Below are 57,671 nucleotides of genomic sequence, written 5' to 3'. Positions count from 1 at the left end.
TTCACGAAATCTTTAAAGGTGTCTTTCATGTTTGCAAAAAACAAAACATCGATTTAGTTGTTATGGGATCGAGTGGTGCCAACGGATTAAAAGAAATATTTATTGGAAGTAATACCGAAAAAGTTGTCCGTACATCAGAAGTACCCGTGTTAGTAATAAAAAACGAACACAACAATTTTGGTGTTGAGAATATGGTATACGCATCAGATTTTGAAACCGACAGCCAAAGCGCCTTTGAGAGCGCAGTAGGTTTTGCTAAACTTTTTAAAAGCAAACTTCATTTGGTAATGGTTAATACACCAAACTTTTTTATAACAACCGACGAGGCCAAAGCCAAAATAGAAAACTTCACCAAAGATTTCAATATTAAAGATTACACAACGGTAATATATAATGATGCCAGTGTAGAAAGCGGCATTTTAAACTATGCCAAGTCTGTTTCTGCCGACTTAGTAAGCATCAGTACACATGGCAGAAAAGGTCTATCTCATTTTTTTAACGGCAGCATTAGTGAAGATTTGGTAAACCATGCCAATCGACCAATTATGACATTTAAAATCAAAGAATAAATTCCTTTTTACATTTATATTTTAAGCAAAAAAAAATCCTAATCTACATAGATTAGGATTTTGCAATTTTGTTGGCCTACTAGGGCTCGAACCTAGACTCTTCTGGACCAAAACCAGACGTGTTGCCAATTACACCATAGGCCAGTACCTGTTTGCGGGTGCAAATTTATAACAAAGTTTGGTTTCCACAAGTTTTTTTCAAAAAAAATTTTATTCCTCACTTAAGGTTTCCTTAAAAAGGTATTCAATACCATATTTATTATTAAATTCGCCTTCGTAAAAATAAAGAAAAATCCATGACCAATTTCAACTTTAAGAAGTGGAATACCATTTTAGGATGGTTTGCTTTTTTAATTGCTCTAATCACATACACCTTAACTACCGAACCTACTGTAAGCTTTTGGGATGCTGGAGAATATATTTTAACCTCTGCAAAATTACAAGTTGGTCACCCACCGGGAGCTCCTTTATTCCAAATGCTAGGTGCTTTCTTCTCAATGTTTGCTTTAGAACCATCGCAAGTTGGTTTTATGATGAATATGATGAGTGCTATCTCCAGTGCTTTCACCATACTGTTTATGTTCTGGACGATTACTCTATTGTTAAAAAAATTAATAGGTCATGACGAAGAATCAAGTGCAAATAAAAGCTTAGCTATTTTAGGAAGTGGCTTAGTGGGTAGTTTAGCATTCACCTTTACCGATTCATTTTGGTTTAACGCTGTAGAAACCGAAGTATATGCTATGGCTACCTTAATTATGTCTGTTTTGTTCTGGTTAGGGTTACGCTGGGAACAGGATATGGACAAACCAAGAGGTAACCGCTGGCTCATTTTAATCTCCTTTATTATTGGTCTTTCTTTTGGAGTACACTTTATGGGATTATTAACCATACCAGCCATTGGTTTAATCTACTACTTTAAAAACTACAAAACGATTACGGTTAAAAACTTCATTATTGCCAATGTCGCTTCCGTAGCAGTTTTATTATTTGTATTTAAATTATTAGCACCTAATATTCTTAAAATATTTAGTGCTTCAGAAATTTTCTTTATCAATACTATTGGTCTTCCGTTTAATTCCGGAACCATTATAGCTGGTATTGTACTAGTCGCTATTATTTTTTATGCTTTAAAATATACCAGAACAAAAGGATATATACATTTAAACACTACTGTACTTTGTTTAACTTTTGTTATTGTAGGGTTCTCCACCTGGTTAATGTTACCTATACGTGCTAACGCTAATACAGTAATTAACGAAAATAACCCATCGAGTGCCCGAGAACTTTTAGCATACTATAACTTAGAACAGTATCCTGAAACCCACTTATTTTATGGCCCACAGTTTACCGATCAATATGCATTTTTAGATGAAAACAATCCGTACATAGACGACAAGCCTAAGTACGAGAAAGCCGAAGAGAAAGGGAAATACGTGGTTGTAAACGATTACAAAAACGCCAAACAAAACTACAACTCAAAACACGCATCTTACCTACCACGTATGTGGAGTCCGGAGCATGCGGAAAACTATATGATGTTTACCGGGTTTTTAAATTTCAAATTGAAACCAGACTACCAAATGGACAACCAGCTGCGCAGCGCAGTTAACCAGTTTAGAAACGATGTAGCCCAGGGTAATGTAGATCGTGAGGGATATAACACCTTCTTAAAACGATTTAAAAGTTATATTGACATTGAAAAACCAAGTTTAGCCGATAACATTAAATACATGTTCCAATACCAATTAGGCTACATGTACTGGCGTTATTTTATGTGGAACTTCTCCGGAAGACAAGATGATATTCAAGGAAGATATGACAATCACGGTAACTGGATTACCGGCATTAAACCTATAGACGAAAAACTACTTGGTTTATCACAAGACAATCTGCCAAGCGATGTTAAGAATAACAAAGCCAGAAACACCTATTACTTATTACCTTTTATTTTAGGTTTAGTTGGCTTCTTCTTCTTATTCAACAAAGACAAAAAAGTATTCTGGACTATGTTGGTTTTCTTCCTGTTTACTGGAGTTGCCATTCAAGTATACACGAATGTTCGTCCGTTTGAACCGAGAGAGCGAGACTATTCCGTTGTAGGATCATTCTACGTGTTTGCCCTTTGGATTGGCTTCGGAGTTTATGCCATTTACGATGCTGTTAAAAAATTAGCACCTTCAAAACTAACAGCACCAGCAATTACTGTTGCTTGTTTAATTTTAGTTCCAGGGATTTTGGCTGCAAATAACTGGGATGATCATGATCGCTCAGGAAAATACACCGCCAACTCTATGGCTAAAATGTATCTGGATTCCTGTGAAGAAAACGGCATTTTATTCACCATTGGTGATAACGACACCTTTGCCCTTTGGTACGCTCAGGAGATTGAAGGCTACAGAACAGATGTTCGCGTAGTAAATACCAGTTTATTCCAAACGGACTGGTACATCGACCAAATGAAACGTAAAGCATATGAGAGTGACCCGATTCCATCTCAGCTAACTCATAATTTATATCAATATGGTACTAATGACTATATTGTTATTGAAGAGGTTATTCCTGACACGTTACAGGTAAAACAATTTTTAGATTTTATTGCTAGCGACAATCCTAAAACCAAATACAAATACGTTTTACAACAAAACAATATCGACCTTTCTCAGGTACGTCGTCAAGATTTAAATTCAAGCTATTTACCTACGCGTCATTTACGCCTTCCGGTAAATAAAGAAAATGCTTTAAAATCGGGTATTGTAAAACCAAAAGATGCGGATAAGATTGCACCTTATATCGACCTGACCATAAGCGGCAACGCACTATACAAAAACCGTTTATTAATGTTAGATGTTATTGCCAACAACGATTGGAAACGCCCTATTTACTTTACTGGCGGAAGTTTTGGTGACGACGACTATATCTGGATGAAGGACTACTTACAGCTAGACGGTTTATGCTATAAGTTAGTTCCTATAAAAACACCTATCGATAAATCTAATCCGTTTGATATGGGCCGCGTTGATAGTGAATTGATGTACGAAAAAGTGAAAAACTGGTATTGGGGTAACAGTGGAAGCCCTGATATTTACCACGACCCTGAAACACGTAAAAACTCTATTACCTACCGAAGTAATTTAGCACGTTTAATTGAACAGTTATTAAACGAAAACAAACTGGATAAAGCTGAAGAAATAGCCGATATTGCTATGACTAATATGCCGGTAGATTATTTTGGCTACTATACGTTATTAGAACCTTATATCAGCGCATATTACGAAGTAGGCAACAAAGAAAAAGCACAAAACTTATTCAAACAAGTAGCTGAAAAATACCAAGAAAATTTATCGTATTACAGCAGTTTATCTGTCGACAGTCAGAACAGAATGTTCGAAGAAATTTATACTGATATTCAGCGTTACAAAGCTTTAGTAGATGTTTTAGTACAATACGACCCTAAGTTCGCTGAAACGGAAGGTGATATTTTCAACAACCACTTAATGCTGTTCAAACACTTCTATGGTGACCAAGCCGATGAAGATTACTATTCACCAGAAGAAGAGGATACGACTTTCAGTCCACAGGATAGCAGTGCAGAGATCTTAGATTAAAAGATGCCAACCTCTTTTGTAAAAATACCAGTAGTTATAAAAAAGATGTTCCCAAACTATGTTTGGGACATCCCAACTACCGACAAAATTATTTACCTCACCTTTGATGACGGTCCGACACAAGACATTACAAACTGGACCTTAGAAACCCTTAAAACCTACAATGCTAAAGCCACATTTTTCTGTATTGGCCATAATGTAGAAAAACATCCGGAAATCCTTCATAATATAATAAAGGAAGGACATGCTATCGGTAACCACACACATAATCACCTTAAAGGCTGGAAAACGGCAACACCGGATTATCTAGAAAATATAAAACAAGCGCAAGCCACAATTGAAAAGCAACAATTTAAAGGCAAGCCTGTAACTACAAATCTGTTTAGACCGCCTTACGGGAAACTAAAGCCCAAGCAAGGCAAGCAACTATTAGACTTAGGATATAAGATTATTATGTGGGATATTATTTCGTTCGACTGGGATAAAAATATGCCTGAAGAGGACTGCTTAGATAATGTTATTTCTAAAACTGAAAACGGAAGTGTGGTTGTGTTTCACGATAGCCTTAAAGCTGCAAAAAACATGCAATATGCTTTACCAAAAGTATTAGAACACTTTACAAAAAAAGGATATCGCTTTGAATCGATTCCCTATTAAATGTACTGCTGAACGATTCCAATAATGGTATTAGCATCCTGTTCTCCACTCTGACGCCATTTCATTTCGCCATTTTTATAAATAATTAATGTTGGTATGGCTTTTACACGTAAGGCTTCAGCAAGTTCTCCGTTTTTCTCAACATCAATCTTAATCACTTTCGCCTTATCGCCTAGTGCCGCCGCAACATCTCTTAAAACAGCGTGCATTGTAGAAGATTGTTCATTCCAGTCGGTAAAAAAGTCTAACAAGACTGGAATTTCTACATCAATAAGTTCCCCAAATTTTGACATACTTTATTGTTTATGAGTCAAATATACGATTACAAACCTACACATTTTTTTCATATTACGAATATTCGTATAGTTTTATAGCACATTTAACAATGCCTTATTATAAAAATACGCAATTTCTTTAGGAAATACAACATTTCCTGAAGAATGGGTTTTCAATACTAATTAGTATTGTTTTCTAGAAAACTTGAGGTTAAGCTGTAGCTGTCCCTTTTTTAAGCTCTATAACCGAAATTTCAGGCCAAATACCTACGCGACCAGGGAATGCCAGATAGCCAAATCCTCGATTCACATTAAGAAACTGCCCCATTTCATTATACATCCCTGCCCAGTATTTATAACGCCATTTCGCCGGACTCCATTTAAACCAACCCGGAATTTCAATTCCAAATTGCATACCATGGGTATGCCCACTTAAGGTTAAATGGTAATGGTAATCATCATCTTTTACTTTCTTTTCCCAGTGTGTCGGGTCATGGCTCATTAAAATTTTAAAGTCATTGGCATGTACATCTTTTGTGGCTTTCTTTAAATCACCGGCTTTTTTAAAGCCTCCTGTCCCCCAATTCTCGACACCAACCAGAGCCAATCGCTGCCCATCACGCTCTATAAATCGGCTTTCATTTAGTAATAAATCGAAACCGATTTCTTTTTGATGTGCTTTTAAATCTTCAAGGTTTTGATGCTTTGCTGCTTCAGAATCCCAGGACACATAATCGCCATAATCATGATTCCCTAACACAGAATACAACCCATCTTTTGCTTCTAACTTTCCGAAGATCCCAAGATAAGGCTTCAACTCTTCAGCTTTATTGTTTACCATATCACCCGTGAACAAAATAACATCACTCTCCTGCTCATTAATCAGGTTAATAGCATAATCCACTTTATTGACGTCATCAAAACTTCCGGAATGAATATCACTTACCTGAGTGACTTTATAACCATCAAAAGCATCGGGTAAATCCTCGAATGTTAAAGTATATTTTAAAACTTTAAAGTTATATTTTCCTTTATAAATACCATAGATGATAGACGCAAACGGAATCGCCGCAACCCCTAAAGCTATCTTACTAATAAAGTCACGGCGTGAAGCAAAATAATTCCCTTCCGCCGAGTTTCCTTCGGTAAAATACCTGTAAATAGCCTGAGGCACTCTAAAAATGTCTTCACCCAACATAGCGATTAACACAATCATTTTGGGTACTAACAAAGCAATGAAGAATCCGAATGCAAAGGCATGCCTGTGACTAAAGCCATCACTTCTATTAAAACCATAGTAATTGTAAACAAAATTACCGATAACTAATAAAGAAATCAGCCAATACAAGCTCAAAACCCAATTGTTTTTTGTAATTGTTCTGAAAGCCTGGAAGGCATATAAATCGGCGATGATATATATTAAAATAAAGATGAGCCAACGCATCATAGTTCTTTTTTTATCAAATATAACTGAATTTCAACAGTAAAATAAACCTTAAAATGGTTTTAACGCCACCTTAAGAATTAACTGTAAGCAAGATAAGACACTAAACATCAGAACTGGTAACCCTCAAAATTTTCTTGATGGTTTTGATATCGGAATATGATTTTATAGTTTCATCAAAAAACTTGGCACTATTCATAGAGACCCTTGGTGTGTCGATAACAGTTTCAATAGTTGACGCCGATACATGAATCTCAGAAAAACCTGCTGCTTTAAACTTAGCTGCATTTTCAGGCTTTATACCTCCCCCAGGAAGAATATTTAGCTCATCTCCCGTTTTCTCTTTTAACACCTGAAGTAGATTCAATCCTTTTTCAGCAGAAGATTCCTGTCCCGAAGTTAGAATTCGATTAACACCTAAAGCTATTAATTGTTCTAATGCCACTTGTGGATCAGGCACCCAATCGAAGGCACGATGAAAAGTAAAAGCCAATGGTTTTGAAAGTTCAATGAGTTCCTTTGTCTTTTCAATATCAATAGAATGATCTTGCTTCAAAACGCCTGAAACAATCCCTGCACATCCTAACTCCTTGCACATATTGATATCCTGTTTCATAATCTCCACCTCCTCATCGCTAAATGTAAAATTGCCACTTCCTGGACGAATTAAAACAAAAACAGGAATCGATAGGGTTTCAACCACTTTTTTAACTAGTCCGAAGGACGGCGTTATACCTCCAACCGCTAACTCAGAACACAACTCAATACGATGCGCTCCGGCCTTTTCAGCATTCAACGCTGATTCAAATGAGTTTGCACAAACTTCTACTACCATAATTTTCAATTATTAAACAAATATAGAGATTCAAAAAGACTAAACCACAGCACCCAAACTCTTCCTTCATTGAAAACTATAATTCACTTAATTCCTCTGAAAAGCCAACTGTCTCAGCACAAAACAACAACGCTTTTGCTATAACAAAAAAGTGGTTTTTAAACCCGCCTCAATCTATTTTGAATCTCGATTATCGCATAAGTTTTTGTAGTTTTGAACTTCTTATCAAAACAAACATTATGTCCGATCAAAAACGTCTATTTTTAGTTGATGCCTACGCTTTAATTTTCCGTGGGTATTACGCATTTATAAAAAACCCCAGAATTAACAGCAAAGGTATCGACACCTCAGCCATTATGGGATTTATGAATTCACTTTTAGATGTTATTAAACGTGAAAGACCAGACCATTTAGCCGTTTGTTTCGATAAAGGCGGAAGTACCGATCGTGTGGAAATGTTCGAGGCTTATAAAGCGAATCGCGATGAAACTCCGGAAGCTATTAAAGTGGCTGTACCCTATATTCAGGAAATTCTTAAAGCCATGCATATTCCTATTATGGTAAAAGAAGGTTATGAAGCTGATGATGTAATAGGAACCCTTTCTAAACAAGCCGAAAAACAAGGCTACCAAACCTTTATGGTAACCCCAGATAAAGACTTTGCTCAGTTGGTTTCTGAAAATATTTTTATGTACCGCCCAAAATCGTTTGGTGGCGGTTATGAAACCTGGGGCATTGAAGAAGTTAAAAAGAAATTTGAAGTGACAGACCCACTACAGGTGATTGACTACTTAGGTATGATGGGAGACGCCAGCGACAACATTCCCGGATTACCGGGCGTAGGCGACAAAACCGCCAAAAAGTTTATCGCAGCTTACGGAAGTATGGAGGGCTTACTGGAAAACACTCACGAACTGAAAGGAAAAATGAAAGAGAAAGTTGAAGCCAATAAAGAACTCGGCTTACTTTCTAAAAAACTAGCCACTATTATGCTGGATGTTCCTGTAGAATTTGATGAGCATGATTTTGAAATGTCTGCACCTGACACAGAAAAAGTAACAGCTATTTTCAACGATTTAGAATTCAGACAGCTTTTAACTAATTTCTTAAAAACCTTTTCGGCAACTACAGAAACCACAACTCCTCAAGCAACTGCTACTACTGAAACCACTACAAAAACAACAGAAACCAAAAAAGAACCGGCATCAGCTGGGGCTGGACAGTTTTCTCTTTTTGGAGGTGGTGATGAAGACACTGAAACAACAATAGAATACACCAGAAAAACAGCTGAAACCACATCGCATTTTTACCAAAGTGTGGCTTCAGGGATGGCGACCAAGCTATTCATTAAAAACTTAATGAATCAAACCTCAGTGTGTTTTGATACTGAAACTACAGACCTAAATCCTTTAGCTGCCGAATTGGTTGGTATTGCATTTTCATGGGAAACCGGCAAAGGGTTTTATCTGCCATTCCCAGAAGACCAAAACGAAGCTCAGGAACTTATTGAAGAATTACGTCCGTTTTTTGAAAGCGAAACCATCGAAAAAATTGGTCAGAATTTAAAATACGATATTAAAGTTTTAGCCAAATACAACATCACGGTTAAAGGGAAATTATTCGACACCATGCTGGCCCATTATCTGATTAATCCGGATATGCGTCATAACATGGATGTTCTGGCTGAAACCTATTTAAACTATACGCCAATTTCCATTGAAACCCTAATTGGTAAGAAAGGAAAAAATCAACTATCAATGCGTCAGGTTGCTTTAGACAAGCAAACCGAATATGCCGTTGAAGACGCTGATATCACCCTTCAGCTTAAAGAACATTTTGAAAAAGAATTAGGTGAAGCCAATACACAAAAACTATTTGATGATATTGAAATTCCATTACTACGTGTTTTGGCAACTATGGAAATTGAAGGTATTAACTTAGATAAAGACTTCTTAAACAGTCTGGCTGAACAGTTAAACAATGATATTAAAACACTGGAAAGTAAAATTTACGAAATTGCCGGTGAAGAATTCAACATCGCTTCACCAAAGCAGCTTGGTGATATTTTATTTGACAAACTAAAACTGGTTGATAAACCGAAAAAGACCAAAACTGGACAATACGCGACATCTGAAGACATCTTAAGCTACCTGGCTAAAGACCACGACATCATTCAATATATTTTAGATTTCAGAGGACTTTCGAAACTAAAAAGTACATACGTTGATGCTTTGCCGCTTCAGGTTGACGCTAACGACCATCGTGTTCACACCGATTACATGCAAACCGTTGCTGCAACCGGACGTTTAAGCAGCAACAACCCGAACTTACAAAACATCCCCATTCGTACAGAGCGCGGACGCCAGGTGCGTAAGGCCTTTGTCCCTCGTAATGAAGATTACACGCTACTCGCTGCCGATTACAGCCAGATTGAACTTCGAATTATTGCCGCTTTAAGTGAAGAAGAAACCATGATTAACGCCTTTAAACATGGTGAAGACATTCACGCCTCGACCGCTTCAAAAGTGTTTAATGTACCGATTGAAGAAGTCACTCGAGAACAGCGTAGTAATGCAAAAACCGTAAACTTCGGAATCATCTACGGGGTTTCTGCTTTCGGATTAAGCAACCAAACCAATTTATCGCGTAGCGAAGCTAAAGAGTTAATCGATACGTATTATGAAACGTATCCGAAGTTAAAAAACTACATCAGTCAGCAAGTCGATTTTGCTCGCGACCATGGTTATGTACAAACCGTCTTAGGACGTCGTCGTTACCTAAAGGATATTAACTCACGTAACGCTGTGGTTCGTGGTGCTGCCGAACGTAATGCCGTAAACGCGCCAATTCAAGGTAGTGCTGCCGATATTATTAAAATTGCTATGATTAATATTCATAAGAAATTAGAAACCGGCGATTTTAAAACTAAAATGCTACTTCAGGTTCATGATGAATTAGTATTCGATGTTTTTAAACCTGAACTAGACACTATTAAAACCCTGGTAAAAACCGAAATGGAAAACGCTTACCAATTAGCCGTGCCGCTAGATGTCGATTTAGGTACTGGTGATAACTGGCTGGAGGCGCATTAAAAGCTTAAAGCGATTCAAATTTTGAATCGCTTTTTTATTTAAATACCCATCCAGAATTTTATTTGAGGCTGATAACTTCGACCACTTTTTAAAACTGTTTTATACTTATCATTCATTGTGATTTTATAACAACTATTAAAATGTGTAAAAACCTCAAAAACCATATTTGTATTAATGATAAGCGAGCGATGAATTCGTAAAAACATATTAGGAAGTTGAGCGTCTAAAGTAACCAAACTTTGGTCTGTAATATGCTCTTCTCCAAGCACTGTAAAAATAGAAACATACTTATCGGTAGATTTAAAATACGCTATTTCTTCAAGTTTTACAAAACTAATTTTCTTCCCGATTTTAACTGTAATTGAAGTAAGCTGTCGTTCTTTAGTTCTAACGCCATTAAAACCTTTTAGTAAATTTAAAATTTGCTCTGTCTGTTCTCCCTGCCTAAAAAAACTAAGTTTATCTATCGTTTGCTGCAAACGCTCCCTTCTAACAGGCTTTAACAAATAATCTAAACTATTCGTTGCAAAAGCCTGCAAGGCATACTCATCGAAGGCGGTACAAAAAACTACTATCGGTATCTCTTGAAGATTTTGAAGCATTTCAAAACCATTCATTTCCGGCATCTGAATATCGAGGAAAATAATATCTGGTTTTAACCTCTGAATTTTTCCAATACCTTCTTCCCCATTACAAGCTTCATCAACAACTTGAAAAGTTTCAGAAAAATCACCAAGTAATTCTTTTAATCGTTGTCTTGCTGGTGGCTCATCATCAATAATAAGGGTTCTATACTGCTTCATTTTCAAATCGTTTCATATTATTAAATCCTTTTTCACTAATGGTTATCCAAATACGTTTAACAGGTTCATTTTCCCAATGCAATTCTCCTTCACCCTCGTAACTCAATTTTAAAATATCGTTTATACTTTGTAATCCGTAACCTGTAATAACACCTTCTGGAAAATTCGGGCCATTATCGGACACACTAATTTCTACAACTTCATCATTTTTTTGGATCTTTACTTTAATAATACCTTCGTGTTTTATTTTCGATACGCCGTGTTTAATAGCATTTTCTACCAAAGGTTGAATAATATTTCTGGGAATTTCAAATTGCTCTATGCTTTCTTCGACTTCAATTGAAAATTTCATACGGTCTCCAAAACGAATTTGCTCTATTTGCAAATAAGCGCGAACCGCTTCTACTTCCTCTTTTACAGTTGAACTCAAGGTATTATTTCGATTAATGTTATAACGAAATAAATCGGACAAAGACAAAGCCATTTGCTCAGTCTTTTCGGGGTTACTTCTTACCAAACCTGCTATTGAATTAAGTGAATTGTATAAAAAATGTGGATTAATTCTAGCGTTTAACGAAGCTACTTCTGCCTGCGCCTTTAAGGCTTTCATCTTGCTCAACTCGATATCTTTTTTTCGTAATTGCATTTCAGTTTGCTCCCTTAAGTATAAAAATGCAGTTCGTATTAAAAAAACACCAACCCCTATACCTGCAAGAATAAAATTAAATTTATTAACACTACTGAAAACAAAAAATAAAATAACAATTGTCATACTCACTAAAAAGGTGAATATAATTTTCATCTTTAATTGCTTAACAATAGTCCATTCTTTATTAATAATGCTATTCTCTAGGACATAAAGTAAACTTAATCCTATTAACCAAATTAGCATATACACTATTAAAGTCACCAACCATGAATACAAATAAACATTTACACCAGCTGAACTTGTTAAATAATCATATAAATGAAATCCAAAATGGGAGGTAAACATCAAAACCAAACCTGGCATTAAATAATTAAAATAAGCAACTTTAAATCGTCTTCGAAATACACTACGATAGGACAAAATAAAAATTAAGAAAGCAATTAGGACTGATGAAATCACACCAAAGAACTTCATTTCAATTTTATAGAAAAAGTTTAAATAAAAGCGATAAGAATACCTTTCTAGAAAATAAGCTTTAGCTTCATCAAATAAATTTGGCGAATATAATGCATATAATAATTCATGATCCATCGGGCCATACCCCGTATCTTCAGGTTCAGGCTTTTGGTTATTAAATATACTATTGCCCAGATAAGTACTAGACATATATGTGCCATAATTATTGGGCTGAAGGACACATAAAGACCGTGCTATGTAAAATTGTAAAATGCTTCTCTTTACTTTTATATCTTTTAACTGATCACTGTTTATTTTGTGATGCCAAAATATAATTCTACTGGGAGTACCTTCTGACCTTGATGAATATCCAGTTCCCTGAGTTGACATCATTTCGATAATAAGGTTCCCTTTTTCTTGCGTTGAAAATGTAATCTTATTAGGAATAACATATTTTAACTTCTTTATAAAATCTGTTATAATAATAGAGTCTACTGGGTTTTGAGAATTAACCAACTGAATATTTATATCTCCCTGATATCTGGGAACATCTTTATTTACACCATTAAAAAGGCGTTCGCTTATCCAATTCCAATTACCTTTAGTATAATATTCTGCATTAGACCAGTAATCTGGTGGAAACATTATAGCTTCAGATTTTTTTAATTCTTCTAAAGCTTTTACATCTTCATTTATTTGAGCAAAGCCGAAAAGAATTTTCAATAAAAAAAGCAGAGTGAGTAATTTCTTCATTAGTGTAAATTTAAAAGGTTAATTAACGTTCACAAATAAATAGTAATCATTTACACCAAAACAGTTAATTCTGACCAACTGCGAAACGGGCTGACGAACACCCCATTGTGTTAAACTTAATTTAACAATTGGCTCAACTTCATCTTATTAACTATTTTTAACAACTAATCATTATAACTTAATATTTAATAGATGAAATTAAGCTTTACCTACCTCCTTATTCTCATATCTTTTACTGCACTTGCACAAAAAAAGGCATTAGAATTCGATAACATTCAACAATGGAACAGCATAAAAAATGAAACCATTGCCCCAAACGGCGATTTTGTGGCTTACGATTTAGAACAAGACCATTCCGACAGCCATCTTTATTTAAACTCCGGTAAAGGAGAAACTTTATTAGAATACTTTCGAGCATCTCAAGGTCAATTTAGTTACGACTCTAAGTTTTTAGCATTCACCATAAAACCTCTAAAAGACAGTGTTGATAACATGCTTCGCCAAAAGGTTAAAAAAGATAAGCTTCCTAAAGATTCCTTAGGTATTTATAACATTGACACTAATGAACTAGATAAAATAGCCAATGTAAAATCCTATCAATTACCCGAAAAATGGTCGGGTTACATTGCTTACGTATTAGAAGATATTAAAGCGCCTAAAAAAGAAAATAAAACAGATAGCACCGAAACAAAAGAAGATAAAAAAGAAGCAAAACCTAAAAAGGTAAGCAAAACAAATGGTTATCATTTAGTGATTAGAAACCTTAACACTAAAGCACAAGACACTTTTAAATATGTTACTCATTATACCTTTGCCAAAACAGGAAAAACTTTAGCATTTTCAACCACTGGTAAAAAAGATAACGAAGGGGAAGGTGTTTATATCTACGATTTCAATACATCGAAATTAACCAATATCTATTCTGGTAAGAAAGCCAAATACAACAAATTAAGTTTTAGTGAAACCGGGACACGTTTTGCTTTCGTAGTGGATGCCGATACTACTAAAGTCCAAATTAGACCAAACGAACTTTGCATCTGGGAATCCGGCGAACCGACGGCAACTAAACTTTACGACAATAACACAACGCCTGAAGGTTATTTGGTATCGAAAGACGGAACAATAAAGTTCTCGAAAGATGAATCAAAATTATATTTCGGCTTAAGGAAACCACCAATTATTAAGGATACAACCTTGTTAAAAGACGAAATTGTAAATGTAGAGGTCTGGACTTACAATGAACCTAGACTTTACACAGTTCAGGAATTACAGGTAAAAAACGACACCATTAAATCCTACGAAACAGTTTATAATTTCAACACTAAAAAAACAGTTCAGATTGAAACGGAAGCGTTCCCTTATTCTACTACTACCGATAAAGGCAACTCTAATATTGCGTTAGCAAACACACCTATGCCTTACGCATTGGAAAGTCAGTGGACAGGAAGACGTCTTAAAGATTACGCCATTATCGACACCAAAACCGGAACACAAAAAGTCATTTTAAAACAAACACCCAACGCTTCTTTAAGTCCGAAAGGCGAATTTGTTTTTGGTTACCATTCTATCAACAGTACTTGGTTTACTTACAATGTAAAGACCGATAAATATCTCGAATTAACTAAAAACAAACCTTTTTACGACGAACTAAACGACTCTCCTGACTTCCCTAGATCATATGGCGCTGCAGGGTGGTTAGAAGATGACAACTTTATATTATTATACGACCGTTACGACATCTGGAAATTTAATCCTAACACAGGAGAAGCAACCAACCTAACAAACGGACGTGAAAGCAAAACAGTATACCGCTACATTAAATTAGATAAGGAAGAAGAATCAATAAGCCCGAAAGACAAATGGCTGCTTTCTACTTTTAATGAAGCAACAAAAGCTGGAGGTTACGCTGAATTTAACCCCAGAAATAATTCTTTAAAGCAACTTGAAGAAGGCGATTTTAATTATAGTAGACCAACAAAAGCAGAGTTAAGTGACAAACTATTATTTACTCGGGAATCGTTTGTTGAATTTCCAAATTTAAGACTCACCGATTTTAGCTTCAAAAAGCAAACAGTTTTAAGTGATGCGAATCCGCAACAAAAAGACTACAACTGGGGAACCATTGAATTGGTAAAATGGACCTCTCTTGATGGTGAAGAAATGGAAGGTTTACTAGCGAAACCTGAAAACTTCAATCCGAACAAAAAATACCCGATGATTGTTAATTTCTATGAGCGCAGTTCTGATGATATCCACAGACACCGACCACCATCGTTTGTGCGTTCAACCATTAGCTATAGCTACTATACAAGTCGTGGTTATGTTATTTTTAATCCGGATGTAAAATACCGTGAAGGCTACCCTGGCGAAAGCGCCTTAAGCTGTGTGGTTTCTGGTACCAATGCCATGATTAAAAAAGGATTTATAGACAAAGACAATATTGGCTTACAAGGCCATAGCTGGGGTGGCTATCAAATCGCCTATCTGGTAACCAAAACCGATATGTTTAAAGCTGCCGAATCTGGCGCTCCTGTTGCTAATATGATTAGTGCTTACGGTGGTATTCGCTGGTGGACCGGTTTAAGCCGACAATTTCAATACGAACACACCCAAAGTCGTATTGGCGGAACCCCCTGGGAATACCCTATGCGTTATATTGAAAATTCACCAATCTTCAACATCGATAAAATCAACACGCCATTATTGATTCTTCATAACGATGCCGACGGACACGTGCCATGGTATCAAGGTATTGAATTTTTCGTGAGCTTACGCCGTTTAGGGAAACCGGCCTGGTTCTTGAACTATAACGACGAACCACACTGGCCATTGAAATACCAAAACAGAAAGGACTTTACCTTGAGAAAATCTCAGTTTTTTGACTATTACTTACAAGATGCACCTAAACCCCTTTGGATGGAACGCGGAGTTCCTGCAGTTGAAAAAGGAATTAATCAGGGGTATGAACTTATAGAAGATTAATTATTATCAATATATATAAAACAAAAAGCCTTGTATTCAATACAAGGCTTTTTGTTTTTACGAATTAACGTTTCTTATTTTTAGATTTGAACTTCGCTTTATTTTTACGCTGATTAAATGGTACAGCGTCATTAAATGTATGCTTTGGCTTTCCTGGTTTGTTTTTTCGCCATGAATCGTTTTCAGGCAATAGGACTTTTAACAAATCCTGACGCCCTAACTTGTTTAATGTATTTCTAATCCAAGCTTTATTTTCATCTTTATACCAAAAGAAGAAACGATGTTGTTCGTCTTTCTCTTTTCTAGTTTTAGGTGTTCTTACTTTCTTTAAGGTATACGGATGATAGCCACTGTAATAGATTACTGTTGCCACCGTCATTGGTGTTGGCGTAAAGCCTTGCACCTGCTCTAACTGGAAGCCCATATCTTTGGTTTCCGCTGCCAGATTTGCCATATCTTCAGCTTCACATGCTGGATGATTGGATATAAAATAAGGAATTAACTGAAGCTTTAATTTGTGCTTCACATTTATCTTATCGAAACGCTCCTTAAACTTATGAAAATAACTAAATGAGGGTTTACGCATCAATTTCAATACCGGATCACTGGTATGCTCTGGTGCCACTTTCAATCGACCAGAAACGTGCTTGGTCATTACCTCTTCCGTATAGTCATCTAATTCCTTAGCATCGGCATTTTTATTAAACTCCGGCACCAACATATCATGACGTATACCACTACCGATAAAAGATTTTTTCACTTTTGGATGACTATCAACCGCCTGATACAATTGGGTTAACGGCTTGTGTGAGGTATCCAGGTTACTACAAATTACAGGTGAAATACATGAAGGCGCCACACACTTATCGCATATCGACTGAACTTTACCCTTCATTTTATACATATTCGCACTTGGCCCGCCAATATCGGATAAATACCCTTTAAAGTCCGGCATATTTGCCACTTTATCAACTTCAGCTAAAATAGACTCCTGACTGCGAGATGCTATAAACTTTCCTTGGTGTGCCGAAATGGTACAGAAACTACAGCCTCCAAAACATCCACGGTGAATATTAATGGAAAACTTAATCATTTCGAACGCTGGAATTGGTCCGCGCTTATTATATTTTGGATGCGGTAAACGTGTATAAGGTAAATCGAAAGAGGCATCGATTTCCTCTTCCGTCATTGTTGGAAATGGCGGATTAATCATTAAGGTTTTATCGCCTACCTTTTGAAAAATTCGTCGCGCCGCTAACTTGTTAGACTCCTGTTCTATCACTTTAAAGTTAGAAGCATAGGCTTTTTTATCCTTTAAGCATGTTTCATGCGATGCGATTTCAACATCTTCCCAATTACTATTTTTTGGTATGCTTTCGTCTTTCTTAACAAGAACTGCAGTTTGATTAATTGTATTTAAACTACTAAATGGCACGCCCTTTTGCAATAAACGCACAATCTCTCGCATGGGCTGCTCCCCCATACCATAAACCAGCATATCGGCTTTAGAAGACTCTAAAATAGAAGGCATTAATTTATCGCTCCAATAATCGTAATGGGTGACACGGCGCAATGAGGCTTCAATACCCCCTATCAATACCGGAACATCAGGCCATTTCTCCTTTAATATATTCGAATATACCGTCGTAGCATAATCGGGACGAAACCCTATATCTCCATTTGGTGTATAAGCATCCTTATCACGACGCTTTTTATTAGCGTTGTAATTACTAATCATAGGATCCATACAGCCACCGGTTACCCCAAAAAATAATCGAGGGCGACCAAGCTTCACGAAATCCTGAAGATTATCGTTCACATTAGGCTGTGGAACAATAGCTACTTTTAACCCATAACTTTCTAAAGTACGGCCAATAACAGCCGGACCAAAGGTTGGATGATCCACATAAGCATCACCGCTGAACAGGATAACATCGAGTTCTTCCCATCCGCGTATCTTAACCTCTTTGTTAGTGGTAGGTAACCAATCTGAAAGTTGTAGTTCTTGCATAACGCTGCAAAAATAGTCAATTTATAAGTCTTGCTGTTTATTTATTAAAGCTTTATGATTTTTTTACCACCCTGAAACCCGAATTTGATGCTTTAACACGTAACTAATAATTTTACCATTTGTTAAAACTTCAGTCCTTGAATTTATTTGTATAAGTACAAACAATTCATTATAATGTCTTTACATAATAATTACCCTATATTTTGCTAATTTAAAAAGCTGTATAAAAATAAGTTAGGAGTCTATTTGGTAATAAAATAATTAATCGTAAATTTGCAAACTCTTTTTGAGAGAGGAATGTTTAATAAAAATTAATTAAAAACGTGGACACATTAAGCTACAAAACAGTATCAGCTAACAAAGCTACTGCAGATAAGCAGTGGGTTTTAGTTGACGCCGAAGGACAATCTTTGGGTCGTTTAGCTTCTAAAGTTGCAAAACTATTAAGAGGTAAACACAAGCCTAGCTTCACACCTCACGTTGATTGTGGTGATAACGTAATTGTTATCAACGCTGAAAAAATCAACTTAACCGGAAACAAATGGAACGATAAAACGTACATCCGTCACACCGGTTACCCAGGTGGTCAAAGAAGTTTAACAGCTACAGAATTGTTTGGAAAAGATCCAGCAAGAATCGTAGAAAAATCAGTAAAAGGAATGTTACCTAAAAACAAATTAGGTGCAGATTTATTCCGTAACTTAACAGTTGTTGTTGGAACAGAGCACGCTCACGCTGCACAAAAGCCAGCTACAATTAACTTAAACGAATTCAATTAATGGAAGTAATTCACAAAATTGGCCGTAGAAAAACGGCTGTTGCTCGTGCGTATGTTGCTGCTGGAAGTGGGAACATCACTATTAACAAAAAAGACTTAGCTAGCTACTTTACTACTGCTACATTACAGTATAAAGTTAAGCAACCATTAGCTTTGACTAACAATGAAAGCAACTTTGATATTACCGTAAATGTATATGGAGGTGGTATTACTGGTCAAGCAGAGGCTATCCGTTTAGCAATCTCTCGTGCTATGTGCGAAGTAGATGCTGAAAACAGATTAACTCTTAAACCAGAAGGTTTATTAACGAGAGACCCAAGAATGGTAGAGCGTAAGAAATTCGGTCAGAAGAAAGCTCGTAAGAAATTCCAGTTCTCTAAACGTTAATATTAAATTAAAAAAATTAATAACAGTTATTGTTGTTATCCTTGTTTACAAAACAGGATTTAGTTTAGCATCTAAATGGTTAAGGCGAATATTCTATGACCACTTAATCATTGCTAATTCAACAGAACGTAAACTATTACAAAAATGGCAGTAGAAGTAAAAGAATTACTTGAAGCAGGTGTACACTTCGGACACCTTACTCGTAAGTGGGACCCAAACATGGCTCCTTACGTATACATGGAGCGTAATGGCATCCATATTATCAACTTATATAAAACTGCAGCTAAAATTGATGAAGCTGGAGCAGCGTTAGCAAAAATCGCAGCTTCTGGTCGTAAAATTTTATTCGTTGCAACTAAAAAGCAAGCAAAAGATATCGTTGCTGAAAAAGCAGGAGCTATCAACATGCCTTACATCACTGAAAGATGGCCAGGTGGTATGTTAACTAACTTCGTTACTATTAGAAAAGCTGTTAAGAAAATGGCTTCTATCGATAGAATGAAGAAAGATGGTACTTTCAACACGTTATCTAAAAAAGAACGTTTACAAGTAGATCGTTTAAGAGCTAAGTTAGAGAAAAACTTAGGTTCTATTAGCGACATGACGCGTTTACCAGGTGCTTTATTTGTAGTTGATATTAAACGTGAACACATCGCGATTAAAGAAGCTCAAAAATTAAACATTCCTATCTTTGCTATGGTAGATACCAACTCTGACCCTCGTCAAGTTGATTATGTTATCCCAGCAAACGACGACGCTTCTAAATCGATCGATAAAATCTTAACTCATGTTACAGCTTCTATCTCTGCAGGTTTAGCAGAAAGAAAAGCTGAGAAAGCAGAAGGAGATGCTCCTAAAGCTAAAAAAGCAGCAGCTAAAACAGTTGCAGCTAATGAGGAAGAATAATTAACAATTACACAATATAACTAAGTCGTTTAATTATTTTCTTTGTTGAAATATGTTAAACGACTTTTTTTAAATTAAAAAATATATGGAATCTACAGTAAAAGTTACAGCAGCAGAGGTTAACAAATTAAGACAAGCTACTGGTGCAGGAATGATGGATTGTAAAAAAGCTTTAGTTGAAGCTGGTGGAGATTTTGATAAGGCAATTGAAGTTTTACGTAAAAAAGGACAAAAAGTAGCAGAAAAAAGAGCTGACAGAGATTCTTCTGAAGGTGCTGCTGTTGCTAAATTAAACGCAGACCAAACTGCTGGTGTTGCTATCGTTTTAGGATGTGAGACTGATTTCGTAGGTAAAAACGAAAACTTCGTAAAATTAGCTAACGATTTAGCTGAGCTTGCTCTAAACTATAACACTAAAGAAGAATTCTTAGCTGCAGACTTTGGAGGTCTTACTGTTGCTGATAAATTAGTTGAGCAAACTGGTGTTATTGGTGAGAAGCTAGACATCACGTCTTTCGAAAAACTAGAAGCTCCTTACGTTGGTGCTTACGTTCACATTAACAAAATCGCTGCTTTAGTTGGTTTATCTGCAAAAGTAGATAACGCTGAAACTTTAGTAAAAGATGTAGCTATGCAAGTAGCTTCTATGGGTGCGACTACTTTATCTTACAAAGATTTCGATCCTGCTTATGTTGCTTCTGAAACTGAAGCTAGAATTGCTGTAATCGAAAAAGATAACGAAGAGTTAGCACGTTTAGGTAAAACACTTAAAAACGTACCTAAATACATCTCTATGTCTCAATTAACTCCTGAGGTATTAGCGCAAGCTGAAGAAGATGCAAAAGCACAATTAGCTGCTGAAGGTAAACCAGAAAAAATCTGGGCTAACATCTTACCAGGTAAAATGGATCGTTTTGTTTCTGATAACACCACTCTTGATAAAGAAAAATGTTTATTAGACCAAAACTTCATTAAAGATGAAAAATCTACTGTTGCTAAATATGTAGCTTCTTACGGTGACGTTGAAATCGTTGATTTCAAAAGAGCTTCTGTAGGTTAATCTATTTAACAACAAAAATATAAAACCATTGTGCTTATAGTACAATGGTTTTTTTATACACAAATCTTAAGTTTTTAAATTGCCTAAAAAATTCACTTTAGCAATTTAAGATATTGATTATATTTGCACAACCTGAGTAAACAAATAAATGAAATACAAAAGAATACTCCTTAAATTATCTGGCGAAGCTTTAATGGGAGATCGCCAATATGGTATAGATCCAGAACGTTTAGCCGAATATGCAAACGACATTAAACAAATTACCGATAAAGGTGTAGAAGTTGCCATTGTTATTGGTGGTGGAAACATTTTTAGAGGTGTTGCCGGAGCAAGTAACGGTATGGATCGTGTACAAGGAGATCACATGGGAATGTTAGCCACAGTAATTAATGGTCTGGCATTACAAAGTGCCCTGGAAGATGCCGACATACCTACAAGATTACAATCCGCTATTAAAATTAACGAAGTAGCCGAACCTTTTATTAGAAGAAGAGCTATACGTCACCTTGAAAAAGGTCGTGTGGTTATTTTTGGTGGAGGTACAGGAAACCCTTATTTTACAACCGATTCTGCAGCCGTTTTACGCGCTATAGAAATTGAAGCCGATGTAATTTTAAAAGGAACTCGTGTTGATGGTATTTACAATGCCGATCCTGAAAAAGACGACAAAGCCACTAAATTTAATTTCATATCTTTCGATGATGTTTTAAGAAAAGGCTTAAAAGTTATGGATACTACGGCTTTCACCTTAAGTCAAGAAAACCAGTTACCAATTATCGTATTCGATATGAATAAAAAAGGAAACCTTTTAAAAGTGGTTTCCGGCGAAAAAGTTGGTACCGAGGTTAACCTATAACATTTGGCGCAATTTTTGAAACATTGATTTTACTTAAAAGCTAAAAACATGAACGAAGACATTCAATTTATACTAGACACTGCAAAAGAGTCCATGACTAATGCTATTAAGCACTTAGAAAAAGCATTTGTAAACATTCGTGCAGGTAAAGCAAGTCCTGCTATGTTAGGAAGTGTTATGGTAGATTACTACGGGGCTCAAACACCATTAAGCCAGGTAGCTAATGTTAGTACTCCTGATGGTAGAACGATTACCGTACAACCATGGGAAAAAAATATGCTTCAAGAAATTGAGCGTGGTATTATGATTGCTAATTTAGGTTTTAACCCAATGAACAATGGTGATACTATTATTATTAATGTACCCCCTTTAACTGAAGAACGCAGACGCGATTTAGCAAAACAAGCTAAAGCTGAAGCTGAAGATGCTAAAATTAGTATTAGATCGGCTAGAAAAGACGCTAATAACGATATTAAAAAGTTAGACGACGTTTCTGACGATGTTAAGAAAAATGCTGAAATCGACGTACAACAAATCACCGATAAGTACGTTAAAAAGATTGATGATATTTTCGATGTGAAAGAAAAGGAAATCATGACTGTATAATATTAAAAAGCGACATCAAGTCGCTTTTTTTATAAACCTGAAGCTTTTTAGCTGCAACTATGTTAAAGCATGTCTTTCTTATTTTTTGTTTTTGTGCTTCCTCCCTGTTGCAGGCACAATCGTTATCTTTAGACACCAACAAAACGGTGAAAGATTCGCTAAAACGTAAAGCTTTTATCGAGCATTTAGGCAATGGCTATTTCCCAACAAAATACTTCAATTTCGATTTACGTTACCTTATCAAATACAATCAATACGAGGCCTTACGAACCGGGCTTGGAGGTATTACTAACGACGCACTATCAGAATCTTTTCGTGTAAACGGTTATCTTGTTTACGGATTCGGGGACGACAAATTTAAATATAGTGTCGGTGGAGCTTATCGTTTAGCCGAAAAAACAAATACCTGGATTAGCGCTTCATATACCGACGATTTACAGGAAACAGGAAGCACCAAATTTTTAACCGATAAACGTTTTTTTCAATTTTTTGAGCCGAGACTTCTTAACATAAGCTTATTTCATGCGCATGTAACAAAATCTATTGGTTTAGAGCATCAAATAACTCCTAAGATTTTATCAGAATCTGTATTCTCTATCAGTCGTATAGACCCAACATATAATTACACATACGTTGTTGGAGACACGTCGTTTAACGAATTCGATATTAGTTCGGCTAAATTCGCATTACAATGGAGCCCGTTTAGCATATATGAAGACTCAAGACAAGGTTTAAAAGAAGTTAAAAAAGGGTTTCCAAAGTTTACCGTTCAATACACCAAAAGTTTTAAGGATGTTTTTAAAAGCGATTTTAATTTTTCAAAATTAGATTTCAGAACCATCTATCAATTTGGCGATGAGAAAGCAAGCTACTCACAAATCGCACTAGTTGCCGGTATTGCTAATGGAGATGTTCCTTTAACCCATTTATACCACGCTTACCCTAACAATATTAACAAGGAAACCATTTTACAACGATTTTCCGTCGCTGGTATTAATAGTTTTGAAACCATGTATTTTAATGAATTCTTTTCAGATAAATTCACAACGGTTCAATTTAAACACTACCTGAAACCTTTTAATATTTCCCCAAAATACAAACCACAAATGGTGCTAATTATGAGATATGCTTTAGGAAATATGGACAACCCCGACCGTCATCAAAATATTAGCTTTAATACTTTAGATAAAGGATATACCGAATCGGGTTTTGAGCTTAATAAATTACTTTTTGGTTTCGGTTTAAGCTTTACTTACAGATATGGTGCATATCACCTTCCGAATATCGCAGATAATATTGCTTTTAAGTTTACATTTAACGTCTCTTTATGAGGTAATACACTTGTTTTTCCTACCTTTGCCCAACTTTTATTTAAGGCATGCTTAAACTTTTTACAAAACACTTTTGGGACGTTGTTGCCCGACTTATTTTACGTAATAAAATAGGGATATTAGTTAGTATTGTTGCTATTACGGTTTTATTTAGCACTCAATGGAAAAACATGCGTTTTTCCAATACTGAGGCTAATTTATTACCAGATGACCACGAGGTTAATGTTAAGTATAACGAGTTTTTAAACATCTTTGGAGAAGAAGGCAACCTAATTATTCTTGGCGTTAAAGATTCTACGCTTTTAACTGTCGGAAAGTTAAACGCATGGAACAATCTGGCTCAAGATTTTAAAAAATACGACGAGGTTGAAACTGTTGTTTCGGTAAAAGACTTACAGAAATTAGTTAAAGACACCACACACGAAAAGTTTACCTTAGAACCGTTTATTAAAGATTCTATTTCATCTAACGAGCAAATTGAATCTCTGGAATACGAGCTGTTTAATAAATATCCGTTTTACGATAATGTGCTATTCAACAAGGAAACTAAAACCATTAGAACAGCCATATACTTAAAAAAAGACATTGTAAACACCTCTATTAGAAAAGACTTTGTTGCCAACACTTTAGAGCCAACGGTAAGAGCATTTTCTGAAGCTAATAATTTAAACGTTCGCATTTCCGGAATGCCTTATATACGAACTTTAAATGCACAAGTTATTGTTAGTGAAATTGGCTGGTTTGTTGGTGCTGCATTATTAGTAACATCGGTGATTTTCTTTTTCTTTTTCCGTTCCTTTAGAGCCACTTTTATTTCACTTATCGTTGTTAGCATCGGTGTGATGTGGACCTTAGGAATCCTCGGAAGCCTTAACTATGAAATTACCGTACTTACAGCTTTAATTCCGCCACTTATTATTGTCATCGGAATTCCAAACTGTATTTTCTTAATTAATAAATACCAAAATGAAGTAAAAAAACACGGTAATAAAGTAAAATCGTTACAACGTGTCATTACCAAAATCGGTAATGCGACTTTAATGACAAATATTACTACGGCTTCTGGTTTTGCAACCTTTATACTTACCGAAAGCACCTTATTAAAAGAATTTGGTATCGTAGCCTCGTTAAGTATTTTGGCCATTTTTGTATTGTGTTTATTAATTATTCCAATTATATACACCTTTTTACCTTTCCCTAAAGATCGCCACTTAGAACACTTAAACAAACGCTGGATTGGTGGTTTTGTAGACTGGATGGAACGTATGGTAAAGCAAGAACGTATTGCCATTTACTGTACAGGTTTAGTATTACTTATTGTGAGTATTATTGGGATTTACCAAATAAAAATTACGGGGAGTTTAATTGAAGACATGCCTCAGGATTCCGATTTCGTTAGTGATATTCGTTTCTTCGAAAAAGAATTTAATGGCATCATGCCTGTTGAAATTATGATAGACACCAAACGTAAAAAAGGAGTTATGAAACTAGCGACTTTAAAACGTATGGATGAATTACAAGAGGTCATCAACGAAATTCCTGAACTATCAAAACCTATTTCTGTAGTAGACCTGGTAAAATATTCTAAACAAGCCTACTATAACGGCAACACGAAATATTACCAGTTACCAACAAGCCAGGAAAACAGTTTTATTCTATCCTACGCTAAAAATTCATCATCGAATGTCGACTTACTTAAAAACTTTGTAGACAGCACAGGGCAATACGCACGTATTACAACGTTTATGAAGGATATTGGTACCGAAAAGATGGAGCGTATTGAGGAAAATCTTCAAACCAAAATAGACAAACTATTCCCGGGAGAACGTTATGCCGTTACCATGACTGGTAAAGCAGTAGTTTTTCAAAAAGGAACAAAATATCTGGTTAAGAATCTGGTAATTTCATTGTCGCTGGCTATTATTTTAATAGCTCTTTTCATGGCCTATATGTTTAGGTCGTTTAGAATGATTATTATTTCATTAATACCAAACTTATTACCACTATTAGTTACGGCTGGTTTAATGGGGTATTTAGGCGTTCCAATAAAGCCATCAACTATTTTGGTATTTAGTATTGCCTTTGGTATTTCGGTAGACGATACGATACATTTCCTGGCAAAATACAGACAAGAGTTACAAGCCAGGCACTGGAAAATAAAACCTTCCGTTTATGGTGCATTGCGTGAAACCGGGGTGAGTATGTTTTATACTTCCATTGTACTGTTCTTTGGATTTTCGGTATTTACCATTTCCAGCTTTGGTGGAACAGTTGCCTTGGGTGCTTTAGTTTCAACTACGCTGTTATTTGCCATGTTATCGAACTTATTACTACTGCCTTCGTTATTATTATCGTTAGAACGCAGTATTGCCAATAAAGAAGTTTTAAAAGAGCCTTCAATAAATATTATTCCGGAAGAAGACGACAACGACGAATAAGCACGCCTCTTGGTTTTAATATAAGCAGGCTAAATTTTATATTTACATTATTAATTTTAATACCTATGAAATCATATACCGTTTCAGAATTATTATCTCAAAATACAACTCCTAATACTGAAGTTGAAATTAAAGGTTGGGTAAGAACCTTTAGAGCGAATCGTTTTATTGCTTTAAACGACGGATCGACTTTAAGTAATATTCAATGTGTAGTTGATTTTGAAAATTTTGATGAAGCCTTATTGAAGCGCATTACCACCGGTGCTGCCGTTCACATAAAAGGAGACTTAGTTGAAAGTCAAGGAAAGGGACAAACTGTTGAAATACAAGCTACATTTGTTGATGTGTTAGGAGATTCAGATCCTGAAACTTACCCTATTCAGCCTAAAAAGCATTCGTTCGAATTTTTAAGAGAAAATGCACACTTACGCACCAGAACAAATACATTCAGTGCGGTGATGCGTCTGCGTTCGGCTTTATCTTTTGCCATTCATAAATACTTTAACGAAAACGGTTTCTATTATATGCACGCACCTATTATTACAGGTAGTGATGCAGAAGGCGCTGGAGAAATGTTTAAAGTAACGAGCTTAGATTCTAAAAACCCACCTTTAAACGACGCTGGTGAGGTCGATTACACTAAGGATTTCTTTGGTAAAGAGACCAACTTAACGGTTTCTGGTCAGTTAGAAGCCGAAACCTATGCGATGTCTTTAGGTAAAGTATATACCTTCGGTCCAACGTTTAGAGCAGAAAACTCGAATACATCTCGTCACTTAGCAGAATTCTGGATGATTGAGCCTGAAGTTGCCTTTATGGATTTACCAGGTAACATGGATTTAGCCGAAGACTTTATGAAATCGGTTATTCAATACGTTTTAGAACATAATAAAGAAGATTTAGAGTTTTTAGATAAGCGTTTACAAGACGAAGACAAGAAAAAACCACAAGCTGAGCGTAGCCCAATGACTTTAATTGAAAAATTAAAGTTCGTTACCGACAATAACTTTAAGCGTGTAAGCTATACCGAAGCAATCGATATTTTACGTAACAGTAAACCAAATAAAAAGAAGAAATTCAAATACATTATCGACGAGTGGGGTGCAGATTTACAAAGTGAGCACGAGCGTTACTTGGTAGAAAAACACTTTAACTGTCCGGTAATTTTATTCGATTATCCTGCCAATATTAAAGCATTCTACATGCGCTTAAATGACGATGGTAAAACCGTTCGTGCTATGGATATTTTATTCCCTGGTATTGGTGAAATCGTTGGTGGCGCTCAACGTGAAGAACGTCTAGATGTGTTAAAACAAAAAATGGCAGCCATTGATATTCCTGAGGAAGATCTTTGGTGGTATTTAGACCTTCGTAAATTTGGAACAGCCGTACACTCTGGATTTGGTTTAGGCTTCGAGCGTTTAGTCATGTTCGCAACAGGTATGACCAATATTAGAGACGTAATTCCGTTCCCTAGAACACCTCAAAACGCCGAATTTTAGAAAACATTAATTTAATGGTTACACATCAGTAAAAGTTTTTTTACTTTTATCTTATACCAAATCACAAGATGCTCAAGCAACATTTACAATTTAAATTATCGCAAAAGCTGTCGCCGCAACAAATTCAATTGATGAAATTGATTCAGTTGCCAACGCAGGCTTTCGAGCAACGTGTAAAACAGGAATTAGAAGAAAATCCTGCTTTAGACAGTGGTAAAGATTCTGGTGACAATGATTTTGAAAATGATTTCGACAACTCTAATGATGAGTATAACGATAATGAAACCATTGGAAATGATGACATTAATGTTGATGAATACCTAAGTGATGATGAAATTCCTGATTATCGCATGCAGGCTAATAATTACAGTAGCGATGATGAAGAAAAAAGCATGCCTTACGCTGCAGGAATGTCATTTACGCAACACTTAATCAATCAACTTAACACCTATAGATTAGACGACGAAGAACGTGACATTGCCGAATTTTTAGTTGGTAGTGTTGACGAAAGCGGATACATTCGTCGTTCTCTTTCGGATATTATGGACGACCTGGCATTTACCCAAAACGTTTATACTAGCGAAGAGAAAATAAACAGCGTATTAAAAATTGTTCACCAGTTAGATCCTGCAGGTGTTGGAGCTAGAAATCTGCAAGAGTGTTTAAGCATACAATTGCATCGCAAAGACAGAACACCTGATACCGAATTGGCTATTGATATTATCGATAATGCTTTCGAACAGTTCACGAAAAAGCATTACAATAAACTATTACAAAAATTTGATGTTACAGAACTGCAACTCAAAGATGCCATTCATGAAATTGAGCACCTTAACCCAAAACCTGGAGGATCTTACGCTGGTAATAACCGTATAGTAGAACATGTGGTTCCCGATTTTGCAATTAGAATTGTTGATGGCGAACTGGAATTGACACTTAACGGCCGAAATGCTCCAGAACTGCATGTATCGAGAGGATACAACGATATGTTAAAGGGCTATAAGGAATCTAAAGAGAAATCGAAATCACAAAAAGATGCGGTCCTTTTTATCAAGCAAAAGTTAGATGCCGCCAAATGGTTTATTGAAGCTATAAAGCAACGTCAGCAGACTTTATTTGTAACCATGAGTGCTATTATGCATTATCAGGAAGAGTATTTCTTAACTGGAGATGAACGTACCTTAAAACCAATGATTCTTAAAGACATTGCAGACGAAATTAACATGGATGTTTCCACGGTTTCAAGGGTTGCAAACAGCAAGTATGTCGACACCCCTTACGGCACCAAGCTGATTAAAGATTTCTTCTCTGAAGCCATGAAAAATGATCAAGGTGAAGATGTTTCAACACGAGAAATCAAAAAAATATTAGAAACTGTCATTGAAGAAGAAAACAAGAAAAAACCCCTAACCGACGAAAACTTAGCCTCCATTTTAAAAGAAAAAGGCTATCCTATTGCTAGGCGTACGGTTGCAAAATACCGAGAGCAACTTGATATTCCCGTTGCCCGCTTACGCAAAAAGATATGATGGATAAGATTTTAAAAAGTATTTCGTTTGTTTTTCATCCGCTAATAATGCCTGTACTGGGTGTTATTTTTTACTTTTCAAAATCACCACGTTTTATTCCACATGAAATTATACAGGCCAAATTAATTTCGCTTTTTATTTTAACCATCATTCTACCTATTCTTCTATATTTTTTACTTAGGACTTTAGGTAAAGTAGAGTCCATTTACATGCCTACGGCCCAAGAACGCATTTTACCATTAGCTTTAAATTGTATTGTTGTTATCGTAATATTACAACGCATTTTAACGCCTAATCAAATTATAGAACTGTACTATTTCTTTTTAGGCATATTAATTTCCTCTATGACCTGTTTAATGTTAGCGGTCTTCAAGTTTAAGGCCAGTATTCACATGATGGGGATTTCAGGTGTTTTTATGTTTTTTATCGCACTAAGTATCCATTTTAGCATTAATATTAATGGTACTCTAGCTTTAATGAGTGTTATTACCGGCGCTATAGCTACCTCTAGATTACATGCAAATGCACATACGTATATGGAGTTAATTTTAGGTCTTTTTGTGGGTGCACTTCCGCAATTGCTATTAGTAAATTATTGGCTATAGAATATAAAACATCAAGCCTATTTTAATGTTATTCATATCAATATTTTGCCCATTAATTTGATTGTCTTTGGCAAAAATAGGAGACAAGGCATAATACAGATAGGCATTCCAGGTATTATATCCAAAACTAAGGGTAAAGCCGTACTGAAACTTTTCGAATCCTTTTACATTTGTGTAGTGAACATCACCTAAATCACCCCTGTACTTCACTCGGTTTCTAAAAATATACCCTAGTTTAAAGCCCGTATAAATTCGCCAGAATTTATATTCCTCAGGTGTTGATGATCGCCATCTAAACTCAATAGGTAATTCAACGAGATGATTACTAAATTTATTTTTGGTGTACGACCCACTTTCTAAGATAATATCATAAGTCATTATCTGATTTTCATCTTGTCTAATATGCAGATTATGATAAAAAGAGTTAGCAGAATAGCCAAGTCCTAATCCCAGCGCTACATTTCTGCGTGGATTTAAGGGCATGTCTTTTATAAAACCCAAATGAATTCCGTTAGAAAACCCATTTTGAGAGAGGTCTATGGGACGATTACCAAAAAGATTATATGTTACGCCAATATAAAACTGATCTTCCTTGTAAAGCGAATCTACAACCTTTTCTAAGGGCTCCTGAGCTAACATTTGCTGATAACCGATAACAAAAAATATAAAAAACAACATACTGCTTCTCATACGACACAATTTAGACCTCAAATTTTATTAGTTATAAATTTATGATAAATCCAATACTCTAAAAAAATAAAAGCGTTTTGATTACTCAAAACGCTTTTAAATATAAAATTAAGAATTAAAATCTATTCACCTACTACGCTACCTTTTTTAGTAGTGTAGTTAATTTTTAGCGCATTTACTTTACGTAATTCTTTCTTAATATCACTTACTAATCCCATGTTAGCATCACTATCTACTTTTAAAGCAGTAGTTAAAAATGGAACTAGTTCTTCTCTTTTTGATGCGCGCTCTGCTGCAATAAAAGCCGCAATTTCGCTAACATCAGCAAATTTATCATTCAGCTGAATTTTAGCCGCTGTACCATATTGTTTAGAATAATTTTCACTTGGTTTACCTGCATAAATATACATTACCAAATCTTTTTTATCTAACTTCTCAACCTGATCAGCAAATGGCAAATTATTTTCAACCATTAATGTATTTTGCCTCATTACGGTTGCCACCATAAAGAAGAATAATAACATAAATACAATATCGGGTAGCGATGCCGTTGATATTGCCGGCATATCGCCGCTTTTTTTCTTATTAAATTTAGCCATAAAATGTTAAATTTTAATTTATTGTACTTCTGAAAGCTTTTGAGGATAATCTAATTTTATCTGCTCAATTTGCTCTTTCAACTTGGTTTTATTTCCTGGCCAATTTACATCGTCATAATTAGCTTGCATTTCTGCGAATGAGATACCGTATTGAGATTTCGCTCTACGATCTCTTAAAACATTGTATGCAGCAACTAATTCGTTTTGTACTGCGATATATGTTTTATACGTGGTTTCACGTTCGTTTTTCAAAGAAATAATAGCTTTATCTGGATTATCAGATGAATCAGAATCCTTTTTACCGTTACAATAACTACAAGAACCGTCGCCACCATTATCTAAGAACTCGATTGCTGCTTGTCTAAGATCTTTAATTTCCATTATTTCATCTTCTACAAGTAACTGATCTTTTCCATTTAATAAAACTTCAAAGATGTTCTTCTTTTTAATTGTTGGCGGCTGAACGTTTTCATCTTCCATAGGTGGTAACTTACGGTTGATTCCTGCATCTGTTTCAATAGTAGTAGTTACTAAGAAAAATATTAACAGTAAAAACGCGATGTCGGCCATGGAGCCTGCATTTACTTCTGGAGCTGCTCTTTTTGCCATATCTTATTTTTTTATTTGTGTAATAATTTTTTAACTGTTGAAAGCAATGTTGCTCCAATAGCAGTAACCGAAAGGATATAAAAAGCAATTAAACCAGCACCTACATTTTTAGAGATCGCTTCGGTTATACCTAATCCTTTTGCGTTAAACTGAGCTAAATCTAAATCTGTTCCAGACGAAATTCCGTAAGAGATTAAGAGTACAGCTACAAATAAACCTACAGTTAATAAGGTCTTTTTAATATTGCCTGCGAACAGACCTTTTACAACGTATATAACGATTAATGCCAATACAATGAAAAGCACAGTATAAGTAACAAAAAGAATGTTATCTATTAGCCCTTCAGAGTCTGAGGTCATAATCATTAGTGCCAGAATAGCACCAGCGATCCCCAGAGCATACGCTATATATTTTAGAATTGTATGTAATTTCATAATTCGAGTTTTGTTTTATTATTACTTTTTGTTTCTGATTAATAGATCCATTAACGTAATAGAAGCGTCTTCCATACTGTTAACGATGCTATCAATCTTAGCAATAATATAGTTGTAGAATACTTGAAGAATCATCGCTACAACAAGACCGAATACTGTTGTTAAAAGTGCTACTTTAATACCACCAGCTACAAGAGATGGTTGCATATCACCAGCTGCCTCAATTTTATCGAATGCCGCAATCATACCGATTACCGTTCCCATGAATCCTAACATAGGTGCTAATGCGATAAATAATGAAATCCAAGACACGTTTTTCTCTAATTGTCCCATTTGAACACCACCGTAAGCTACAACAGCTTTCTCAACCGCGTCTAAACCTTCATCAGTTCTATCTAAACCTTGGTAGTAGATAGAGGCAACAGGCCCTTTAGTATTTCTACAAACTTCTTTAGCAGCTTCTACTCCACCTGAGCTAAGAGCATCTTCTACTTCTTGAGTTAATTTTTTAGTATTTGTTGTTGAAAGATTTAAAAAGATAATTCTCTCGATAGCAATTGCTAAACCTAAGATTAAACATAAAAGTACAATCCCCATAAATCCAGGACCACCCTCAATAAATCTCTTTTTTAATTCTTGATGAAAAGTAAGCTCTTCAGCAGGAGCGTCCTCTTCAGCTTGCGCAGTTGTTACAGTAGTTGTAGTCACTGCAGTTGTGCTTGCATTTGTAGTTGCATTAACAGTTCCAAAAGCCATCATTCCAGTAATGGCAAGGATAGAAAATAATCTTTTCATGTTCTAGATCTTAATTTTATTAGTTAAAGTGTTAAAGATATAAAAAAAATACAATTTAAAAATATATTTCAGCAGAGAGGAAGGGATTCGAACCCTCGATACGCTTTTGGCGTATACACACTTTCCAGGCGTGCGCCTTCGACCACTCGGCCACCTCTCTGTGTTTTTATTAGATGCACTTTTTTTCGGGGGGTCAAATAACAAAAAATTCTTTGAACCTTAAAATTTTAACCGTTAATTTTAAGTCATTTCTCCACTAAAAGTGGTTTCGATCACAGTTTTGAAGATTTTACCTTATTTAACCCAAGTGTTTTATCCCGAATTATGGTCTTAAAAGTGAGAATATAATTAGTTGGCCTTAGTAAAACTGTTCATTAATCGATTTTTCACTTTAACTCATTTCTCCTCTTAAAGGTGTTTCGTAAGCTGTTTTAAAAACGTTACCTGAAACATTTTGCCCCAACATATACATTAACTTACAAAGGGCAGCCTCTGTTGTTAAGTCTTTACCAGAAATAACACCGATATTTTTAAGTTCGTTACTTGTTTCGTAATGTCCCATCATAACACTTCCTCCGGCACATTGTGTTATATTAACAATATGAATACCTTTATTAACAGCATCTTTAATTGCCTGTAAAAACCAAGATTCCGTCGTAGCATTTCCAGCTCCATAGGTTTCAATAATTACAGCTTTTAAATCTTCTGTGTTTAAAATGTTCTGAAAAACTTTAGATGACATTCCGGGAAAGACCTTTATAAGTGCGATATTCGTATCTAACTTTTTATTCACCTGAAACACTTTCTTTAAGTTTGGTTGAAATAAATATTCGTTATTCACTTTCAAATGAACACCCGATTCTGCCAACGCCGGGTAATTAAATGAGGTAAATGCCTGAAAATGTTCTGCATTTATTTTAGTAGTCCGATTAGCTCGATATAGTTTATATTCAAAATACAAACACACCTCTTTAATAGCAGCTTTACCTTTTTCCTGAAGTGAAGCGACCTGAATAGACGTAATTAAATTCTCTTTTGCATCGGTACGCAAATCTCCAATAGGCAATTGCGAGCCCGTAAACACAACCGGTTTTGCTAAATTTTCTAACATAAAACTTAAAGCTGACGCGGTGTAACTCATAGTATCACTTCCATGTAGTACTACAAAACCATCGAACGCTTTATAATGGCTTTCTATAATTTCGGCAATCTCTACCCAATACTTGGGATTCATATTACTGGAATCTATTGGCTCGTCAAACGATACCGTATCGATATTACAATCTAATAATTGCAGTTCAGGAATTTGCTTCAACAGATTTTTAAAATTAAACGCTTTAAGTGTCCCTGTTTTAGCATCTTTAACCATACCAATGGTACCACCAGTATAAATAAGTAATATGTTTGGTTTTGATGTACTCATTATATTGAAGCCTTTAAGTTAAATACCAAATATGTCTTTAGAGTTTTGTGTGGTAATATCTGCAATCTCTTCTTCATTCTTATTATATAAAAGTGAGAGCTTTTCTAAAACCTTAATTATATAAGCACTTTCATTTCGTTTTCCGCGGTATGGTGTTGGAGACAAATAGGGCGCATCGGTTTCTAAAACAATATGCTTTAATTCAATCTCATTTAAAAACTTATCAATTTTACCATTCTTAAAGGTAGCGACCCCACCAATTCCCAATTTCATATTATACGATATCGCCTTTTGCGCTTGCTCTAAAGTTCCTGTGAAACAATGAAAGATTCCGAATAAATCGTCTCCCTTTTCCTCCTCCAAGACCTCAAAAATTTCATCAAAGGCCTCTCGACAATGAATCACTATAGGCAATTTATATTGTTTGGCTAATTGGATCTGATGTTTAAAAGCAATCTTCTGAATTTCTAAAGTACTTTTATCCCAGTACAAATCGATACCTATTTCGCCAACGGCATAAAAATGTCGAGCAGCCAGCATCTCTTCAACATGCTTTAATTCTTCTTCGTAATTCTCCTTAACATGGGTTGGATGCAACCCGGTCATTAAAAACATGTGATTAGGAAAATCCTTTTCTAGTTGTAACATAGACTCGGTGTAGGTCGAATCGATTGCCGGAATAAAAAAACGTGAGACACCTTGATCAATTGCTCGATTTATCATCTCGTGTCTATCATCATCAAAAGCCTCACTATATAAATGTGTATGTGTATCTGTAATAATCATGCGGTAAAAATAAAAAAGTCAATACTTTTAATAGCTGTCTTTTAGTTAATTTTAGGGGATAGAGATTTATCTTACCTTAATTTGTTTTTTAGCTATTTTAACGCTAGTATCCCACTATTTATAGTACTTTTAGGCCATAATAATGGATTATGGAAGGTACATTAGGAGAATTTCTTCTTAATAAGGGATACACCAAAGTAAAATTAAGGTTTACAAAAACCAATCACTTTGAAATTAAAGCAACATTAAACGGCGTAAAAGGACGTTTTATTTTAGACACTGGAGCTTCTAACTCCTGCGTTGGATTTGAAGCCGTAAACACCTTTAACTTAAAGGTAAAAGATTCTGAAATTATGGCTGCCGGTGCAGGCGCTATAAACATGGAAACGAAAATGTCTAAAAAGAATAAACTTAAAATTGGACGATGGAAACAAAACAAGGTTGTTTTGGTACTTTTCAACCTTAGCCATGTCAATACTGCTTTAATTAATCACAACTCAAAACCCGTTGATGGAATTATTGGCGCAGACATTTTAAAAAAATCGAAGGCTATAATAGATTATGAAAAAAAATACATCTATCTGAAACTAGAAAATTAGTATATTTACCTTACCAAACTAATAGCAGAGAATACTCCCTTTTATTAAATGACGCCATCTATAATTATAGCAGATGACCATCCTCTTATGCTTAGAGGTATGTCTGATTTTTTAACATCCAAAGGATTTGACATCGTTGGTAGTGCACAAGATGGTAATGCCGCCTACAATCTTATCGTAAAATTAAAACCCGAGATTGCTATTTTAGACATAAGGATGCCTCATAAAACGGGGTTAGAAATTGCCGAGGCCTGTAAAAAGAATAACCTTCCAACAAAAGTTATCTTAATTACTTTTGACAAAGAAGAAGAACTTTTCGATCAAGCCAAAGCATTCAACGTATATGGCTATATTTTAAAGGAGTTTGCTGTTGAAGAAATTGAAACCTGTATTTCTCATGTTATTAAAGGTGAACCTTATTTTAGTGAAGAAATCGCTTCTTATTTAAACATAAACAATCACAGCCAAAGACCGAAGAATTTAGATTTACTTACCAAATCGGAATTAAAAATCGTGAAATTGGTTGCTGAAAATAAAACCAGCCAAGACATTGCTAACGAACTATCTATATCAATTAGAACAGTAGATAAACACAGGAGTAACGCAATTAATAAACTAGAGTTAGATGATAAACCTACATCTCTTGGCATCTGGGCAAACAATCATAAAACATTCCTATAAAAATAAGTAGAACTGCGTATTTTTTATATGCAAAACACTGTTTATCTTTACAGTGCTATTAATTAATTCTTAGGGAGGATTATACGAGAGGCTCTGGACTTTATTGTTTGGAGCTTCTTTTGTTTTGAACAATCCACTTTCCAACTAAAAAATAAGTAGAACTGCGTATTTTTTATATGCGAAACACTGCTTATCTTTACAATGCTATTAATTAATTCTTAGGGAGGATTATACAGGAGGCTCTGGACTTTATTGTTTAGAGCTTCTTTTGTTTTAAAAAAGCCTCTTTTTAACTCAAAAATAAGTAGAACTGCGTATTTTTTTTCTCACAATTCGTTTTTAATTTTATACCGCTATTAATCAGTGTCTAAAAGGGAATTACATATAAACTCTGTGTCTTAGTATACAGAGTTTTTTAACCAAACACAAAAATCACTAAATACCTCCAAACATGGAAAAGAAAAACGAATACCTCAACAAATACTTCGTCATTGGTCTAGCGACGCTAGTAGTAATCGTGATCGCAATAAACGTTTTAGTTTTATTTTAGTTAGTTTTTTAGTTAAATAAAAAAGTACTAGTGATTCACTAGTACTTTTTTTTATTTTGAAAAAGCAATTAACTTATAATTCTAATGCTTTTTTTATGTCGTTATTCATTAATAACTCTACCGGATTCTCGATAGCCTCTTTAATTGCCACTAAGAACCCTACACTTTCTTTACCATCAATAATTCTGTGATCGTAAGATAATGCTACGTACATCATTGGATGAATTTCAACGTTACCGTTTACAGCGATTGGACGCTCGATAATGTTGTGCATTCCTAAGATACCACTTTGTGGAGGGTTAATAATTGGAGTAGATAACATACTACCGAATACACCACCATTAGTAATAGTAAAGGTACCACCTGTCATTTCATCAACAGTTATTTGACCATCACGAGCACGTAAAGCTAAACGCTTCACTTCAGATTCTACACCTCTAAAGCTTAAGTTTTCAGCGTTACGAATAACAGGTACCATTAATCCTTTTGGTCCTGAAACAGCAATACTAATGTCACAGAAATCGTAAGACACCATTTCTTTTTCATCAATCATTGAGTTTACCGCAGGATACATTTTTAATGCTCTAACCACAGCTAAAGTAAAGAAACTCATAAACCCTAAACCAACACCATGTTTGGTTTTAAAGGCTTCTTTATATTCATTTCTTAATTCGAAAATAGGCGTCATGTTAACTTCGTTAAACGTTGTTAACATAGCGGTTGTGTTTTTAGCTTCCACTAAACGCTCTGCTACTTTACGACGTAACATAGACATTTTAGTTCTTGAAGTACCACGGTTTCCTCCAGAAGGTGTACCCATTGAAGGGACAGCTTTTACTGCATCTTCTTTAGTTACACGTCCGTCTTTACCTGTTCCAGAAATTGAAGCTGCCTCGATACCTTTTTCAGCTAAAATCTTTTTAGCTGCAGGACTCGCTGAACCCGTTGCATAGGTTTTAGTTTCAGCTGCAGCAGGAGCTGGAGTTTCAGCTTTAGGAGCTTCTTCTTTAACTTCAGCTTTTGGCGCATCGCTACCTTCTGGTTTTTCTGCGCTGGTATCGATTAAACATACTACTGCGCCTACGGCAACAGCATCACCTTCTTCAGCTTTTAAGGTAATAGTTCCACTTACTTCAGCAGGCAACTCTAATGTTGCTTTGTCACTATCAACCTCAGCAATAGCCTGGTCTTTTTCTACATAATCACCGTCTTCTACCAGCCATGTTGCTATTTCCACTTCTGTAATGGATTCCCCTGGCGAAGGCACTTTCATTTCTAAAATCATTATCTTATAATTTTAATTGAATTTTTTACTTTATTATATAACTAGTTATTATCGAAAACAGCATTGATAACGCGTCGCTGTCTACTCTTATCACGCGTACTTGATCCTGGTGCAGGCACCGAGTTGTAAGGTCTAGCATAACATGCTAATTTAACCAAATCCATACGTTGCGCCATGTGCATCCAAGCCCCCATATTCTTAGGTTCTTCCTGCGCCCATGCATACTCAGTTACATTTGGATAACGGTTAATAACTTCCTGAATCTTATCTAAATGAAGTGGGAACAACTGCTCTAATCGCACTAATGCCACATCTTCTTTTCCTAACTCCTCACGCTCTGCTAATAAATCGTAGTAGAATTTACCTGTACAGAACACCAGTTTTTTAACATTCTCAGGATTTATTGTATCGTCAATAACTTCCTGGAAAGTTCCTCCAGCCAATTCATTAATACTTGAGATAGCTTTAGGGTGACGTAATAAACTCTTAGGCGTGAAAACGATTAATGGTTTTCTGAAGTTACGTTTCATTTGACGACGTAACAAGTGGAAGAAGTTTGCAGGTGTTGTACAGTCTGCAACAATCATATTGTCCTCTCCACATAACTGTAAATAACGCTCCATTCTCGCCGAAGAGTGCTCAGACCCCTGACCTTCGTATCCGTGAGGTAATAATACCACAATACCATTTTGCGCTTTCCACTTATCTTCTGCAGCCGATAAATACTGGTCGAAAATAATTTGTGCACCATTACTAAAATCACCAAACTGTGCTTCCCAAATGGTTAAGGTATTCGGGTTCGCCATAGCATAACCATAATCGAAACCTAACACCCCGTACTCTGATAAGAAAGAGTTGAAAATAAACATCTCTCCTTTATTCTCTGGATTGGTGTTTAATAGATTGATACGATCTTCTGATATCTCGTCACGTAAAATAGCGTGTCTGTGACTAAACGTTCCACGCTCAACATCCTGACCTGAAATACGCACATTGAAACCTTCTTCAAGCAAACTTCCGTAAGCTAATGTTTCAGCCATACCCCAGTCTAAAGTATCGGTTTCAAAAACCATTTTCGCACGACCTTCTAATATTCTTTCAGCTTTACGCACAAACTTAACACCTTCTGGAACGGTTGAAACCACTTTAGAAATACCTTCTAATTTTTCCTTTGCATAAGTTGTATCAGTTGGTACCAACATACCGTCTAATTCAGAACGCTCAAAACCTTCCCAACGCTCCTGCATAAACTCTCTTACTTTTGAAGACTCAGCTTCTCTTGCTTTAGTGTATTCCGATTCTAACGTTCCTTTAAACTCATCTACAATACCTTTTTTATAAGCCGCATCAATTGTATTTTCATTAATTAGCTTACTTGAATAAATATCAAACGGATTATTATGCTTAGCAATTGCTTTATATAACTTAGGCTGAGTGAAACGTGGTTCATCACCTTCGTTATGACCATATTTTCTATATCCTAATAAATCAATATAAACGTCTTTTTTATAACGCATCCTGTAGTCTAATGCTAACTCTACCGCGTGAACTACCGCTTCGGCATCATCAGCATTTACGTGTAGTACTGGAGATAAAGTCACCTTAGCCACATCGGTACAATAGGTACTAGAACGTGCATCTAAATAATTCGTGGTAAAACCAATCTGGTTATTTACAACAATATGTACGGTTCCTCCTGTTTTGTAACCAGCTAGCTGACTCATTTGTGCAACCTCATAAACAATACCTTGTCCTGCAATAGCCGCATCACCATGAACTACAATCGGGATGATTTTAGAATCGTCACCATCATAATCATTATCAATCTTAGCACGTGTAATCCCTTCGGCAACAGACGCTACTGTTTCTAAATGCGATGGGTTTGGCACTAAGTTCATTTTAATATTCTTACCGTTCTGGTATGTTTTATCTAAAGTTAAACCTAAGTGATACTTAACGTCTCCATCGATATTTTCATCTTCAAAATCTTTACCATCAAATTCACTAAACAATTCATGCAACGGTTTTCTAAAGATATTCACCAATGTACTTAAACGTCCACGGTGTGCCATTCCTAGTACACATTCTTTTACACCATATTTTTCTACAGCATAAAACAACACGTTACTAATAGCTGGAATTAAAGACTCCCCTCCCTCTAGAGAGAAACGCTTTTGTCCAACATATTTAGTTTGTAAGAAGTTTTCGAAAGTTACCGCCTGATTTAATTTTGAAAGAATATACTTTTTCTTTTCTGCATCAAAACTTGGCTGGTTATCATTAGAGTTTAATTTACCTTGCCACCAAGCAATTACTTCTGGGTTACGTAAGTACATGTACTCAACCCCTACCGAGCTACAATAAATTTTATCTAAATGCACCAATATTTCACGTAATGGTTTTGCTCCAATACCTAAAACATCACCTGCATTAAAAACAGTATCTAAATCGTTTTCGCTTAAACCGAAATTCTCTAAAGCTAAAGTTGGCGTGTAAGATCTTCTGTCACGCACTGGGTTTGTTTTGGTAAACAAGTGCCCACGCATTCTATACCCATCAATAAGCTGCAGAACTTGAAATTCTTTTTGAAGATATTCTGGCATTTGTGCCGAAACACCGTCTACAATCTCTCCTTCTAAACCGTAGTTCTCGCTTCCAAAATCGTACCCTTGAAAAAAGGCTCTCCAACTTGGTTCTACGGCATCAGGGTTCTGTAAATATTGATCGTATAATTCAGCAAAGTATGCTGTATGCGCTGCGTTTAAAAAGGAATATTTATCCATTATAATATTTAATTCACTATCAATTAGTCAAATTTACCGGCAAAAATACAACTTTTGCGAATATTAGGTGTTTAATTTGCTATATTTATGATTATCCTAACACCCTAATAATTAAAAATTAAATTTTTACTTTATTTTGTTGATATATTCTAAAGAACTAAGTATGATTACCTTAATAAACAAAAAGTCTCTACCAATTTTATTCGCTATTATCTGGAGTTTTAACACAATAACTGCACAACAATTAGAAAACGATTTCTGGAAACATGTAAGGTTTGGAGGTGGTGTGGGTTTAAGTTTTGGTAATGGCTTTTTTAGCGGAACACTTGCTCCTAGTGCTCTTTATGAATTTAACAACAACTTTGCTCTGGGAGTAGGTTTAAATGTCACCTACAATAGAAGCAAAGACTTCTATAAATCAACCATTTTTGGCGGTAGTTTAATTAGTTTATACAGTCCGATTAACACCATTCAAATGTCTGCTGAATTTGAAGAACTTTATGTAAGCAGAAAATACGACAATCACCTTAACTTTGCAGACGACAGCTATTGGTACCCTGCCCTGTTTTTAGGTGCTGGTTACAGAAATCGCAACGTTACTTTTGGTATTCGCTACGACGTACTTTACGACAGGAACAAAAGTATTTACGCCGACCCATGGGCACCATTTGTAAGAGTGTATTTTTAAAAATCACTTCCAAACCACTGCTTATTCAAATAAATATGTAAAATGTAATTTTTGTCACATTTATATCCTTGATTTATCACTACTTTTGCGGCGTGATTAAAAACTTGGCACAAAAAACAACTGCATTTATACTAATAGTTATTCTATTAGCACACAACATCAATACGTTGATTATTGTAGTTGACTTTATTGCAAATCAGGATTTTATTGCAAAAACGCTTTGTATTCAAAAGGATAATCAGCAAGGGTGTAATGGTAAATGTCATTTACAAAAGCAACTGGCTCAAAACGAGACAAACTCCGATAAAAACACTCCTTTAACCGAAAACAAACGTACGGTATTAGATGCATTTTACATTTCCAACATCAATACCATTACATCTGAAAATACTTTTAACGCAACAGCTCAACAAAAGCTATTGTATAAAACACCTGCTGTTTACGAAAATACACTTTCGGTAGATACACCTCCTCCCAACATTTTGTAATTCATTCAAGAATATTTCGAGTTTCTAATTCTTCATTATATGACGAATTAGACAAACCTCTTATGCAAAAATTAAAATACTATTACCGTATAGCTGTAAAGTTTATACAACATCTTGCTATACACGAAATTGAATTACAAAAATGAAACTTACACATATATACCCCCTTATCCTTATTGCCTTATTTTCTGTTGGTTGCTCTACTGATAACGACGACAATATTATTAATGAATTATATAACCTTATTAAAGTTCAAGACCTATCAAACGACACACATACCATTGAAGTTTACACTAAAACAGGGACATTCCACACCGGTTACAATGCTATTAGTGTTAGAATTTTAGATAACACTACAAATAAGTATCTTGAAAATGCTTCCATTGACTGGGTGCCGGTTATGCAAATGCCAACCATGCAACATTCTTGTCCTAAATCTGATATATCAAAAACCTCTGATAAAGCAACACTTTACGAAGGTTATATCATTTATCAAATGACCAATACCGATGGTTCCGGCTGGTCGTTAACCTTCAATTACACCATTAATGATGTAATGTATACCGTTACCGACACCATTACCGTTTTACAAAGCGAATTACAAAATGTAAGCAGCTTTATGGGCAGTGATGACAAACGCTATGTTATTGCTTTTATTGAACCAACAACCCCTATTATTGGCATTAACGATTTGATTATTGGTGTTTATAATATGGAATCTATGATGTCGTTCCCATCTGTAGAAAATTACACCTTAACCCTTGACCCAAGAATGCCTGGCATGGGTAACCATAGCTCACCAAACAACACCGATTTAACGTATACTAGCAGCGATAGTATGTACCATGCCGATTTATCATTAACTATGACCGGATATTGGGTGCTAAACCTAAAACTGATTAACTCCGAAGACACTGTTTTAAAAGGTGAAACTGTTACCGAAACAAACACACAAAGCAGCTTATATCTCGAATTAGAATTTTAAATACAAATAGCATCGTGTTTCATACAGCACGATGCTATTCTTTAAAAAATTTACAGATGAAAAAGTTCATCATTCTTTTATTGTGCTATATATGCACGTGTCTTATTTATAGCCAAGAAAACAACACGATTATAAAAAAAGACACCACGCAGTTAAATGAAGTTATATTAATAGGCACCAGAAACCTGAGCAATTATCGCCAGGAAAAAACCTTATCGAGCATTGACGATTACTTGGAAAAATCGAATAAGATAACCATGATAAAACGTGGAAACTATGCCTGGGAGCCTACCTTAAATAATATGACAAGCGAACGCCTGAATGTCACCATTGACGGCATGCAAATTTTTGGTGCCTGCACCGATAAAATGGATCCCATAACCTCTTATGTCGATGTTTCAAACCTTAAACTGGTTACTGTAAACTCAGGGCAGGAAGGCACCGAAAACGGACATAATATTGGGGGTGCCATCGATTTGCAATTGCCAGAATCTAAATTTAATAATTCGGGATTAAGATCGAGTGTCGACTTAGGTTACGAAACCAACGGCAACTACAAAACTGCGGGTCTAGAATTTGAATATTCAAATGAAAAATTCTACCTCAACACCGATGGCATTTACCGAAAATCGGATAATTATGATGCAGGAAACAACACCGAAGTTCTCTTTTCACAATTTGAAAAATATAATGTTTCCGCTCAGGGAGGTTACAAATTATCAAACAACACAAGTATTGATGCCAACATTATTTACGATAAAGCTACAGACATTGGTTATCCGGCACTCCCGATGGATGTTTCTTTAGCAGAAGCTTTGATTACATCCCTAACTTATAATTACCAAAGCAACCTAAGTTATATTAAATCTTGGGAAACCAAATTGTATTTTAATACCGTTACGCATATTATGGACGACTCTAAACGCCCCGATGTCCCTATTCGTATGGACATGCCTGGTTGGAGCGACACTTACGGTTTTTACAGTAAATTAAAACTCGTTGAAAACAAACATCAATTGCATTTTAACCTCAACGGATTTTACAATCGCTCCTTAGCTGAAATGACCATGTACCCAAACGACTCTAATCAGCCCAGTATGTTTATGTACACCTGGCCGGATATTAGAACATTATACAGCGGTTTTTATATTAAAGATCATTACACATTAAACGATTCAGAATCGATAAACACTTCAGTTCGATTAGGGTTTCACAATAATACCATTGCCAAAGATGAAGGTGTTGAAAGTCTAAAAATTTTCTACCCGAATACAACCGATTCTAAAAATCGATTCCTAACATCGGTCGCGTCAAATTATCATTTACATAAAAACGATTATCAGTTATCTTTTGGTTTGGGCTATGGCGAACGCGCCCCGTCGGTTAGCGAAGGTTACGGCTTTTTCCTTTATAATAGTTTTGACAATTTCGATTATATCGGAAATCCGAATCTAAAAAATGAAAAGTCGATAGAAGCGAATATAAAAGCCAATTACCAATTTGGTGATTTTACAATAGGTCTGGAGTCATCGTATTTTCATATTAAAGACTATATCATTGGAGAAATTGATCCCAGTTCAACTTCTATGACGATTGGAGCGAATGGTGTAAAGCTTTATACCGCTTTAGATTATGCTTCAATTTTCGATATCTATTTAAATACCGACTTCCAATTTAATAATCAATTTTCTATCAACACATCATTAGGCTATAACCACGGAAAAGGGAGTAACAACGAACATCTACCCCTTATTAAACCTTTATCGTATTTAGCTGAATTAACCTATGCAACAACGCATTTTAATGCTGCTTTACAATTTGAAGGTAATGGCAACCAAAGCAACTACAGTAGTTTTTACGGCGAAACCGAAACCGCGCCTTACGGTGTTTTAAACTTAAATCTCGGAAATATGTATTATTTAAAAAGCAATAAACTGGTTTTAAAATATGGTATTGAAAACATTTTAGACACCTATTTTTCAACTTACGCCGATTGGAATAACATCCCTAGGCAAGGACGAAATTTTTACATTAACACCTCTTTTGTTTTCAATTAAACATAAAAAAGATAAATTGTCATTCTGAATTCATTTCAGAATCCCAAAGCATTCGTTTTCAGACGTAGTTAGAATCTGAAACGAGTTCAGATTGACAATATTTATTAAGAAAATTTACTGATATTTATGTCTAAACCAGACTTTCTGCCATTCCCGTTTTAAAATTAAAAACGTAACCGCTTCAGATAGTTTTAAAACATCACTCCCATCGAGCTCCTTGACTTGTTTTTCTGAAACATCGATGATATAAAGTAGATTTAAATAATCGACAAATTTTTCCTGAATAAGCTTATAAACAGTCTCGTGAAGCATCAACTTTAAACTGGAAGGCAAAATATCTTCATGAAAATCTAAATCTATATTCGCCAGTAAAAAATCTTTATTTAACTGCACCACCAACTTACTATACAAGTCTAACTTGTTAGCTTCGTCAATTAAATCCTCAAATGTGGAAGGCAACTGCATTATACGTTTCTATTCATTAAACTTGAACCAAAAGCCTTTAGTACGACCTTATTATCTTCCGAAATATTAAGTGTTTCTAAAACCCTAAACGCCTTGTTGGTATAATTTTCAATTTCTTGTCTGGTCACTTGGGCTGCACCACTAGATTGGAATATTTTTTTTGCAGTTTCTATCTTATCGGAAGGATCACTCGGACTTAAACTGAATAAATGCTGAAGCTCTAGTTTATTATCTTCAGAAGCAAACTCTACTGCTTTAATGTATAAATAGGTCTTTTTATTCTCAATAATATCACCACCTACCTGTTTACCAAACGTTTTAGGGTCTCCAAACGCATCTAAATAATCATCTTGCAACTGGAATGCAATGCCTAAATTTTTACCAAACTCATAGATTGCTTTTTGATCTTCTTCTGAAGCTTTTGCAACAATAGCCCCCATTTGCATCGCTGCCCCCACGAGAACCGCAGTTTTGTATTCAATCATTTTTAAATACTCCGGAATAGTCACATCGTCACGAGTTTCAAAATCCACATCGTATTGCTGACCTTCACAAACCTCAAGCGCTGTTTTGCTAAATAATTTCGCTAATGCCTGAAACACCATAGGTTCGTAATTTTCGAATAACTGGTAAGCCATAATTAACATGGCGTCTCCCGATAATATCCCGGTATTTACATCCCATTTTTCATGAACGGTCTCCTGACCGCGTCTTAACGGTGCATCGTCCATAATATCGTCATGTACTAACGAGAAATTATGAAACACTTCAATACTCAATGCCGCATCTAAAGCCAATTTATAATCAACATTAAACGCTTCGGCCGTCATTAATGTCAACACCGGACGTAAACGCTTACCTCCTAATTGTAAAATATAATTTATTGGATTATACAGAGAAACAGGTTCGCGATGTTTAGTAAACCCCTCTAAGTGCGACGTTACAGCGTCCTGATAAAATAGTACATTTTGCATTCAGCAAAATAAAGTAATTGCTCTAACTAATGCAACCAATTTAAATTCAATATTAAAAAACTGTTAAAACTTAGGAAACTTTTTTTGTTTTTAAAGTTTCTTAGCTTAGTTTTGCGCTGATTATGAAAGACGATATTCTAAAAACAGCAGCAGATTTATTCTTAAACTACGGGTTTAAGAGTGTGACAATGGACGAGCTTGCCAATGCCCTTGGCATGTCAAAAAAAACGCTTTATCAATATTTCGCAAACAAAAATGATCTAGTTGAAGAGACGACTTTATACATGTATCATACCATTCAAACAGGAATCAATGATATTATCATGCAGGACAGATCGCCTATTGAAGAGCTTTATGAAATTAAGCGATTTGTTATGAAGCATCTTAAAGATGAAAAATCATCTCCTCAATTTCAACTTCAAAAATATTACCCGAAGATCTATGCCGATTTAATGGAAAAACAATCCTGCGTTATGGGCGATTGTGTAATTAGCAACCTAAATCGCGGTATCCAATTAGGATTATACAGAGACAACTTAGACAAAGAGTTTATCTCAAAAATTTATTTCAACTGCATGATATCGTTAAAGGACAAAGAATTATTCCCTTTAAACAACTTCTCCATGCAAACCTTAATGAACAATTATTTAGAATACCATTTACGCGGTATATGCACTCAAAAAGGTCTTGAATACTTAACAGAATACTTAAACAACAATCAATCATAAAATGAAACAACATCTAATACTATTATTTAGTTTATTGCTTTCTATATCCTTGTTTGCCCAGGAACAATCGTATGCTTTTAGTTTAGAAGAAGCCATTAATTTTGCGATTGAAAACAATAGAACAGCCATAAACGCTGCAAAAGATATTGAAGCTGCAGAAAAACAAAAATGGGAAACTACAGCTACCGGATTACCACAATTAAATGCTTCGGTAGACTATCAGAACTTCCTGAAACAGCAGGTTTCTTTAATTCCTGCGGAAGCTTTTGGAGGAAATCCCGGAGAGTTTGAAGAGGTGGTTTTTGGCACGAAACAAAACATGACCGCAACCGCAACCATCACACAAAAAATATTCGATGGTTCGTATATTGTGGGGTTACAATCAGCTAAAGTGTATTTAGATATTTCTAAAAATGCCAAACAAAAAACCGATTTAGAAATCAGAAAAGCAGTTATCAACGCCTACGGCAATGTTCTTCTAGCCGAAGAAAGCTTAACGCTTTTAAATAAAGACCGTAAAATTTTAGAAGACAACGTTAACGATACTTCTAAAATGTTTGAAAATGGTTTAGAGGAAGAAGAAAGCGTTGAGCAATTACAAATTACCCTTTCCGGCTTAATGAGTAATCTAAACAAAACCGAACGTTTAAAAGTGTTAGCTTACCAAATGTTAAACATTACCTTAGGTTTAGATATTAACGCCAACACGACGTTAACCGATAAGTTAGAAATGCTAACCGCTCAAAACATCAGTTTAGAACTGTTAAGCACCGATGAAAATATTGAAAACAACATCGATTATAAAATTGCTGAAAACTCTAAAGTTTCACAAGAATTACTTTTAAAACTTGAGAAAAGTAAAGCCATGCCAACACTTAATGCTTTTTTAAACGGCGGATATTCCGGGTTTTCTAATAGCTTTAATTTTTTAAGTAAAGACCAGGAATGGTTTGGAACTTCGTTGTTTGGAGTAAGTTTAAACATTCCTATTTTTAGTTCTTTAGGAAGAACTGCTGCCACAGCGCGTGTAAAAATCGATCTTGAAAAAGCTGAAAACGATTTAAAGGAAACTGAACAACAATTAAAACTTCAAATCGCCTCTGCCAAAAGTGAATACCAGTTCGCTATAGAAGATTATGAAAACAAAAAACTGAATTTAAATCTTGCCGAACGCATCGAAAGTAAAAACCAAACCAAGTTTTTTGAAGGTATTGGCTCTAGTTTCGATTTGCGTCAGGCACAAACTCAATTATACAACGCTCAACAAGAATTTCTACAAGCCATGCTTGACGTAATAAATACCAAGGCAGAGTTAGAAACCATCTTAAACACCGTTCAAATCAATTAATCAATCAAAAGAAAATTTCAATTTCCAATGAAAAACATATATTCATTATTCATAGTAAGTATTCTGTTGGTCTCTTGTGGAGGCGAGAAGAAAAGAAACTCTGTTGAAAAAGTTTTAGAGAGCAATAATCTAACTACAATTCGTGCAAAACGTGCGGAGTTGGTTAGTGACCAGCAAACTTTAAACTCTAAAATTAAACTTTTAGACGAAGCTATTTCAAAATTAGATACCGTAAAACACGTCCCTTTAATTACAGCTTTTGAAGCTAAAACTGAAGTTTTTAATCATACATTAGAAATTCAAGGTAATGTTACCACTAAAAACTTATTGGTTATCACACCTGAATACAATGGTATTTTAACAAATGTTTACGTTAAAGAAGGACAAAAAGTAAGCAAAGGGCAGTTACTTGCTAAAATTGACGATGGTGGTTTAAGTCAACAATTAGCGCAGCTTAAAATTCAAACCGATTTAGCAAAAACCACGTTCGAACGTCAAAAGCGCTTATGGGAACAGAACATTGGAAGTGAAATACAGTACTTACAAGCAAAATCGAGTTACGAGTCGCAAACCGAAGCGGTAAACCAATTAGAACAACAAGTTGCTAAAACAAAGGTAACCGCTCCATTTTCGGGAACTATTGATGATGTAATTACAGAACAAGGAAGTGTTGTTGCCGCCGGACAATCTCAATTAATGCGTTTGGTAAACCTGGATGACATGTATATTGAAACCGACATTCCAGAACGCTACATTGCCGATGTTACCAAAGGCAAAAACGTGGTTGTAGATTTTCCTATTTTAGGCACAACTGTTGAAACTAAAATACGTCAGGCAGGCGATTATATCAACCCTAATAACCGTACGTTTAAAGTTGAAATTGGTATTCCAAATAAAGACAAATCTATTAAGCCTAACTTAACAGCAAGACTTAAAATTAACGATTATACTAACGAAAACGCCTTATTAATTCCGCAAAGCATCATTTCAGAAAATGCTAACGGCGAACAATATGTTTATGTAATTTCTAACAAAAACGATAAAAATATTGGCGTAGCAAATCGTGTTATTATCACCACTGGTAAAACTCAAGGCGATGTTATTGAAGTTTTAAGCGGTATAGAAAACGGAACTGAAATTGTTCAGGAAGGTGCTCGTAGCGTTAAAGACGGGCAATCGGTTCAAATCATTAACTACTAAACCAAACCTATAATGTCAAAAAACAAAAAAAGCATCTATAAAGAATTTGGTTTCTCTTCTTGGGCGATAAACAATAAGACCACGATGTACGTGCTTATTCTTGTCATTTTCTATTTAGGAGTTGCAGCCTTTTTCGATATGCCTCGAGAAAGTTTCCCTGAGGTTAATGAAACTAAAATATATGTCAGCTCAGTTTTCCCTGGAAACACGGCCGAAGACATCGAAAAATTAATTACCGACCCACTGGAAGACCGTTTAAAAACGGTAAGTAATGTGGTAGAAATTACCTCAACATCTCAGGAAGATTACGGGATGTTAATGGTAGAATTCGATGAGAATATTTCGGTTGAAGCTGCCAAACAAAAGGTAAAAGATGAAATAGATCAGGAAACATCAAGTGAAGACTGGCCAACCTTTAACGGCGCCAAAGTCGAGCCCGATGTTTTTGAGTTGAGCCTTTCAGAAGAAATGCCAATTCTTAACATTAATATTTCGGGAGATTACCCTATTGAAAAATTAAAAGAATACGGCGAATACCTTCAGGATGAAATTGAAGATTTAGCAGAGATTAAAAAAGCTGATATTCGCGGTGCTCAGGAAAAAGAAGTTGAAGTTGCGGTAGACATTTATAAAATGATGGCTGCGAAGGTAACTTTTAGCGACATCATCAATACCATTAATAATGGGAATATGACTATGTCTGCCGGAAACTTAAAAGCCAGCGGACAACGTAGAACCATTCGTATTATTGGTGAAATTGAAAAACCTTCAGAGCTTGAAAACTTTGTGGTAAAATCTGAAAATGGTCATGCCATTTATTTAAAAGATGTAGCCGTTGTAAAGTTTAAAGAAGAAGACAGGACCACCTACGCAAGAGAATTTGGTGCCCCTGTAGTCATGCTGGATGTTAAAAAACGTGCTGGTAAAAACATGGTGGCAGCATCAGAACAAATACAAGTTATTGTAAAAGATGCTATTGAAAATGTATTCCCTGCAGACTTAAACGTTTCTATTACTAACGACCAGTCTGAAAAAACCATTGGTCAGGTAGACGATTTAGTAAACAACATTATTTTCGGAGTCCTTTTAGTAGTTACCGTTTTAATGTTCTTCTTAGGGTTCAAAAATGCCATTTTCGTAGGTTTTGCTATCCCAATGTCGATGTTCATGTCTATCATGATTCTTAACGGACTAGGTTATAGTTTGAACACAATGGTACTGTTCGGGTTAATTATGGGACTTGGAATGCTGGTAGACAACGGTATTGTAGTTGTTGAGAACGTTTACCGCTTAATGGACGAAGAAGGCATGAGCCGCATACGTGCTGCCAAAGAAGGTATTGGAGAGATTGCATTCCCTATTATTATTTCAACTGCTACAACAGTAGGTGCCTTTATTCCGTTGGGATTATGGCCAGGAATTATGGGTGAATTCATGATGATTTTACCTATCACACTTTCAGTGGTTTTAGGATCCTCTTTATTTGTTGCCATCTTCTTCAACTCGGTAATGGTATCAGAATTCATGACCATTGAAGATAAAGACATGCCGTTAAAACGCATTGTAAGAATGTCGGTTATTATGCTGGTGCTTGGTTTTATAGTTGTTTTTACCGGCGGAGCTTATCGCGGTTTAGGAACTTTAATGATTGTAACAGTTGGGTTGCTATGGATTTACCGTTTATTCTTGCGCAAAGCTGCCAATCATTTCCAAAACCACACCCTTGTAAAGTTAGAGCGTTTATATGAAAAGCAATTACGTTGGGCGCTTTCTGGTAAAATGCCATATATTATAAGTTTTGGGACCTTCGGTTTATTAATTCTTTCATTCATGGCGTTTGGATGGTCATTAAAAGAGCAACGTACCAAAGTGGAATTCTTCCCAGACAATAGACCAAATCAAATTATTGTATATATCGAATATCCACAAGGGACTGCTATTGAAAAGACCAATGCGATCACAAAGGAAATTGAACAACGCGTTTATAAGGTTTTAGACGATAGTCAATATAAAGATGGTGATTACAATTTCTTGGTAGAAAGCGCCGTTTCGCAGGTTGGTGAAGGTGCCGGAAACCCTCAAACCGACGGAGGTTCGACAGCCGAAATGCCACATAAAGCTAAAATTACGGCTTCGATGCGTGAATTTAAATACCGCCGGGGTGCCGATAGTGAATTGTTACGACAAAAAGTACAGGAAAGTCTGGTTGGCGTTTATCCGGGAGTCTTAATTTCAGTTGAAAAAGACGCTAAAGGACCACCAGCTGGAGCTCCAATTAACATTGAAATTGAAGGTGACGATTATAACGAGTTAATCGCTACTGCCGAAAGTATGCGTCAGTTTATTAATTCAAAAAATATTCCAGGTATCGATGAACTTAAAATTGATGTGAATAAAGATAAACCATCAATGAAAGTGATTATCGACAGAAAGAAAGCTGGAGAGTTAGGAATAAGCGCTGCACAAATCGGACAGCAGTTACGTAATTCTATTTTCGGGTCTAAAGCCGGAATTTACAAAGAGGATGGCGATGATTACGATATTTATGTACGTTTTAACGAAGCGAACAGATATAACAAAAGTGCCTTATTCAATCAGAATATTACTTTCAGAACGAATACAGGTCAGCTTAAAGAAATCCCGTTATCGGCTGTAGCAAGTCATGAAAACACCTCAGGATTTAGTGCCATTAAACATATCGACACCAAACGTGTAGTTACTGTATATTCGGCATTGTCTCCAGGATATACTGATGCCGGGGCCATTGTAACTCAAATTCAGAATGAAATGAAGAGTTATGAAGGTTTACCTGAAACTATAAAAGTGGATTACACCGGACAAATTGAAGAGCAAAACAAACAGATGAAATTCTTAGTTGGAGCGTTCTTTACCGGTCTTGGATTAATCTTCTTTATTTTAATCTTCCAGTTTAATTCAGTTTCAAAACCTGCCATTATCATGCTGGCTATATTCTTAAGTTTTATTGGAGTATTCGGCGGACTGGTAATTACAGGAAAACCATTCGTTATCATGATGACCATGGTGGGAATCATCTCGCTCGCTGGAATTGTGGTAAATAATGGTGTGGTACTCCTCGATTATGCACAGCTTTTAATTGACCGGAGAAAACACGATTTAGATATCGATGGTAAAGAATATCTGGAAACTGAAGATTTATTTGAAAGTATTGTAAAAGCAGGTAAAGCACGTTTACGTCCGGTATTACTAACCGCTATTACAACAATTTTAGGACTTATCCCGTTAGCTATAGGATTAAACATTAACTTCTTTACATTGTTTAGTGAATTAAATCCGCATATTTATATGGGAGGTGACAACGTAGTTTTCTGGGGGCCATTAGCATGGACGGTAATTTACGGGTTATTTATAGCAACATTCTTAACCCTAATTGTAGTTCCTGTTTTATTCTTCTTAAGCATGAAGCTTAAAATGTGGTTCCGCAAAAAAATGCGTTCAGAAGATATTAACGATCAATTTAATGTGGTGACTAACACTCAAATTGAAGATTAATTAAAGTTTTATTTCTAAGCCTTAATTAATAGCAGAAAAGCCCTGACATTTGTCGGGGCTTTTTTTTTAGACTAATTCAAATATAAAAAATGGACTATTTCCATTCAAAATCGCCTTGTTCTACAGACCAATCATTTCCAAAAAAACCTGCACATTTTACTGCCGATGTTCCATTGATTAGCACTTCATCATCAAACAACAACACATCAGGAAACGTGGTGCCATTTACTAAATAATGATTCATATAAGCAGCCTTCATTCCTTTTTCTCCTGTAGCCGTAACCACACCAACACTTGCCGTATCACTATCTGGTCTAGGCACAATATAATACATACCCCATTGATCTCCCTTTAGTTGTTTTCCATTGAAGTTAACTTCATTGTTCTCTACTTGAATTGATGACTCTTTTAATAATTGATTCCATGCGGCATTATTCGATTTGTTACCATACAAAACGACATTACGGTTTGCATATTTAGACTTCGAAAAGTCAACATCTTTTACTAATTCTACCGAACCATTAGCACGATACCAAATCGTTTCGGCATCAAATCGCGCTCTGTTATAATACCAAATATTCTCCTCCTGACTACCTTTTGTAGCATAAACAAAAACCACATTATTTCTAAACGCATCTTTAAAACCACCATTTCTATGCGGTCCTTTTTCCTTTAAACTTGGTTTACCAGTTGTTTTCCATGTTCCATTTTCCTTCTTTAAAAATAATTTTTTATCACTTACAGGAATAGAAAATCCATCAACCAAAAGCTTGTCTTTAACCTCATCAAACTCACTTAAGTCTATTTCAATAAAAGTTACATTATCCGTTTTTAGAAGGTATTCATCCTCTTCCTTCGAAAAATTAAAGGAACTCACCTTAAAAGGAACTTCCTGCTGATGAATCGTTATAAAATGTGATTTTGAAGATACTCCAGGCGACCCTGTATAAAACTCCAGTTTATTCACATCTTGATTCACCGGAATGGTTCGCTCTTTAAACAAGTTGAAAATCGGAGGCCAATCGACACTATGGTTACCATACCAATGGGTTCCCTCCGGATATTCATAATATGTAAAATCATTATGAAATTCCCCTAATCGTTGTCTCATATCACGCGCAATATAAGTCGGCACCACATTATCTTTTTCTCCGTGTAAAATATAAACCCCATGATGTAAATAATTTCTAATCAACTGTAAAGTTCTACTTGGTGTTCCTGCTCTTTCTATAAGTGTTTCAACAGGATTCAACTGTGGCGCTTCCTGTAAACGACTTAACACTTTAGGGTTGACACCAAATGCCTGTAATTCATCTTCAGACATATTTAAAAGCCTGTTTAAAAATACATCACGATAAATTAATAAATCCGGATAACCGGCGCATGGTGCAATCGCAGCAAACTTGTCGGGATAAGTAGCTCCCAAATACCAGGAACCATGGCCTCCCATCGAGTGACCTGTTAAGTATATTTTTTGCGGATTGGGGTTATAAATATTCTTAGCATCCGCTAAAACCTCTAAGGCATCTAAACGCCCCAAGTCTTCCCAGGCATACCCAAACGGACGACGGTTGGTAGGTGCTATTAAATTACCCCAATCTTTTTGTTTATAAGCATTCGCCTGATTAACTGCTTCAACGGAAGCTCCGTGTACAGACAAAAACAAAGCGCCGTTAGTTAAAGTATCATTACTCGATGGAGCCACACTGTAATACTGCAAACTGCCGTCTATACCACTAATAAAGGTACGTTTGTGATGTGTGTGTTTCGACTTTACTTCCAATGGTATCGTTTTAATGTCATTTGAAACCTTATTTTTACTCATTAAGTTCAATGATAAATCATGAGATCCTAAAGCAGCATCTTCAGAGACATGAGGGATTGAAACTGGTATTTTACGAACACTCATAGGCGGAATATTAGGCAACTCGGTTTTAACAACCTTTCCATTAAAAGTCGCTTCAATGGTGTACTTTTCTAACCATTCCTCTGTTCCGTTTATAACTCTTATTGCCCCCTTAAAATCAATTGACTCCTCAACCAGAATATCGGGCATGGTTAAATCCCGTGTTGTAAACTGAATTTCTGATTTTGGCTGAATTAATCTGGCTCGAATTCTTGGAAAACGCCCTACCTTAAGCACAAATACATTCAATCCCTTTTTCAGTTTTAACGGAATCAGATTATATCCAAAATCGTAATGATCGCCTTCATGCGGCATGCCGTTAATCAATACCAAAGAATGCCCTGAAGCTTCAAACAATACTATCTTTTCAGTATTCGACTTATAGGTTAAACACACATAGCTGGAACGCAATTCTCTATCATTAAACGTGTTTGTTGTATCGACAGCCATGGTTTTCCAAACCATAGGTTCTCCTAAAAAATCGACATCAAAAACATCATCCTTTTTCGGTATGTAATTTTCACTCATTAAAAAGCGACTAAAAACAGGATCTTCGGGAAAAGATGATGAATTAAACTTGTAAGTAGGCACTTTTAATGTAAGTGCTTCTTTAAAAACATGAATCAACTTCCCTTCTTCTATCGTTTCTACTTTTTCCTTACCAAAATATTCTACAATATTCCCTGTTCTTTGCTGAGCCTGAACCTGAATTGAAACAAAAAATAAGACAATTAAACCCAAAGTCTTTCTAAACATAAGCATCTAAATTTTAAACTTTTAACTAAAGCTACCTTTTTATTTATCACATAAAATATCTTTTCGACTAATAACGCACCCACTCACCTAAACAACGCTAAATAAAATTCACTTTTACAGGATTATATTTTCATTGTATTCACTTAAAAAAACACTCTAAAAAATTCATACTCCATTGTATTTATTTAAATTTGCAACTCTAAAATTTCATTATGTACAGAAGTCATAATTGTGGTGAGTTAAACGCATCGCATATTAATAAAGAAGTAACCCTTGCAGGTTGGGTTCAAAAGTCTAGAGATAAAGGATTTATAGTTTGGGTAGATTTAAGAGACCGCTACGGTATTACCCAATTGGTATTTGATGAGGAGCGCACATCTAAAGACATGATGGAGCAGGCACAAAACCTTGGTCGTGAATTTGTTATTCAGGTTAAAGGAACTGTTATAGAACGTGCTTCTAAAAACCCGAATATTCCAACCGGAGATATTGAAATATTAGTTTCAGAATTAAACATTTTAAATGAAGCTAAATTACCACCGTTCACTATTGAAGACAAAACCGATGGTGGTGAAGATTTACGAATGAAATACCGCTATTTAGATATTCGTCGTAATCCGGTAAAAAATAATTTAATTTTCAGACATAAAGTAACACAGGAGGTTCGTAACTATTTATCTCAAGAAGGGTTTATAGAAGTAGAAACCCCTTACTTAATAAAATCAACACCCGAAGGTGCACGTGATTTCGTAGTTCCTTCTCGTATGAACGAAGGTCAGTTTTACGCCCTTCCGCAATCGCCACAAACCTTTAAGCAATTGCTTATGGTAGGCGGTATGGATAAATATTTCCAGATTGTAAAATGTTTTAGAGATGAAGATTTACGTGCCGATAGACAGCCTGAGTTTACACAGATAGACTGTGAAATGGCCTTTATTGAGCAAGAAGATATTTTAAATGCTTTTGAAGGATTAACACGCCACCTGCTTAAAGAAGTAAAAGGTATTGAGATTGATAAATTCCCGAGAATACAATACGACGATGCCATGCGTTTATACGGAAACGATAAACCAGACATTCGTTTTGGTATGGAGTTTGGCGAATTAAACGACCTGGCTCAACATAAAGATTTCGGTGTGTTTAATAGTGCCGAATTAGTTGTAGGTATTGCTGTTCCTG

The 57,671-nt window shown here is 35.6% G+C and carries 45 protein-coding genes and 2 tRNA genes (2 of these 47 only partly in view); 27 read left to right on the top strand and 20 right to left on the bottom strand.

The window, feature by feature from the left end:
* Positions 1-569, top strand: partial view of a universal stress protein gene (locus RBH94_RS07230; RefSeq protein ID WP_307883012.1) — the 3' portion only. 262 nt of this gene lie to the left of the window's left edge; 569 of the gene's 831 nt are visible here — the last part of the coding sequence; its start codon lies beyond the left edge, outside the window; the stop codon is at positions 567-569.
* A gap of 71 nt (positions 570-640) precedes the next feature.
* Here the strand turns inward: RBH94_RS07230 and RBH94_RS07225 are convergent.
* Positions 641-713 (bottom strand) — tRNA-Gln (locus RBH94_RS07225).
* A gap of 152 nt (positions 714-865) precedes the next feature.
* On the opposite strand from RBH94_RS07225, the gene RBH94_RS07220 reads away from it, so the two are divergent.
* Both RBH94_RS07220 and RBH94_RS07215 read left to right on the top strand, forming a co-directional pair.
* A complete protein-coding gene (locus RBH94_RS07220; protein WP_307883011.1) occupies positions 866-4,177 on the top strand; it encodes a DUF2723 domain-containing protein in 3,312 nt (1,103 codons plus the stop codon).
* A 3-nt stretch (positions 4,178-4,180) separates the two neighbouring features.
* Positions 4,181-4,834: a polysaccharide deacetylase family protein gene (locus tag RBH94_RS07215; protein WP_307883010.1), complete on the top strand. Its 654-nt coding sequence runs from the start codon at positions 4,181-4,183 to the stop codon at positions 4,832-4,834.
* On the opposite strand, the gene RBH94_RS07210 is transcribed toward RBH94_RS07215, so the two are convergent.
* The 3 genes from RBH94_RS07210 to RBH94_RS07200 all read right to left on the bottom strand — a co-directional run bounded on the left by RBH94_RS07210 (position 4,831) and on the right by RBH94_RS07200 (position 7,388).
* Positions 4,831-5,127, bottom strand: a complete 297-nt coding sequence (locus tag RBH94_RS07210) for a co-chaperone YbbN (RefSeq protein WP_307883009.1) — start codon at positions 5,125-5,127, stop codon at positions 4,831-4,833. The genes RBH94_RS07215 and RBH94_RS07210 overlap by 4 nt on opposite strands.
* 193 nt (positions 5,128-5,320) lie before the next feature.
* Entirely contained in the window at positions 5,321-6,556 is a 1,236-nt protein-coding gene (locus RBH94_RS07205) for a metallophosphoesterase (RefSeq protein WP_307883008.1), read from the bottom strand.
* Between the two features lie 100 nt (positions 6,557-6,656).
* Positions 6,657-7,388, bottom strand: a complete 732-nt coding sequence (locus tag RBH94_RS07200; RefSeq protein WP_307883007.1) for a copper homeostasis protein CutC — start codon at positions 7,386-7,388, stop codon at positions 6,657-6,659.
* A 239-nt stretch (positions 7,389-7,627) separates the two neighbouring features.
* Here RBH94_RS07200 and polA point away from each other — a divergent pair, with 239 nt between their 5' ends.
* Positions 7,628-10,480 (top strand): DNA polymerase I, encoded by a 2,853-nt coding sequence (polA, locus tag RBH94_RS07195; protein ID WP_307883006.1) that lies wholly within the window; start codon positions 7,628-7,630, stop codon positions 10,478-10,480.
* A gap of 38 nt (positions 10,481-10,518) precedes the next feature.
* Here the strand turns inward: polA and RBH94_RS07190 are convergent, their stop codons facing one another.
* Together RBH94_RS07190 and RBH94_RS07185 are read right to left on the bottom strand one after the other, a co-directional pair.
* A complete protein-coding gene (locus tag RBH94_RS07190) occupies positions 10,519-11,283 on the bottom strand; it encodes a LytTR family DNA-binding domain-containing protein (protein ID WP_307883005.1) in 765 nt (254 codons plus the stop codon).
* Positions 11,270-13,141: a sensor histidine kinase gene (locus RBH94_RS07185; protein WP_307883004.1), complete on the bottom strand. Its 1,872-nt coding sequence runs from the start codon at positions 13,139-13,141 to the stop codon at positions 11,270-11,272. Before RBH94_RS07185 ends, RBH94_RS07190 begins: the two co-directional genes overlap by 14 nt.
* 192 nt (positions 13,142-13,333) lie before the next feature.
* Here RBH94_RS07185 and RBH94_RS07180 point away from each other — a divergent pair, with 192 nt between their 5' ends.
* Positions 13,334-16,123, top strand: a complete 2,790-nt coding sequence (locus tag RBH94_RS07180; RefSeq protein WP_307883003.1) for a S9 family peptidase — start codon at positions 13,334-13,336, stop codon at positions 16,121-16,123.
* Positions 16,124-16,187: 64 nt separating this feature from the next.
* On the opposite strand, the gene RBH94_RS07175 is transcribed toward RBH94_RS07180, so the two are convergent.
* Positions 16,188-18,134, bottom strand: a complete 1,947-nt coding sequence (locus RBH94_RS07175) for a YgiQ family radical SAM protein (RefSeq protein ID WP_307883002.1) — start codon at positions 18,132-18,134, stop codon at positions 16,188-16,190.
* A 323-nt stretch (positions 18,135-18,457) separates the two neighbouring features.
* Here RBH94_RS07175 and rplM point away from each other — a divergent pair, with 323 nt between their 5' ends.
* The 11 genes from rplM to RBH94_RS07120 all read left to right on the top strand — a co-directional run bounded on the left by rplM (position 18,458) and on the right by RBH94_RS07120 (position 30,132).
* Positions 18,458-18,913, top strand: a complete 456-nt coding sequence (rplM, locus tag RBH94_RS07170) for a 50S ribosomal protein L13 (RefSeq protein WP_188217125.1) — start codon at positions 18,458-18,460, stop codon at positions 18,911-18,913.
* Complete coding sequence (rpsI, locus tag RBH94_RS07165; protein ID WP_188224102.1) at positions 18,913-19,299, top strand: 30S ribosomal protein S9; 387 nt, start codon at positions 18,913-18,915, stop codon at positions 19,297-19,299. The genes rplM and rpsI overlap by 1 nt, the downstream gene beginning before the upstream one ends.
* A gap of 144 nt (positions 19,300-19,443) precedes the next feature.
* On the top strand, positions 19,444-20,205 hold the full coding sequence (gene rpsB / locus RBH94_RS07160) for a 30S ribosomal protein S2 (protein WP_188224101.1): 762 nt from the start codon (positions 19,444-19,446) through the stop codon (positions 20,203-20,205).
* An 85-nt stretch (positions 20,206-20,290) separates the two neighbouring features.
* Entirely contained in the window at positions 20,291-21,265 is a 975-nt protein-coding gene (tsf, locus tag RBH94_RS07155) for a translation elongation factor Ts (RefSeq protein ID WP_307883001.1), read from the top strand.
* A gap of 148 nt (positions 21,266-21,413) precedes the next feature.
* Entirely contained in the window at positions 21,414-22,121 is a 708-nt protein-coding gene (pyrH, locus tag RBH94_RS07150; RefSeq protein ID WP_188224099.1) for a UMP kinase, read from the top strand.
* Positions 22,122-22,169: 48 nt separating this feature from the next.
* On the top strand, positions 22,170-22,727 hold the full coding sequence (frr, locus tag RBH94_RS07145) for a ribosome recycling factor (RefSeq protein ID WP_307883000.1): 558 nt from the start codon (positions 22,170-22,172) through the stop codon (positions 22,725-22,727).
* A gap of 59 nt (positions 22,728-22,786) precedes the next feature.
* Positions 22,787-24,058 carry a hypothetical protein gene (locus tag RBH94_RS07140; RefSeq protein WP_307882999.1) on the top strand — a complete coding sequence of 424 codons (1,272 nt, stop codon included), beginning with the start codon at positions 22,787-22,789 and terminating at the stop codon, positions 24,056-24,058.
* Between the two features lie 47 nt (positions 24,059-24,105).
* Positions 24,106-26,496, top strand: coding sequence for an RND family transporter (locus RBH94_RS07135; protein ID WP_307882998.1), 2,391 nt, complete (start codon positions 24,106-24,108; stop codon positions 26,494-26,496).
* 65 nt (positions 26,497-26,561) lie between these two features.
* The gene (asnS, locus tag RBH94_RS07130; protein ID WP_307882997.1) at positions 26,562-27,998 is read left to right on the top strand and encodes an asparagine--tRNA ligase; all 1,437 of its coding nucleotides are present in this window, start codon (positions 26,562-26,564) and stop codon (positions 27,996-27,998) included.
* A 68-nt stretch (positions 27,999-28,066) separates the two neighbouring features.
* Entirely contained in the window at positions 28,067-29,527 is a 1,461-nt protein-coding gene (gene rpoN / locus RBH94_RS07125; RefSeq protein ID WP_307882996.1) for an RNA polymerase factor sigma-54, read from the top strand.
* On the top strand, positions 29,524-30,132 hold the full coding sequence (locus RBH94_RS07120) for a hypothetical protein (RefSeq protein ID WP_307882995.1): 609 nt from the start codon (positions 29,524-29,526) through the stop codon (positions 30,130-30,132). The genes rpoN and RBH94_RS07120 overlap by 4 nt, the downstream gene beginning before the upstream one ends.
* On the opposite strand, the gene RBH94_RS07115 is transcribed toward RBH94_RS07120, so the two are convergent.
* The 8 genes from RBH94_RS07115 to RBH94_RS07080 form a co-directional block, all read right to left on the bottom strand.
* On the bottom strand, positions 30,127-30,822 hold the full coding sequence (locus RBH94_RS07115; RefSeq protein ID WP_307882994.1) for a porin family protein: 696 nt from the start codon (positions 30,820-30,822) through the stop codon (positions 30,127-30,129). The two genes, RBH94_RS07120 and RBH94_RS07115, sit on opposite strands and share 6 nt — an antisense overlap.
* A gap of 122 nt (positions 30,823-30,944) precedes the next feature.
* Positions 30,945-31,421 carry a biopolymer transporter ExbD gene (locus RBH94_RS07110; RefSeq protein ID WP_188224092.1) on the bottom strand — a complete coding sequence of 159 codons (477 nt, stop codon included), beginning with the start codon at positions 31,419-31,421 and terminating at the stop codon, positions 30,945-30,947.
* 18 nt (positions 31,422-31,439) lie between these two features.
* The gene (locus RBH94_RS07105; RefSeq protein ID WP_188224091.1) at positions 31,440-32,030 is read right to left on the bottom strand and encodes a biopolymer transporter ExbD; all 591 of its coding nucleotides are present in this window, start codon (positions 32,028-32,030) and stop codon (positions 31,440-31,442) included.
* An 11-nt stretch (positions 32,031-32,041) separates the two neighbouring features.
* Positions 32,042-32,464 carry a hypothetical protein gene (locus RBH94_RS07100; protein WP_307882993.1) on the bottom strand — a complete coding sequence of 141 codons (423 nt, stop codon included), beginning with the start codon at positions 32,462-32,464 and terminating at the stop codon, positions 32,042-32,044.
* Between the two features lie 21 nt (positions 32,465-32,485).
* Positions 32,486-33,259: a MotA/TolQ/ExbB proton channel family protein gene (locus RBH94_RS07095; protein WP_188224089.1), complete on the bottom strand. Its 774-nt coding sequence runs from the start codon at positions 33,257-33,259 to the stop codon at positions 32,486-32,488.
* 72 nt (positions 33,260-33,331) lie between these two features.
* Positions 33,332-33,419 (bottom strand) — tRNA-Ser (locus tag RBH94_RS07090).
* Positions 33,420-33,650: 231 nt separating this feature from the next.
* On the bottom strand, positions 33,651-34,682 hold the full coding sequence (locus RBH94_RS07085; protein ID WP_307882992.1) for an asparaginase: 1,032 nt from the start codon (positions 34,680-34,682) through the stop codon (positions 33,651-33,653).
* An 18-nt stretch (positions 34,683-34,700) separates the two neighbouring features.
* Positions 34,701-35,468 carry a TatD family hydrolase gene (locus RBH94_RS07080; protein WP_307882991.1) on the bottom strand — a complete coding sequence of 256 codons (768 nt, stop codon included), beginning with the start codon at positions 35,466-35,468 and terminating at the stop codon, positions 34,701-34,703.
* Between the two features lie 149 nt (positions 35,469-35,617).
* On the opposite strand from RBH94_RS07080, the gene RBH94_RS07075 reads away from it, so the two are divergent.
* The gene (locus tag RBH94_RS07075) at positions 35,618-36,067 is read left to right on the top strand and encodes a retropepsin-like aspartic protease (RefSeq protein ID WP_188224086.1); all 450 of its coding nucleotides are present in this window, start codon (positions 35,618-35,620) and stop codon (positions 36,065-36,067) included.
* A 48-nt stretch (positions 36,068-36,115) separates the two neighbouring features.
* Positions 36,116-36,748, top strand: coding sequence for a response regulator transcription factor (locus RBH94_RS07070; protein ID WP_188224085.1), 633 nt, complete (start codon positions 36,116-36,118; stop codon positions 36,746-36,748).
* 623 nt (positions 36,749-37,371) lie between these two features.
* On the opposite strand, the gene odhB is transcribed toward RBH94_RS07070, so the two are convergent.
* Both odhB and RBH94_RS07060 read right to left on the bottom strand, forming a co-directional pair.
* A complete protein-coding gene (gene odhB, locus RBH94_RS07065) occupies positions 37,372-38,583 on the bottom strand; it encodes a 2-oxoglutarate dehydrogenase complex dihydrolipoyllysine-residue succinyltransferase (protein WP_307882990.1) in 1,212 nt (403 codons plus the stop codon).
* A 41-nt stretch (positions 38,584-38,624) separates the two neighbouring features.
* On the bottom strand, positions 38,625-41,366 hold the full coding sequence (locus tag RBH94_RS07060) for a 2-oxoglutarate dehydrogenase E1 component (RefSeq protein ID WP_307882989.1): 2,742 nt from the start codon (positions 41,364-41,366) through the stop codon (positions 38,625-38,627).
* A 163-nt stretch (positions 41,367-41,529) separates the two neighbouring features.
* Here RBH94_RS07060 and RBH94_RS07055 point away from each other — a divergent pair, with 163 nt between their 5' ends.
* From RBH94_RS07055 to RBH94_RS07040, 4 genes are all read left to right on the top strand, one after another.
* On the top strand, positions 41,530-42,054 hold the full coding sequence (locus RBH94_RS07055; RefSeq protein ID WP_307882988.1) for an alpha-ketoglutarate decarboxylase: 525 nt from the start codon (positions 41,530-41,532) through the stop codon (positions 42,052-42,054).
* Between the two features lie 104 nt (positions 42,055-42,158).
* The gene (locus RBH94_RS07050; protein ID WP_307882987.1) at positions 42,159-42,542 is read left to right on the top strand and encodes a hypothetical protein; all 384 of its coding nucleotides are present in this window, start codon (positions 42,159-42,161) and stop codon (positions 42,540-42,542) included.
* A 142-nt stretch (positions 42,543-42,684) separates the two neighbouring features.
* Positions 42,685-43,527 (top strand): hypothetical protein, encoded by an 843-nt coding sequence (locus RBH94_RS07045; protein ID WP_307882986.1) that lies wholly within the window; start codon positions 42,685-42,687, stop codon positions 43,525-43,527.
* Between the two features lie 56 nt (positions 43,528-43,583).
* Positions 43,584-45,584 (top strand): TonB-dependent siderophore receptor, encoded by a 2,001-nt coding sequence (locus RBH94_RS07040; protein WP_307882985.1) that lies wholly within the window; start codon positions 43,584-43,586, stop codon positions 45,582-45,584.
* A gap of 114 nt (positions 45,585-45,698) precedes the next feature.
* On the opposite strand, the gene RBH94_RS07035 is transcribed toward RBH94_RS07040, so the two are convergent.
* On the bottom strand, positions 45,699-46,049 hold the full coding sequence (locus RBH94_RS07035) for a hypothetical protein (RefSeq protein ID WP_307882984.1): 351 nt from the start codon (positions 46,047-46,049) through the stop codon (positions 45,699-45,701).
* Positions 46,049-47,023 (bottom strand): polyprenyl synthetase family protein, encoded by a 975-nt coding sequence (locus RBH94_RS07030; RefSeq protein ID WP_307882983.1) that lies wholly within the window; start codon positions 47,021-47,023, stop codon positions 46,049-46,051. Before RBH94_RS07030 ends, RBH94_RS07035 begins: the two co-directional genes overlap by 1 nt.
* Before the next feature lie 122 nt (positions 47,024-47,145).
* On the opposite strand from RBH94_RS07030, the gene RBH94_RS07025 reads away from it, so the two are divergent.
* From RBH94_RS07025 to RBH94_RS07010, 4 genes are read left to right on the top strand one after another with little or no spacing between them, the layout of a single operon-like run.
* Positions 47,146-47,751 (top strand): TetR/AcrR family transcriptional regulator, encoded by a 606-nt coding sequence (locus tag RBH94_RS07025; RefSeq protein WP_307882982.1) that lies wholly within the window; start codon positions 47,146-47,148, stop codon positions 47,749-47,751.
* Position 47,752: 1 nt separating this feature from the next.
* The gene (locus RBH94_RS07020; protein WP_307882981.1) at positions 47,753-49,099 is read left to right on the top strand and encodes a TolC family protein; all 1,347 of its coding nucleotides are present in this window, start codon (positions 47,753-47,755) and stop codon (positions 49,097-49,099) included.
* A gap of 27 nt (positions 49,100-49,126) precedes the next feature.
* Positions 49,127-50,299 (top strand): efflux RND transporter periplasmic adaptor subunit, encoded by a 1,173-nt coding sequence (locus RBH94_RS07015; RefSeq protein WP_307882980.1) that lies wholly within the window; start codon positions 49,127-49,129, stop codon positions 50,297-50,299.
* Between the two features lie 12 nt (positions 50,300-50,311).
* Positions 50,312-53,830 carry an efflux RND transporter permease subunit gene (locus RBH94_RS07010; RefSeq protein WP_307882979.1) on the top strand — a complete coding sequence of 1,173 codons (3,519 nt, stop codon included), beginning with the start codon at positions 50,312-50,314 and terminating at the stop codon, positions 53,828-53,830.
* A gap of 94 nt (positions 53,831-53,924) precedes the next feature.
* Here the strand turns inward: RBH94_RS07010 and RBH94_RS07005 are convergent, their stop codons facing one another.
* Positions 53,925-56,492 carry an alpha/beta hydrolase-fold protein gene (locus RBH94_RS07005; protein WP_307882978.1) on the bottom strand — a complete coding sequence of 856 codons (2,568 nt, stop codon included), beginning with the start codon at positions 56,490-56,492 and terminating at the stop codon, positions 53,925-53,927.
* Between the two features lie 212 nt (positions 56,493-56,704).
* On the opposite strand from RBH94_RS07005, the gene aspS reads away from it, so the two are divergent.
* Positions 56,705-57,671: the 5' portion of an aspartate--tRNA ligase gene (gene aspS / locus RBH94_RS07000; RefSeq protein WP_307882977.1), read on the top strand. Its footprint extends 788 nt past the window's final position; the window shows 967 of its 1,755 coding nt (coding positions 1-967); its start codon is at positions 56,705-56,707; its stop codon lies off the right edge, out of view.

It is taken from the genome of Aestuariibaculum sp. YM273 (genome assembly GCF_030908365.1).
Classification (GTDB): Bacteria; Bacteroidota; Bacteroidia; order Flavobacteriales; family Flavobacteriaceae; genus Aestuariibaculum; species Aestuariibaculum marinum.
The sequence above is the reverse complement of the archived record's forward strand: the minus strand, read 5'-3'. Positions and strand labels throughout refer to the sequence as shown.

Coding starts and splice junctions, on each gene's coding strand:
- RBH94_RS07070 (WP_188224085.1), top strand. CDS start 36,116: ATGACGCCATCTATAATTATAGCAGATGACCATCCTCTTATGCTTAGA.
- RBH94_RS07190 (WP_307883005.1), bottom strand. CDS start 11,283: ATGAAGCAGTATAGAACCCTTATTATTGATGATGAGCCACCAGCAAGA.
- RBH94_RS07135 (WP_307882998.1), top strand. CDS start 24,106: ATGCTTAAACTTTTTACAAAACACTTTTGGGACGTTGTTGCCCGACTT.
- rpsB (WP_188224101.1), top strand. CDS start 19,444: ATGGCAGTAGAAGTAAAAGAATTACTTGAAGCAGGTGTACACTTCGGA.
- RBH94_RS07110 (WP_188224092.1), bottom strand. CDS start 31,421: ATGGCTAAATTTAATAAGAAAAAAAGCGGCGATATGCCGGCAATATCA.
- RBH94_RS07030 (WP_307882983.1), bottom strand. CDS start 47,023: ATGCAAAATGTACTATTTTATCAGGACGCTGTAACGTCGCACTTAGAG.
- RBH94_RS07115 (WP_307882994.1), bottom strand. CDS start 30,822: ATGAGAAGCAGTATGTTGTTTTTTATATTTTTTGTTATCGGTTATCAG.
- RBH94_RS07075 (WP_188224086.1), top strand. CDS start 35,618: ATGGAAGGTACATTAGGAGAATTTCTTCTTAATAAGGGATACACCAAA.
- RBH94_RS07035 (WP_307882984.1), bottom strand. CDS start 46,049: ATGCAGTTGCCTTCCACATTTGAGGATTTAATTGACGAAGCTAACAAG.
- frr (WP_307883000.1), top strand. CDS start 22,170: ATGAACGAAGACATTCAATTTATACTAGACACTGCAAAAGAGTCCATG.
- RBH94_RS07025 (WP_307882982.1), top strand. CDS start 47,146: ATGAAAGACGATATTCTAAAAACAGCAGCAGATTTATTCTTAAACTAC.
- RBH94_RS07105 (WP_188224091.1), bottom strand. CDS start 32,030: ATGGCAAAAAGAGCAGCTCCAGAAGTAAATGCAGGCTCCATGGCCGAC.
- RBH94_RS07220 (WP_307883011.1), top strand. CDS start 866: ATGACCAATTTCAACTTTAAGAAGTGGAATACCATTTTAGGATGGTTT.
- RBH94_RS07215 (WP_307883010.1), top strand. CDS start 4,181: ATGCCAACCTCTTTTGTAAAAATACCAGTAGTTATAAAAAAGATGTTC.
- RBH94_RS07005 (WP_307882978.1), bottom strand. CDS start 56,492: ATGTTTAGAAAGACTTTGGGTTTAATTGTCTTATTTTTTGTTTCAATT.
- RBH94_RS07140 (WP_307882999.1), top strand. CDS start 22,787: ATGTTAAAGCATGTCTTTCTTATTTTTTGTTTTTGTGCTTCCTCCCTG.
- RBH94_RS07015 (WP_307882980.1), top strand. CDS start 49,127: ATGAAAAACATATATTCATTATTCATAGTAAGTATTCTGTTGGTCTCT.
- asnS (WP_307882997.1), top strand. CDS start 26,562: ATGAAATCATATACCGTTTCAGAATTATTATCTCAAAATACAACTCCT.
- RBH94_RS07210 (WP_307883009.1), bottom strand. CDS start 5,127: ATGTCAAAATTTGGGGAACTTATTGATGTAGAAATTCCAGTCTTGTTA.
- RBH94_RS07045 (WP_307882986.1), top strand. CDS start 42,685: ATGAAACTTACACATATATACCCCCTTATCCTTATTGCCTTATTTTCT.
- pyrH (WP_188224099.1), top strand. CDS start 21,414: ATGAAATACAAAAGAATACTCCTTAAATTATCTGGCGAAGCTTTAATG.
- RBH94_RS07055 (WP_307882988.1), top strand. CDS start 41,530: ATGATTACCTTAATAAACAAAAAGTCTCTACCAATTTTATTCGCTATT.
- RBH94_RS07060 (WP_307882989.1), bottom strand. CDS start 41,366: ATGGATAAATATTCCTTTTTAAACGCAGCGCATACAGCATACTTTGCT.
- RBH94_RS07010 (WP_307882979.1), top strand. CDS start 50,312: ATGTCAAAAAACAAAAAAAGCATCTATAAAGAATTTGGTTTCTCTTCT.
- odhB (WP_307882990.1), bottom strand. CDS start 38,583: ATGATTTTAGAAATGAAAGTGCCTTCGCCAGGGGAATCCATTACAGAA.
- RBH94_RS07180 (WP_307883003.1), top strand. CDS start 13,334: ATGAAATTAAGCTTTACCTACCTCCTTATTCTCATATCTTTTACTGCA.
- RBH94_RS07175 (WP_307883002.1), bottom strand. CDS start 18,134: ATGCAAGAACTACAACTTTCAGATTGGTTACCTACCACTAACAAAGAG.
- tsf (WP_307883001.1), top strand. CDS start 20,291: ATGGAATCTACAGTAAAAGTTACAGCAGCAGAGGTTAACAAATTAAGA.
- RBH94_RS07040 (WP_307882985.1), top strand. CDS start 43,584: ATGAAAAAGTTCATCATTCTTTTATTGTGCTATATATGCACGTGTCTT.
- rpsI (WP_188224102.1), top strand. CDS start 18,913: ATGGAAGTAATTCACAAAATTGGCCGTAGAAAAACGGCTGTTGCTCGT.
- RBH94_RS07185 (WP_307883004.1), bottom strand. CDS start 13,141: ATGAAGAAATTACTCACTCTGCTTTTTTTATTGAAAATTCTTTTCGGC.
- RBH94_RS07095 (WP_188224089.1), bottom strand. CDS start 33,259: ATGAAAAGATTATTTTCTATCCTTGCCATTACTGGAATGATGGCTTTT.
- rpoN (WP_307882996.1), top strand. CDS start 28,067: ATGCTCAAGCAACATTTACAATTTAAATTATCGCAAAAGCTGTCGCCG.
- RBH94_RS07200 (WP_307883007.1), bottom strand. CDS start 7,388: ATGGTAGTAGAAGTTTGTGCAAACTCATTTGAATCAGCGTTGAATGCT.
- RBH94_RS07085 (WP_307882992.1), bottom strand. CDS start 34,682: ATGAGTACATCAAAACCAAACATATTACTTATTTATACTGGTGGTACC.
- RBH94_RS07100 (WP_307882993.1), bottom strand. CDS start 32,464: ATGAAATTACATACAATTCTAAAATATATAGCGTATGCTCTGGGGATC.
- RBH94_RS07080 (WP_307882991.1), bottom strand. CDS start 35,468: ATGATTATTACAGATACACATACACATTTATATAGTGAGGCTTTTGAT.
- RBH94_RS07205 (WP_307883008.1), bottom strand. CDS start 6,556: ATGATGCGTTGGCTCATCTTTATTTTAATATATATCATCGCCGATTTA.
- RBH94_RS07020 (WP_307882981.1), top strand. CDS start 47,753: ATGAAACAACATCTAATACTATTATTTAGTTTATTGCTTTCTATATCC.
- polA (WP_307883006.1), top strand. CDS start 7,628: ATGTCCGATCAAAAACGTCTATTTTTAGTTGATGCCTACGCTTTAATT.
- RBH94_RS07120 (WP_307882995.1), top strand. CDS start 29,524: ATGATGGATAAGATTTTAAAAAGTATTTCGTTTGTTTTTCATCCGCTA.